At 44.8% G+C, this 57,671-nt stretch carries 56 protein-coding genes, 1 pseudogene, 1 riboswitch and 1 other annotated feature (2 of these 59 running past the window's edge); of the genes and pseudogenes, 47 read left to right on the top strand and 10 right to left on the bottom strand.

Going from position 1 to position 57,671, the window contains the following annotated elements; genetic code table 11:
- The 9 genes from carB to DIJ65_RS04345 form a co-directional block, all read left to right on the top strand.
- Positions 1 to 2,624 carry the 3' portion of a carbamoyl-phosphate synthase large subunit gene (carB, locus tag DIJ65_RS04305; protein ID WP_117303206.1) on the top strand. 565 nt of this gene lie to the left of the window's left edge, so only the last 2,624 of its 3,189 coding nucleotides appear in the window; the start codon falls outside the window, past its left edge; it ends in the stop codon at positions 2,622 to 2,624.
- Positions 2,621 to 3,388, top strand: coding sequence for a dihydroorotate dehydrogenase electron transfer subunit (locus DIJ65_RS04310; RefSeq protein ID WP_117303208.1), 768 nt, complete (start codon positions 2,621 to 2,623; stop codon positions 3,386 to 3,388). The genes carB and DIJ65_RS04310 overlap by 4 nt, the downstream gene beginning before the upstream one ends.
- On the top strand, positions 3,385 to 4,299 hold the full coding sequence (locus tag DIJ65_RS04315; protein ID WP_117303210.1) for a dihydroorotate dehydrogenase: 915 nt from the start codon (positions 3,385 to 3,387) through the stop codon (positions 4,297 to 4,299). Before DIJ65_RS04310 ends, DIJ65_RS04315 begins: the two co-directional genes overlap by 4 nt.
- Positions 4,296 to 4,988 carry an orotidine-5'-phosphate decarboxylase gene (pyrF, locus tag DIJ65_RS04320; RefSeq protein ID WP_117303211.1) on the top strand — a complete coding sequence of 231 codons (693 nt, stop codon included), beginning with the start codon at positions 4,296 to 4,298 and terminating at the stop codon, positions 4,986 to 4,988. The genes DIJ65_RS04315 and pyrF overlap by 4 nt, the downstream gene beginning before the upstream one ends.
- Positions 4,988 to 5,617, top strand: coding sequence for an orotate phosphoribosyltransferase (pyrE, locus tag DIJ65_RS04325; RefSeq protein ID WP_117303213.1), 630 nt, complete (start codon positions 4,988 to 4,990; stop codon positions 5,615 to 5,617). The genes pyrF and pyrE overlap by 1 nt, the downstream gene beginning before the upstream one ends.
- A gap of 427 nt (positions 5,618 to 6,044) precedes the next feature.
- A complete protein-coding gene (locus DIJ65_RS04330; RefSeq protein WP_117303215.1) occupies positions 6,045 to 6,614 on the top strand; it encodes a GNAT family N-acetyltransferase in 570 nt (189 codons plus the stop codon).
- A 147-nt stretch (positions 6,615 to 6,761) separates the two neighbouring features.
- The gene (locus DIJ65_RS04335) at positions 6,762 to 7,031 is read left to right on the top strand and encodes a hypothetical protein (RefSeq protein WP_117303216.1); all 270 of its coding nucleotides are present in this window, start codon (positions 6,762 to 6,764) and stop codon (positions 7,029 to 7,031) included.
- Positions 7,032 to 7,206: 175 nt separating this feature from the next.
- Positions 7,207 to 7,680: a barstar family protein gene (locus tag DIJ65_RS04340; RefSeq protein ID WP_117303218.1), complete on the top strand. Its 474-nt coding sequence runs from the start codon at positions 7,207 to 7,209 to the stop codon at positions 7,678 to 7,680.
- 444 nt (positions 7,681 to 8,124) lie between these two features.
- A complete protein-coding gene (locus DIJ65_RS04345; RefSeq protein WP_117303219.1) occupies positions 8,125 to 8,733 on the top strand; it encodes a hypothetical protein in 609 nt (202 codons plus the stop codon).
- Positions 8,734 to 8,884: 151 nt separating this feature from the next.
- On the opposite strand, the gene DIJ65_RS04350 is transcribed toward DIJ65_RS04345, so the two are convergent.
- A complete protein-coding gene (locus tag DIJ65_RS04350; protein WP_117303221.1) occupies positions 8,885 to 9,748 on the bottom strand; it encodes an IS3 family transposase in 864 nt (287 codons plus the stop codon).
- A complete protein-coding gene (locus DIJ65_RS04355) occupies positions 9,712 to 10,269 on the bottom strand; it encodes a helix-turn-helix domain-containing protein (RefSeq protein WP_117303222.1) in 558 nt (185 codons plus the stop codon). The genes DIJ65_RS04350 and DIJ65_RS04355 overlap by 37 nt, the downstream gene beginning before the upstream one ends.
- 219 nt (positions 10,270 to 10,488) lie before the next feature.
- On the opposite strand from DIJ65_RS04355, the gene DIJ65_RS04360 reads away from it, so the two are divergent.
- Together DIJ65_RS04360 and DIJ65_RS04365 are read left to right on the top strand one after the other, a co-directional pair.
- Positions 10,489 to 10,692, top strand: a complete 204-nt coding sequence (locus DIJ65_RS04360; RefSeq protein ID WP_142836463.1) for a hypothetical protein — start codon at positions 10,489 to 10,491, stop codon at positions 10,690 to 10,692.
- Between the two features lie 559 nt (positions 10,693 to 11,251).
- On the top strand, positions 11,252 to 12,601 hold the full coding sequence (locus tag DIJ65_RS04365; RefSeq protein ID WP_117303226.1) for a DUF3238 domain-containing protein: 1,350 nt from the start codon (positions 11,252 to 11,254) through the stop codon (positions 12,599 to 12,601).
- Positions 12,602 to 13,347: 746 nt separating this feature from the next.
- Here the strand turns inward: DIJ65_RS04365 and DIJ65_RS04370 are convergent.
- Positions 13,348 to 13,890: a hypothetical protein gene (locus tag DIJ65_RS04370; RefSeq protein ID WP_117303228.1), complete on the bottom strand. Its 543-nt coding sequence runs from the start codon at positions 13,888 to 13,890 to the stop codon at positions 13,348 to 13,350.
- Between the two features lie 399 nt (positions 13,891 to 14,289).
- Between DIJ65_RS04370 and DIJ65_RS04375 the strand changes: the two genes are divergently transcribed.
- From DIJ65_RS04375 to DIJ65_RS04390, 4 genes are all read left to right on the top strand, one after another.
- Positions 14,290 to 14,571: an AbrB/MazE/SpoVT family DNA-binding domain-containing protein gene (locus DIJ65_RS04375; RefSeq protein ID WP_117303229.1), complete on the top strand. Its 282-nt coding sequence runs from the start codon at positions 14,290 to 14,292 to the stop codon at positions 14,569 to 14,571.
- Positions 14,572 to 14,654: 83 nt separating this feature from the next.
- On the top strand, positions 14,655 to 15,023 hold the full coding sequence (locus tag DIJ65_RS04380; RefSeq protein WP_117303231.1) for a type II toxin-antitoxin system PemK/MazF family toxin: 369 nt from the start codon (positions 14,655 to 14,657) through the stop codon (positions 15,021 to 15,023).
- 190 nt (positions 15,024 to 15,213) lie between these two features.
- A complete protein-coding gene (locus DIJ65_RS16685) occupies positions 15,214 to 16,452 on the top strand; it encodes a leucine-rich repeat domain-containing protein (protein ID WP_260678687.1) in 1,239 nt (412 codons plus the stop codon).
- A gap of 185 nt (positions 16,453 to 16,637) precedes the next feature.
- A complete protein-coding gene (locus DIJ65_RS04390; protein WP_117303591.1) occupies positions 16,638 to 16,922 on the top strand; it encodes a hypothetical protein in 285 nt (94 codons plus the stop codon).
- Between the two features lie 88 nt (positions 16,923 to 17,010).
- Here DIJ65_RS04390 and DIJ65_RS04395 read toward each other — a convergent pair.
- Together DIJ65_RS04395 and DIJ65_RS04400 are read right to left on the bottom strand one after the other, a co-directional pair.
- Positions 17,011 to 18,365: pseudogene (locus DIJ65_RS04395) on the bottom strand (transposase).
- 194 nt (positions 18,366 to 18,559) lie between these two features.
- Positions 18,560 to 18,970: a hypothetical protein gene (locus DIJ65_RS04400; protein WP_117303593.1), complete on the bottom strand. Its 411-nt coding sequence runs from the start codon at positions 18,968 to 18,970 to the stop codon at positions 18,560 to 18,562.
- Between the two features lie 182 nt (positions 18,971 to 19,152).
- On the opposite strand from DIJ65_RS04400, the gene DIJ65_RS04405 reads away from it, so the two are divergent.
- The 6 genes from DIJ65_RS04405 to DIJ65_RS04425 all read left to right on the top strand — a co-directional run bounded on the left by DIJ65_RS04405 (position 19,153) and on the right by DIJ65_RS04425 (position 24,871).
- A complete protein-coding gene (locus tag DIJ65_RS04405) occupies positions 19,153 to 19,584 on the top strand; it encodes an SMI1/KNR4 family protein (protein WP_117303595.1) in 432 nt (143 codons plus the stop codon).
- Between the two features lie 182 nt (positions 19,585 to 19,766).
- Positions 19,767 to 20,213 (top strand): hypothetical protein, encoded by a 447-nt coding sequence (locus DIJ65_RS04410; protein ID WP_117303597.1) that lies wholly within the window; start codon positions 19,767 to 19,769, stop codon positions 20,211 to 20,213.
- 436 nt (positions 20,214 to 20,649) lie between these two features.
- Positions 20,650 to 20,952, top strand: a complete 303-nt coding sequence (locus DIJ65_RS04415; protein ID WP_117303599.1) for a hypothetical protein — start codon at positions 20,650 to 20,652, stop codon at positions 20,950 to 20,952.
- A 722-nt stretch (positions 20,953 to 21,674) separates the two neighbouring features.
- Entirely contained in the window at positions 21,675 to 22,691 is a 1,017-nt protein-coding gene (locus tag DIJ65_RS04420; protein WP_185959488.1) for a potassium channel family protein, read from the top strand.
- A 105-nt stretch (positions 22,692 to 22,796) separates the two neighbouring features.
- A riboswitch (cyclic di-AMP (ydaO/yuaA leader) is annotated at positions 22,797 to 22,943 on the top strand.
- Between the two features lie 508 nt (positions 22,944 to 23,451).
- A complete protein-coding gene (locus tag DIJ65_RS16500; protein WP_260678688.1) occupies positions 23,452 to 23,586 on the top strand; it encodes a hypothetical protein in 135 nt (44 codons plus the stop codon).
- A gap of 175 nt (positions 23,587 to 23,761) precedes the next feature.
- On the top strand, positions 23,762 to 24,871 hold the full coding sequence (locus tag DIJ65_RS04425) for a flavin monoamine oxidase family protein (protein ID WP_185959489.1): 1,110 nt from the start codon (positions 23,762 to 23,764) through the stop codon (positions 24,869 to 24,871).
- A 319-nt stretch (positions 24,872 to 25,190) separates the two neighbouring features.
- Here DIJ65_RS04425 and DIJ65_RS04430 read toward each other — a convergent pair whose 3' ends face one another.
- On the bottom strand, positions 25,191 to 25,514 hold the full coding sequence (locus DIJ65_RS04430) for a hypothetical protein (protein WP_117303605.1): 324 nt from the start codon (positions 25,512 to 25,514) through the stop codon (positions 25,191 to 25,193).
- 501 nt (positions 25,515 to 26,015) lie between these two features.
- Between DIJ65_RS04430 and DIJ65_RS04435 the strand changes: the two genes are divergently transcribed.
- The 7 genes from DIJ65_RS04435 (at position 26,016) to DIJ65_RS04465 (ending at position 33,414) form a co-directional block, all read left to right on the top strand.
- Positions 26,016 to 27,188 (top strand): aminotransferase-like domain-containing protein, encoded by a 1,173-nt coding sequence (locus DIJ65_RS04435; RefSeq protein ID WP_230321458.1) that lies wholly within the window; start codon positions 26,016 to 26,018, stop codon positions 27,186 to 27,188.
- 387 nt (positions 27,189 to 27,575) lie between these two features.
- On the top strand, positions 27,576 to 28,469 hold the full coding sequence (locus DIJ65_RS04440; protein ID WP_117303609.1) for a DMT family transporter: 894 nt from the start codon (positions 27,576 to 27,578) through the stop codon (positions 28,467 to 28,469).
- A gap of 155 nt (positions 28,470 to 28,624) precedes the next feature.
- On the top strand, positions 28,625 to 28,906 hold the full coding sequence (locus tag DIJ65_RS04445; RefSeq protein ID WP_117303611.1) for a hypothetical protein: 282 nt from the start codon (positions 28,625 to 28,627) through the stop codon (positions 28,904 to 28,906).
- Positions 28,907 to 29,253: 347 nt separating this feature from the next.
- Positions 29,254 to 30,585 carry a D-serine ammonia-lyase gene (locus DIJ65_RS04450; RefSeq protein WP_117303613.1) on the top strand — a complete coding sequence of 444 codons (1,332 nt, stop codon included), beginning with the start codon at positions 29,254 to 29,256 and terminating at the stop codon, positions 30,583 to 30,585.
- Positions 30,586 to 30,618: 33 nt separating this feature from the next.
- Complete coding sequence (locus tag DIJ65_RS04455) at positions 30,619 to 30,936, top strand: TIGR04104 family putative zinc finger protein (RefSeq protein ID WP_117303615.1); 318 nt, start codon at positions 30,619 to 30,621, stop codon at positions 30,934 to 30,936.
- 16 nt (positions 30,937 to 30,952) lie between these two features.
- Positions 30,953 to 31,158, top strand: a binding site (T-box leader).
- Positions 31,159 to 31,212: 54 nt separating this feature from the next.
- Positions 31,213 to 32,904 (top strand): arginine--tRNA ligase, encoded by a 1,692-nt coding sequence (argS, locus tag DIJ65_RS04460; protein ID WP_117303619.1) that lies wholly within the window; start codon positions 31,213 to 31,215, stop codon positions 32,902 to 32,904.
- Positions 32,905 to 32,982: 78 nt separating this feature from the next.
- Positions 32,983 to 33,414: a VOC family protein gene (locus DIJ65_RS04465; RefSeq protein ID WP_117303617.1), complete on the top strand. Its 432-nt coding sequence runs from the start codon at positions 32,983 to 32,985 to the stop codon at positions 33,412 to 33,414.
- Positions 33,415 to 33,807: 393 nt separating this feature from the next.
- Here the strand turns inward: DIJ65_RS04465 and DIJ65_RS04470 are convergent, their stop codons facing one another.
- From DIJ65_RS04470 to DIJ65_RS04480, 3 genes are all read right to left on the bottom strand, one after another.
- On the bottom strand, positions 33,808 to 34,485 hold the full coding sequence (locus DIJ65_RS04470; protein ID WP_071152109.1) for an amino acid ABC transporter permease: 678 nt from the start codon (positions 34,483 to 34,485) through the stop codon (positions 33,808 to 33,810).
- 274 nt (positions 34,486 to 34,759) lie between these two features.
- Positions 34,760 to 35,605 carry a transporter substrate-binding domain-containing protein gene (locus DIJ65_RS04475; RefSeq protein WP_071152105.1) on the bottom strand — a complete coding sequence of 282 codons (846 nt, stop codon included), beginning with the start codon at positions 35,603 to 35,605 and terminating at the stop codon, positions 34,760 to 34,762.
- A gap of 180 nt (positions 35,606 to 35,785) precedes the next feature.
- Positions 35,786 to 37,450 (bottom strand): Rqc2 family fibronectin-binding protein, encoded by a 1,665-nt coding sequence (locus DIJ65_RS04480; RefSeq protein ID WP_071152106.1) that lies wholly within the window; start codon positions 37,448 to 37,450, stop codon positions 35,786 to 35,788.
- A 132-nt stretch (positions 37,451 to 37,582) separates the two neighbouring features.
- On the opposite strand from DIJ65_RS04480, the gene gmk reads away from it, so the two are divergent.
- The 12 genes from gmk (at position 37,583) to DIJ65_RS04540 (ending at position 49,865) form a co-directional block, all read left to right on the top strand.
- The gene (gene gmk, locus DIJ65_RS04485) at positions 37,583 to 38,203 is read left to right on the top strand and encodes a guanylate kinase (protein ID WP_071152107.1); all 621 of its coding nucleotides are present in this window, start codon (positions 37,583 to 37,585) and stop codon (positions 38,201 to 38,203) included.
- On the top strand, positions 38,203 to 38,427 hold the full coding sequence (gene rpoZ / locus DIJ65_RS04490; RefSeq protein WP_071152108.1) for a DNA-directed RNA polymerase subunit omega: 225 nt from the start codon (positions 38,203 to 38,205) through the stop codon (positions 38,425 to 38,427). Before gmk ends, rpoZ begins: the two co-directional genes overlap by 1 nt.
- Before the next feature lie 74 nt (positions 38,428 to 38,501).
- A complete protein-coding gene (gene coaBC / locus DIJ65_RS04495; RefSeq protein WP_117302755.1) occupies positions 38,502 to 39,707 on the top strand; it encodes a bifunctional phosphopantothenoylcysteine decarboxylase/phosphopantothenate--cysteine ligase CoaBC in 1,206 nt (401 codons plus the stop codon).
- Positions 39,697 to 42,093 (top strand): primosomal protein N', encoded by a 2,397-nt coding sequence (priA, locus tag DIJ65_RS04500; protein ID WP_117302753.1) that lies wholly within the window; start codon positions 39,697 to 39,699, stop codon positions 42,091 to 42,093. Before coaBC ends, priA begins: the two co-directional genes overlap by 11 nt.
- A 19-nt stretch (positions 42,094 to 42,112) precedes the next feature.
- Positions 42,113 to 42,619: a peptide deformylase gene (def, locus tag DIJ65_RS04505; RefSeq protein WP_117302752.1), complete on the top strand. Its 507-nt coding sequence runs from the start codon at positions 42,113 to 42,115 to the stop codon at positions 42,617 to 42,619.
- Positions 42,616 to 43,548, top strand: coding sequence for a methionyl-tRNA formyltransferase (gene fmt / locus DIJ65_RS04510; RefSeq protein WP_117302750.1), 933 nt, complete (start codon positions 42,616 to 42,618; stop codon positions 43,546 to 43,548). The genes def and fmt overlap by 4 nt, the downstream gene beginning before the upstream one ends.
- Positions 43,545 to 44,888, top strand: coding sequence for a 16S rRNA (cytosine(967)-C(5))-methyltransferase RsmB (gene rsmB, locus DIJ65_RS04515; RefSeq protein ID WP_117302748.1), 1,344 nt, complete (start codon positions 43,545 to 43,547; stop codon positions 44,886 to 44,888). The genes fmt and rsmB overlap by 4 nt, the downstream gene beginning before the upstream one ends.
- 44 nt (positions 44,889 to 44,932) lie before the next feature.
- Positions 44,933 to 45,682 (top strand): Stp1/IreP family PP2C-type Ser/Thr phosphatase, encoded by a 750-nt coding sequence (locus tag DIJ65_RS04520; RefSeq protein ID WP_230321405.1) that lies wholly within the window; start codon positions 44,933 to 44,935, stop codon positions 45,680 to 45,682.
- 2 nt (positions 45,683 to 45,684) lie between these two features.
- The gene (gene pknB, locus DIJ65_RS04525) at positions 45,685 to 47,658 is read left to right on the top strand and encodes a Stk1 family PASTA domain-containing Ser/Thr kinase (protein ID WP_117302746.1); all 1,974 of its coding nucleotides are present in this window, start codon (positions 45,685 to 45,687) and stop codon (positions 47,656 to 47,658) included.
- 14 nt (positions 47,659 to 47,672) lie between these two features.
- Positions 47,673 to 48,569, top strand: a complete 897-nt coding sequence (gene rsgA / locus DIJ65_RS04530) for a ribosome small subunit-dependent GTPase A (protein WP_117302744.1) — start codon at positions 47,673 to 47,675, stop codon at positions 48,567 to 48,569.
- Positions 48,562 to 49,227 carry a ribulose-phosphate 3-epimerase gene (rpe, locus tag DIJ65_RS04535; protein ID WP_117302742.1) on the top strand — a complete coding sequence of 222 codons (666 nt, stop codon included), beginning with the start codon at positions 48,562 to 48,564 and terminating at the stop codon, positions 49,225 to 49,227. Before rsgA ends, rpe begins: the two co-directional genes overlap by 8 nt.
- Complete coding sequence (locus DIJ65_RS04540) at positions 49,224 to 49,865, top strand: thiamine diphosphokinase (RefSeq protein WP_117302740.1); 642 nt, start codon at positions 49,224 to 49,226, stop codon at positions 49,863 to 49,865. The genes rpe and DIJ65_RS04540 overlap by 4 nt, the downstream gene beginning before the upstream one ends.
- Before the next feature lie 418 nt (positions 49,866 to 50,283).
- On the opposite strand, the gene rpmB is transcribed toward DIJ65_RS04540, so the two are convergent.
- Positions 50,284 to 50,472, bottom strand: coding sequence for a 50S ribosomal protein L28 (gene rpmB / locus DIJ65_RS04545; protein WP_117302738.1), 189 nt, complete (start codon positions 50,470 to 50,472; stop codon positions 50,284 to 50,286).
- A 221-nt stretch (positions 50,473 to 50,693) separates the two neighbouring features.
- Between rpmB and DIJ65_RS04550 the strand changes: the two genes are divergently transcribed.
- The 7 genes from DIJ65_RS04550 to plsX all read left to right on the top strand — a co-directional run.
- Positions 50,694 to 51,056, top strand: a complete 363-nt coding sequence (locus tag DIJ65_RS04550; RefSeq protein WP_084245114.1) for an Asp23/Gls24 family envelope stress response protein — start codon at positions 50,694 to 50,696, stop codon at positions 51,054 to 51,056.
- Positions 51,057 to 51,074: 18 nt separating this feature from the next.
- Positions 51,075 to 52,727 (top strand): DAK2 domain-containing protein, encoded by a 1,653-nt coding sequence (locus DIJ65_RS04555; RefSeq protein ID WP_117302736.1) that lies wholly within the window; start codon positions 51,075 to 51,077, stop codon positions 52,725 to 52,727.
- Between the two features lie 213 nt (positions 52,728 to 52,940).
- Positions 52,941 to 53,603, top strand: a complete 663-nt coding sequence (sdaAB, locus tag DIJ65_RS04565) for an L-serine ammonia-lyase, iron-sulfur-dependent subunit beta (RefSeq protein ID WP_117302734.1) — start codon at positions 52,941 to 52,943, stop codon at positions 53,601 to 53,603.
- A 16-nt stretch (positions 53,604 to 53,619) separates the two neighbouring features.
- Positions 53,620 to 54,519 (top strand): L-serine ammonia-lyase, iron-sulfur-dependent, subunit alpha, encoded by a 900-nt coding sequence (gene sdaAA / locus DIJ65_RS04570; RefSeq protein ID WP_117302732.1) that lies wholly within the window; start codon positions 53,620 to 53,622, stop codon positions 54,517 to 54,519.
- Entirely contained in the window at positions 54,509 to 56,551 is a 2,043-nt protein-coding gene (gene recG, locus DIJ65_RS04575) for an ATP-dependent DNA helicase RecG (RefSeq protein WP_117302730.1), read from the top strand. The genes sdaAA and recG overlap by 11 nt, the downstream gene beginning before the upstream one ends.
- 92 nt (positions 56,552 to 56,643) lie before the next feature.
- Positions 56,644 to 57,228 carry a transcription factor FapR gene (gene fapR / locus DIJ65_RS04580; RefSeq protein ID WP_117302728.1) on the top strand — a complete coding sequence of 195 codons (585 nt, stop codon included), beginning with the start codon at positions 56,644 to 56,646 and terminating at the stop codon, positions 57,226 to 57,228.
- Positions 57,225 to 57,671: the beginning of a phosphate acyltransferase PlsX gene (gene plsX / locus DIJ65_RS04585; RefSeq protein WP_117302726.1), read on the top strand. The gene runs 546 nt beyond the window's last position; the window shows 447 of its 993 coding nt (coding positions 1-447); its start codon is at positions 57,225 to 57,227; its stop codon lies beyond the right edge, outside the window. The genes fapR and plsX overlap by 4 nt, the downstream gene beginning before the upstream one ends.

Raw genomic sequence — 57,671 nt, forward strand, 5'->3', positions numbered from 1 at the left:
AAGAAATCGTCTCAAGCGGTTTGAAATACAGCCCCGTGACACAATGTCTCCTTGAAAAATCGATCGCAGGATTCAAGGAAATCGAATACGAAGTAATGCGCGACGCCAACGACACGGCGATTGTGGTCTGCAATATGGAAAATATCGATCCAGTCGGCATCCATACGGGCGACTCCATTGTTGTGGCACCGAGCCAAACTTTGTCTGACCGCGAGTACCAGATGCTGCGCAATGTGTCCCTGAAAATTATCCGCGCTCTTAAAATCGAAGGAGGCTGCAACGTGCAGCTGGCGCTTGATCCGGACAGCTTCAATTACTTCATTATCGAAGTGAATCCGCGCGTCAGCCGTTCATCGGCACTTGCTTCCAAAGCGACGGGCTACCCGATCGCCAAACTGGCAGCGAAAATTGCCGTAGGTCTGACACTGGACGAAATGATGAATCCGGTAACGGGTCGCACCTATGCTGCGTTTGAACCGGCACTCGATTATGTGGTGACGAAAATTCCACGCTGGCCGTTCGATAAATTCGAAGCAGCAAAACGCAACCTCGGCACACAGATGAAAGCCACAGGCGAAGTCATGGCAATGGGCCGGACGTTCGAAGAGTCGATCCTGAAAGCGGTGCGTTCGCTTGAGACCGGACAATTCCATCTGGAGTTGAAAAATGCCGATGCCATGAGCGACGAATGGATTGAAAAACGAATCCGTCGTGCAGGAGATGAGCGCTTGTTCTTCATTGGCGAAGCGCTGCGCCGCGGTGTCACGATCGAAACGATTCACGACTGGAGCCAGATTGACTTGTTCTTCCTGATGAAATTCCAGAATATTGTCCAGTACGAAGCGGTTTTGGCTGATAATATATACGATTTTGACACAGCGAAAAAAGCGAAGCGTTTAGGCTTTGCTGACCGCACGATTGCGAAATTGTGGAACACAACGGAACAGCAGGTTTATAACTGGCGCAAAGAACATAAATTGATGCCGGTCTATAAAATGGTAGATACTTGCGCGGCGGAGTTTGAATCGGAAACCCCTTATTTCTACGGAACTTATGAAGATGAAAACGAGTCGGTCCGGACAGACAAAGAGAGCGTCATCGTTCTGGGATCGGGTCCGATCCGCATCGGACAGGGTGTGGAATTCGATTATGCCACCGTCCATTCGGTTTGGGCCATCCAGGAAGCTGGCTACGAGGCGATAATCATCAACAACAACCCGGAAACGGTCAGTACCGACTTCTCGATTTCGGACAAACTGTATTTCGAACCACTGACAATTGAAGACGTTATGCACATCGTCGACCTGGAACAGCCGAAAGGCGTAGTGGTGCAGTTTGGCGGCCAGACAGCCATCAACCTGGCCGACAAGCTGGAACAGAATGGCGTGAAAATCCTTGGGACAACACTTGAAGATACCGACCGTGCGGAAAACCGCAATAAATTCGAGGCAGCACTCAATAAAATCGGCATCCCGCAGCCACTCGGCAAAACGGCTGTTTCCAAAGAAGAAGCGGTTGTGATTGCCAATAACATCGGCTATCCGGTATTGGTGCGACCTTCCTATGTTCTCGGTGGACGCGCAATGGAAATCGTCTACAACGAGCAGGACTTGAACTATTACATGGAACACGCTGTGGAGGCGAGCCCGGAGCACCCAGTGCTGGTCGACCGCTACCTCACAGGAATCGAAGTGGAAGTGGATGCCATTTCAGACGGTGAAAACGTGCTGATTCCAGGCATCATGGAACATATCGAACGCGCAGGAGTGCATTCCGGTGACTCGATCGCAGTTTACCCGACGCAGAATCTTTCACAGGAACTGATTGATACGCTGGTCGATTATACGACGCGCCTTGCCAAAGGTTTCAATATCATCGGCTTGCTGAATATCCAGTATGTAGTTTCAAAAGGCGATATTTTCGTCATCGAAGTCAATCCGCGCTCCAGCAGAACAGTACCTTTCATGAGTAAAATCATGTCGATTCCGATGGCAAATATCGCAACCAAAGCGATACTCGGCCAAAGCATCATTGACCAGGGATATACACCGGGACTCGTGCCGAAAGTCAAAGGCGTTTATGTCAAAGTCCCAGTATTTTCATTTGCGAAGCTGCGCCGTGTCGACATTACGCTCGGACCGGAAATGAAATCGACCGGAGAGGTCATGGGCAAAGATATGACCTTGGAAAAAGCGCTTTACAAAGGGCTCGCTGCAGCCGGAATGGAAATCAAAGATCACGGCACGGTATTGCTGACGGTGGCGGACAAAGACAAAACAGAAGCGGTAGGCCTTGCAAAACGATTCAAATCAATCGGCTACCAGATCATGGCGACAGGCGGAACAGCAGCGGCTTTCGAAGAAGCGGGAATTGCAGTTGCGCCAATCGGTAAAATAGGGGCGGAAGGCAGAACCTTGCTTGATGTGATCCAAAGCGGAGATGCCCAAATCGTCATCAACACGCTGACAAAAGGCAAACAGCCGGAACGCGACGGTTTCCGCATACGCCGCGAATCGGTGGAAAATGGTGTTCCTTGCCTGACTTCACTTGACACCGCTGCGGCGATGCTGCGGGTTATTGAATCGATGACATTTTCTGCAGAAGAAATGGGGGCTGGCAGATGATCAGACAACAGCGCATGACAGTGATTGCCCAGCAGTCCATTGCAAAGCATATTTTCGAGCTGACGGTTGAAGGGGATTTGGTCGAGGAAATGGCCGAACCGGGTCAATTCGTCCACGTCCGTGTGGCAGACAGCTTTGAGCCGTTGTTGCGCCGTCCGATTTCAGTTGCTTCAATTGATAAAGAAAGGAATAACTTTACGATGATTTACCGCGCTGAAGGCCGTGGTACCCAAATTTTGGCCGACAAGAGAGCCGGGGACGAAATCGATGTCCTGGGCCCGCTCGGCCACGGGTTTCCTGAGGAGCAAGCAGAGAAAAAAGCTTACCTGATCGGCGGCGGCATTGGCGTGCCTCCGCTTTACGAACTGGCGAAACAGCTCAACAGTCGGGGCATCGAAACGGTGCATATCCTGGGATTCGAAAGCAAAGAAGCCATTTTTTATGAAGAGAAATTCAAAGCGCTTGGCGAAACCCATATTGCCACAGTGGACGGTTCACACGGCACGGAAGGCTTTGTTACGCATATCCTGAATGAATTGCCGCATGATTTTGATACGTATTTCAGCTGCGGACCGACTGCGATGCTTGAAGCGGTTCAATGGGCATATCCACAGAAGAAGGGCTTTCTTTCCTACGAGCAACGGATGGGCTGCGGCATCGGCGCTTGTTTCGCCTGTGTCTGCCGCACGACAAAATCAGAAACGGATTACATCAAAGTCTGCTCGGACGGACCAGTATTCCCTGCAGGAGTGGTGATTACATGATTGATATGACAATAAAACTACCCGGACTCGAATTAAAAAACCCGATTATGCCGGCATCCGGCTGTTTCGGATTCGGCAAAGAATATGCACAGTTTTATGATCTCTCCCAACTTGGTGCCGTTATGATCAAAGCGACAACGGTTGAAACGCGGCTGGGGAATCCGACGCCGCGTGTTGCGGAAACCGCAGCGGGCATGCTGAACGCTATCGGCCTGCAAAATCCTGGACTGGAGAAAGTGTTCGGCGAAGAATTGCCATGGCTCGAACAATTTGATGTACCGATCATCGCCAATGTTGCGGGTACGACGACTGAGGATTATGTCGAAGTGGCGCGCGCCGTTTCGAAAGCAGCAAACGTCCACGCACTCGAAATCAATATCTCCTGCCCGAATGTCAAAAAGGGCGGCATCACGTTCGGAACCGATCCGGCAGTTGCCCGCGAATTGACGAGAGCGGTGAAAGAAGTTTCATCAGTGCCGGTCTACGTCAAATTGTCGCCTAACGTGACGGACATTGTGTCAATCGCCAAAGCGGTCGAAGAAGGCGGGGCTGATGGCATCACAATGATCAATACACTGCTCGGCATGCGGCTCGATCCCAAAACCGGACGCCCGGTTATCGCGAATATCACCGGCGGCTTGTCGGGACCTGCCATCAAACCGGTAGCTTTACGCATGGTCTACGAAGTAAGCAAACAAACCAACCTGCCGATCATCGGCATGGGCGGCGTCACGGATGTGGACGACGTCATCGATTTTCTGTCGGCCGGAGCCAGCGCAGTGGCAGTCGGCACAGCCAACTTCGTCAACCCGTTCGTATGCCCGGAAATCATTGGGAAGTTGCCGGAACGGCTGCACGAACTTGGTTATGACTCGGTGCAGGAAGTTATCGGAAGGAGCCACCGCCTATGAGAAACGACAGACCAATCATCGCTTTGGATTTTGCAACGAAAGAACAGACACTGGAATTTTTAAAACAGTTTGATGAAAGTCTATTTGTGAAAGTCGGAATGGAATTGTTCTATCAGGAAGGGCCAGACCTTGTACGTGAAATCAATGGACTCGGCCACGACGTCTTCCTGGATTTGAAACTCCACGACATCCCGAACACAGTGGAATCCGCCATGCGCGGCATCGCAAAATTGGATGTGGCAATGGTCAATGTCCATGCGGCAGGCGGCGTTGAAATGATGAAGGCAGCAAAGCGTGGACTCGCAGGCAGCAGGACCCAATTGATTGCGGTGACGCAATTAACTTCTACCAGTGAAGAAGGGATGCAGAAGGAACAAATGATCGATGTAAGCCTCGAAGAATCCGTTGTCCACTACGCCAGATTGGCAGACGAGGCCGGACTCTCGGGGGTGGTCTGTTCCGTTCATGAAGCGGAGGCAATTGGCGACGCATGCGGAGAAGAATTTCTGCGGGTGACGCCGGGCATCCGGCCGGCACAAGTGTCAGTGGATGACCAAAAGAGAGTAGCGACTCCTGACGAAGCGCGGGCAAAAGGTTCAACGCATATCGTGGTTGGGCGTGCCATTACAAAAGCGGAAGATCCAAAAGACAGCTATCGACAAATAGCGGCGGAATGGAGTGGTGAATGATGAAAAGAGCAACAGCTAAGCATTTATTGGACATCGGAGCAGTCCAATTGCGCCCAGAGGATCCATTCACATGGGCATCGGGAGTAAAATCACCGATCTACTGCGACAACCGCCTGACGATGTCGTATCCGACAGTGCGCAAGGAAATCGCCAAAGGGTTGGCAGACACGATTAAGGAATTCTATCCGCAATGCGAAGTCGTGGCTGGCACAGCGACAGCAGGTATTCCGCACGCTGCATGGGTCAGTGATCTGTTGGAAATGCCGATGGTCTATGTGAGGTCCAAGCCGAAAGAACATGGTCAGGGCAATATGGTCGAAGGCAAAGTGGAACCCGGCAAAAAAGTCGTGGTGGTGGAAGATCTGATTTCAAAAGGCGGTTCGGTGATCCAGGCGGCACAAGGCTTGCAGCAGGCAGGATTCGAAGTACTCGGCATCGTCGCGATCTTTACATACGACTTACCGCAATCGGTCGAAGCCATTGAAGAGGCAGGTTTTACATTCCACACGCTGACTGATTTTCCGGCGCTTGTCGAAGAAGCGGCAAGTACGGGAGAGATCGAGCAGAACGATCTACCGATGCTCGAAGAGTGGCACGAACAATTGAAAGCTGGAACATTGAAGAGCTGATCTTAGGGTCGGCTTTTTTTATCGAAGCATTCGTTTAAGTTTAAAATACTGAATTTAATGGCAGGATTATTTAACATTCTTCTTTTAACTGTTCGTAAAAGTGTATGCAATTTCACGAACGTTCGTAAAATCGTTTGATACGTTTACGAACGCTCTTTAGGGTCATTTTCAGCCCTTTTCAAAGCGTTCGTAAAAGTGTACTTTTACGAACGCTTTTTATTCAATTTATTATTAACGTTAATCTCAGCTATTTAATCGTGGTAATTATTGTTAAAATTGATGTAACGAAATTTTTAGAATCTCTTTTAAAATCTGATGGCTGTGCTATTCAATTGAAAGGGTGATGTCTTATGAAAATAAAATGTATCGGTAGAACCCAGGTCTCATTTATTTTGGAAGGAAAACGAATTCTTAAGGAGATGTTCCATTGATTTTAAGTGCAGGAAGATTTGATGTGGCTTCAGAAACAGAAAGATTGATTATACGGCCGTTACGGAAACAGGATTACCAAGAATGGCTAAGTGGATTTGAACTGCGAGATCGTTCCCAATACAGGCATGATCCTGGGAAAATGGACATGAGTGAATGCACACAGGACTGGTTTGAAGACTTGGTGAATAAACATCAGGAATTAGCCATAAATGATAGTGCGCACGTTTTTGGCATTTTTCGAAAAGAAGATGGAAAGCATTTAGGAATGGTTGATTTTTCAACCCTGGCCAGAAGCAGCTTTCAGTGGGGGAGAATCGGTTATACGATACACAATCAATACTGGAAAAAAGGGTATGGCAAAGAAGCCGTAAAAGAAGCGCTGCATCTGGCTTTTATCCACCTAGGATTTCACCGGATAGAAGCGCATATCAATCTGGATAATCTGCCGTCCATGAATTTGGCAGAGAGCGCAGGGATGAAATTTGAATGCAAAAGGGAGGGTTTTCTCTTTGAGAACGAAGAGTGGACGGATCACTTGGTCTATTTTGTGAATGCGGAGAGATAACTTCTTCTACTGTTAGGAGCGTAGCCAGAGATCATTCAGTAGCTGGAATTTATAGCTGAAGGATCAGTAAGAAATTTGAGAAAGCGAATGTAACTTAAGTGCAGTTAAATTACATTTAAATTGCTATAAAAAACAAGGAGGAAGAAAATGAAAAACAGTTCATCATTAATTATTGGTCTTGCAATTATAATAGGATTTGCAATTTTAGGGTTTTCTTTAGTAACGGCATTAGGAGAAAAAGATTCCGAAGCAGTTAGCACTAATACTGAACATAGGTATGAATTAATCCCTGCAAATGAAAATAATCTCATCATTTTTGATAAAGAATCAGGTCAGTATTGGAATAAATTCATACCAGTTGATGAAGGACCAACAACTTGGGAAAAAGGAGATTCTCCAATAAAAAATAATGAGTAGTAACCAATGATAGTAAGATCAGCAAATACAATCTGAATGTAACTTATTGTGAATTAAGTTACATTCAAAAACCTTATTCTAAAGGAATTTAAAGAGTAGTATCCTAGAGATATTATTTCCAAAATACTTTCTAAAATAAATGAAGTAGGAGGAGGAAAATATAGATATTGGACCAGTGAAGTGGAAAGAACTGATGCTAAACGGCAGTATAATTCTGTTTGTTGAAACCAAGGTTTTAGAAAAAAATATTAAAAAGATCGAATCTGAAGGATTTGAAGTAGTTCGGTTTGATTGCAGAGAATGGGATGAAGAGATTTTCCATAAAGAAGTTGCGAGGAAGTTGAATTTTCCAGCTTACTACGGTGAAAACTTAGCTGCGTTTAGTGATTGTCTATCTGATTTACCAATAAAGAATACGGGCCTTTTGTTGGTTTTTACTCATTACCAGTCCTTCCTTGCGAAACATCCAGAAGTAGCCATTGTTATGTTAGAGATCATCCATATAAACTCCTGGAGATTTTTACTCGAAGGAAAAGCTGTATTGAGTTTTATTCAATCGACTGATCCGGAAATATCGCTCCCTGCCATAGGTGGAATGGTCCCCGATTGGAATGGAGAAGAATGGTTTGATAAAGATCGAGGGATATAAATTAAATAAAGTGAATGTAACTTATTAACAATTAAGTTACTTTCAGTTCCCCGATTTTACTGACTTCAACAGAAAATCATTTCAAACTATTTTCATTAGAAAAAATGATACATTCAGAATGCTATTCTGTAAGCTTTTGAAGCTTGAATCTCAAAAGATATAGGGTTACATATCCGAACTTATCGGGAGCCTTTTAAATATCAAGGGAGAAAAGAAGTGCTGGAATCAGCTTTTTCTCTCTTTTTGTTTGCATTCACATACTTTAACAAACGCTTCGAAAAGTGGAATAGAAGTTTTTGAAAAAGGAATTCGAGCTATTTAGTTGAATTACCTAATATGTGCAAAGGGCATAAAGTTAAATGGTAATTTACTGGTGTTGCTGAAAAGTAGAACAGAGCTTTGTATGGTTCAACGGCATTAGAAAATCTAAAGGGGTGTTAGACTATGGGCAAGATTTACATAAGTCAGGAAGAATGGGGATCGGAGGAAGAGTTTATTATATTTAATGATTTCCAGAAGGTTTCGAAATGGTATATTGGACCTTCAGAATATGAAGACTATGTTGATAGAACCCGTGAATTCTTGTCTGACTTTATTTGCACGCAGGATTCGTTCCCCGTTTTTCTCACCTTTGAACCTTACAGTGATCAATCAGTGAAACTTGAAAAGTTGCTTAACGACAATGCGATTTCTTATACTTCTCGTGTAGAAGATATTGGAAGCAGAATGTTTCCCGTTTTCACGATCAAGCTGAAGGATGTACAAGATTTGCAGCTTGTCTTAGAAGAGACGTTTTGGATGGCAGCTGCCAATCAATTTTTCGCCTTTTCCTTTACCGATAACTGCACGTATAAATTGGTCATGAAAAAAACACTATGGAGAAAAGAGAAGCCTTATATGTTGCCTTATTTTCAGATGGAGGAAGATTCTACAGTTATAACGATTTGGCATGATGGGCAAGGGTTTAATCTTTATACGAGTAATGAACGATACAAAACATTGGAAAGTCTCATTAACCAATTGCCTAAAGGTATAATAGTAGAAAATGATTAAATAGAGACAAGGGGATTCTTCTCGCAAATGGTAAGTTTAAGAAAATATTTTCGACTGGGCTATTGGTTAACATATCATCCGATTATCGGGAGCTGCATAAATACGAAGGGAGAGAAGATGTGGTAGTGACCCCTTAAAGTTAGAGTTTAAATTATGCAGCTAATTGGCTGGCATGAATTCGGTAGTTTACCGGGCTCATGCCGGCCAATTTTTGCTTAATGCGTTCGTGGTTATAGTAGTGGACGTATCGTTCAATCTTCAGCTTCAGTTCTTCGTACGATACCAGTTCTTCTCCGTGGTACATCTCCTGTTTAAGCAGACCAAAAAAGTTTTCCATCGCCGCGTTGTCGGCACAAGTCGCCTTTCGAGACATGCTTTGGAAAATTCGGTGTTGCTTCAAAGACTTCACCCATAATCGGTGCTGATAATGCCAGCCTTGGTCGGAGTGGATGGTTGTCCGGTAAGCAGCCTGGTCTCCGATAATCGGCAGGGCATGGTGCAGCGAGTCCAGGACGAAGTCGAGGGTGGGGCGTTTCGACATACTCATGCATATGATTTCGCCATTGTAGAGATCCATCACAGGGCTTAAGTAGAGCTTTTCCTCGCCCATACATTTGAATTCGGTGACGTCCGTCACGATTTTTTGTAAAGCGTGCGATGTGTGGAACCGGCGGTTCAACCGGTTTTTTGCGATGGTGCCTACTTGGCCCTTATAGGAACGATAGCGCGATTTCCGAATGAACTTGATGCAAGTTAGGTTCAATTCGCCCATGATGCGCTGGACTTTTTTGTGATTGATGACGTAACCCTGCGCCTTTAATTCCAGATGGATCCTGCGATACCCGTAACGGCCTTCGTGTTTTTCAAAGAGCTCCAGAATCAACGTTTCCCATTCTAAATTGGGGTCTTCTAACCCGAATCGCTGGCGGTGGTAATGATACGTGGCTTCTGGAAGATCGACAATCTCCAGCACATCCGTTAATCGGAACCCTTCTTTTTGGAGTTCGAATGCCAGCGCTGCTTGTGCTTTTCGAGGTAGGCATCCGGATTCTCCTGGAAAGCGTCCAACTTTTTTAAATAAGCAACCTCCAAACGGAGAAGCTCATTCTCGCGTTCAAGTTGTTCTTCACGGGACATTGTCCTAGCCGGTTTTGCCGGTTTCTTTTTCGGATTTTTCGCCATGGGTGGCCGTCCTTTCTTTCTCAGGCCTTCTGCCCCTTCCGCCAAAAACGTCTGTTTCCATTTTACAATGAGTGTAGGGTTGTGCATCTTGAATTCAATCGCTGCGTCTTGGTAGGAAGCGCCTGTTTGTTTCATAAAGTGTAATACATCCAACTTGAATTGAACAGAATACACCCGGTACTTCTGCCTGTTACGCAAGCCCTCTTTTCCGAATGCCTGGAAAGCCCGCACCCAGCGTGCAATTTGTCCGTGGCTGGATATCCCATATCTTCGGGCTAAGCGTGGATAGCCCAACGGGCCAGCCAAATACTCATTGACGAGCTTCAGTTTAAATTCTTCGCTATATTTTATCATAGAAAAAACACCTCCAAAGTTAGATTTTTAACTCTAACTTTTGGGGTGCACCACCTGCGCTATGATCAGCATTGGCTCTCCCTTTTTCTCTATTAAAGTGTACTTTTACGAACGCTTATATTCCCAGAATTATATAGCTATTATATTTAGTTCTAAGTATATTTAGCGTAAGAGTTTCGATTCTGATAATAAGTGAGAAAAGATAACTAAGGAGGACCTATGGAAAAAAGTAAACTACGCATTATAAAAGCACCCCAAATGTTAGATTTGAACTCTAACTTTTGGGGTGCTCCACCTTTAAGCGAAATGCTTTTCTCATTTTATTGGGGGAATTGTAATAATATAAAAATAAATAACAAAAATGCGAAGGGAGAAGAAAGCAAAGCGATTTTTTGCCAGTTCGCAAACTTACTATATAAGTAATTTATAAACAATAGCGGAAGGAAGGAAATGAACCACCTTAACCAATAAAGTAAATCATCCATGTAAGGATTGGAGCTGATAGGGATACTTGAATCTAAAGGGACTCTTCCTAGAAGAAGATTTGATATTAAAAATAACAATAAAAAGTTTAATGCTAATTTCCATTTTTTATATCGAGATTTTAAAAGTATATAAACCGAGGCATTAATAAACGCGAACAGAGGAATTGCAATGAAATAATAAAGCATTGAACTAATCTCAAATAAAGCGGCAGCACGAAAAAAGGGAATAAATGCGAGAGCATGATAAAAAACGTAAACCACAGAACCCCCTATAAAATTCTTTAAATAAATTTCGCCCACTACATGCACTCTCCTATTAGTCATTTTGCAAAAAACTATACATAATCTTTTGAATACTTTACCAAATATACCCCGAAATAGATATAAAATATTTACTATTTTACTTGAAAATTTTAGTTGATATGTAAAAAAAAGATGCTATTCTATATTAAAGATTTAAAATTCTAAAAAATCAAAAAGAGAGCAGGAGAAAAATTTTGAATAACTTGAGAAGATTACCGTTTCTGTTAGGAATATTAGTTTTATTTTTATTCGGTTTTTCAAACGAGCAATCAGGTATTCCGGAAGTCAATATCAAAAAATTACCCAATATGATTGAGTTAAGTTGGAGTCCTGTTCCATTAGCAACTGAATACCTGATTTATAGGGATGGAAAAATAATATATAACGATATCAAAAATGGCTTTTCACATAAAAACTTGGAGGATGGGGAGTATGTTGAATATCATTTAGTAGCAATCGATAGTCAAGAAACTATACTTGCTCATACTTTAGTCAAAACGTCAGTTGTGCACCCGAAGTTTGCATCTCAAGTGGGTATGGACATAATTGTTTCGAAAGATTCAATTGCGTTGGATTGGAAAGATTTAGCTAATGCCGAGAAATATAGTATACAAGTAAATGAAGGCTTTCCGATGTTTAAATCTAATTCAGATATAAAACTAACAAAACTCGAAAATGAATCATCATATGACATATCTATGTTTGCTGAAGACACAAGTAATAAAACGAAATCTAAAGACGAAGAAAAAGGAGACCATTATATTACAGTACCAGTTATTACGCTTCAAGACTTTACTGGTTTGTCTTTATCTGAGCTATCTACCGAAACACCTATAGAAGAAGCGGTAGTAAACAGTACTACTGAAGGTCCCTACGTTGATCCTATAGAAGGCACAATCGGAATCGATGAACCTATAAATGGAATTGAAGGAGTTGACGAGCCTACTTTTGCGACTTCCGCAGGTAGTGTAAGTACTTTAAAGCATAGAACTTTTATTAGGCCAAATCCATTTAAATTTTCACTTTGGAGCTCTCCGACCATACAATGCGGAAAAGGAGATGGAAGAACTTTTTCTCCGACAGCTGGAACTTCAAGAACACAAGTTTTTGTAAGTGTTTATTGGGATACTAGAACATATGGTTTTTCTAAGTACGCATATGGATCTACAATGTATGACCGTACTTGTAATACAAGTACAGCATACACAAAATACCCTACTACATCTGGTATTGGATTAAGTGTTAAATATATTTATGCTTCAGAAGCGGGGTTCCATTTGACTCACAGAGCTGCATCCCCCCATACTTTTTCCGGTGTGCGATTACCGGATATTTATTATTACTATAACCTGACGATGACGAAGGCTGGAGCTACCTATATGTATGGAAGTCATGATCAGTTCCCATGGCATGAAATCTATCGTTCTAATAATGGAGGAACATGGAGAGAGTTATATACGTACTCTCCTACAAATGGAGGTGCCGATGCTTGGAAACTTATAAGCCCTTGGCCAAATAAAACAATTGATGATAGAAATTATTAATAGCTGGGAAAGCCAATTGCCATTACAGGCTTGGCTTTCTCTTCTTTGCTTAAAATTTGATCTATCTCTTAAGGAATAAAGATGATATATCGAATTTTATATTCAATTTTTCCCACTTTTATCTCACCCACGCGGGAGAGACTGATTTAAAGCACTTTGTTTAAGTGTTCATCTGCCTTTATGCAGCTTGAACTTTTAAACAAGGTGATTTTTTGCTTCTTGGAATAAAACAAAACTTTTTTAAGGAGAGTGTTTAGCATGAAAGAATAGACACTATTTGACATAGGACTTCCTAAAGTGAAAGAGAAGAAGGTCAAGAAAAGGAGAAAATATCGGTAAAACCTACTGTAGCAAAAAAGCTTGAAGTGAAAGTCACTGGATAATGGGCTATACAATTCGCAACAGAGTCTTATACTGGAAGTGAGTCAAGAAAGTGGATAGTAATTTCTTTAAACTCTATTCTTTAATGCCTATCGCACTCCGTTTGTGAAGCTTCCAGAGGAGGATCGGGGAAGTCAAATCTTGCACAGAAGTTGGGAACTAAATTGGATATTCAGGTATATCACTTAAATACATTTTTATGGAAACCGAACTGGCAACCAACTTTTAAAGAAGAACAAAGAAAAGTTCATTAGGAAATAGTAAAAAAAGAAAAATGGATTATTGATGGAGACGACAACGGAACTATAGATTATTGTATTAAATCAACGATATACCGTAATTCTCATGAGAGGTTCGAGAAGTATTTATTGAAGCGTATTAATAGAAAGTAATTTTCCTTTTCCAGAGTTCAAAGAGTTCCCCAAATAACTTCCGTCATATTCCTCTTTGATTTCAACCATATTATAAATCTCTTGGGATGTACTGATTTTTGTATCATCTATCCATAAGTAATATTTATTTTCCTCTTGAGTTTTGAAATCAATAGATAATACTCCAGCAGTTGTATAATCATGGAGTTGATAATAAGAGACAGTATAGATTGAGACTAAAGTGGCAAACAAGAGAAATGTTGGTACAATCCTTCTAACATGTATGAATTTTTGAGAACTTGATTGAATATACTTTACTCTGAAAAAAACAAAGAATAAAAAGAGAATCGGTGTAAGAAAGATCAGGTTTGCGATCCCGTAAACCACCTCATGCAGTGAATAACTCATGCTTATTAAGATTGAACTTCTCCCGATTTGAGAGCATAGAAAAGAAACGAGTGTAGTAAAGATAAATAACTGAAGGATCCTTTTTTGAAGTACGTAGTAATTAAGAACGGAAGATTGCTTCTTTAACATTTATTTTCTCCCTTCAAAAATGATAGTTTGTGAAACTACATTTTTTACATTATATGCCTATTATATAGATAACTTTTGTAATAGGCACTAACTCTTTTGATAATCCTATTAAATAAAAAATTTTATTTTAAAGCAGTGACATTAATGTTCTTTATATAAATTTTGGTAGATATGTGTGTGAATAAAGCAGCTAGAATCTTAGTTAACATATGAGAAATTATAGGTAGAACTGTGAAACTAAAGCTGTACTAACGAGAAAAAAGTGTTGGTTTGAAAGTGCCTTACGTTTCTATTAACTGAAAAATGATAATTATGAATGCTTAGAATGATATCACTTGTCGTATGTAGATACGTCGTATATACTGAATATATAAATAGTACTCTGAGGAGTTGATTCACATGCCGCAAATCAAACAAAAAGTTGGTCATCGAGAGGCTAGACTTCAGAATTGGGGGAACAGCAAAGCTGTTCGCCTCACACGAGATATTCTAGAGGAAGCCGGATTCAATGAAACTGAGGATGCTGTACTTGATGTAGAGATTGAGCCCAATCGAATTTCGTTGGTTCGAAAAAGCAAATTAACTCCCTTTCAAAAGTTATTTGTTGGTTACAATGGCGGAAAGCCTGAACCTGAATCACTTTGGGATGAAGTAGAACCAGTCGGAAAAGAAGACTGGTGATCAGTTAATAGGCTTAAAGATTATGTGCCTGTACTTAATCCTTAATGGAAAAGTACAGGCACTATTTAATTGGAGGAATAGTGATGACAAGATTTTATAAAGTTGGTGACATTATAAAGGTCGATATGTCCCCAGCAAAAGGGCACGAACAGCAAGGTTATCGTCCAGCCATCGTAGTTTCAGAAGAAAACGTACATAAAGAAACCGACTTGATTTGGGTCTTGCCAATAACCAATACGAATAAAGGGTATCCAACTCATGTACCGGTAAATGGAAGAACCAAGAATAGCAAGAAAAGTGGAGCAGACAATCAGACAACTGGGTATGTATTGTGTGAAAAGATAAAGGCAATTGATCCATCGGCTAGAGCAGCAAGATTAACAGACGAGGCTGATCAAGACTTGATTGAAGATTGTAAGGCTATTATCGATGCCATTACTTATATAGGATAAATAAAGCGGTGGCCGATCGAAATGATCGGTCTTTTTAAATACCTGAATATCATTTTTCGTTCGTAAAAGTGTACTTTTACGAACGGTTTTATTACCAAAATTATCTAGCTATTATATTTAGTTCTAAGTATATTTAACGTAAGTGTTTTGGTTCTAATGATAAGTGATAAAAGATAACTAAGGAGGACCTATGGAAAAAAGTAAACTTCGCGTAAGAAACGACGAGGATGGACCAACCGTGTTAATCGGCAAATATAATGTACAGGAATCGGTCCAGTACATCCAAACACACCAGATCAAAAGTATAGAGATTACTTATTACTATGTAGAATCACAAATCGATTTCTTGAGTGAATGCACTGCGATTGAATCTTTATCGCTACAAGGGCCGAATGTAAAGAATTTGAGCGGCCTATATCACTTGAAGGCTCTTAAAACTTTGGCAATCGATGATGTTGTGCCTTCCTTGACAATCGATTTCAGCCAATTGACCACGTTGGAGGAGATTTACGGCACACTGCCGCCTAAGGCAGCAGCAATCGGCAGCCTGATCAACTTGAAGAAAGTGCAGATCTGGGGCTATAAGCCAAAAGGGAAAGACTTAAAAGAATTCTCAGACATGAAAGCTCTTGTAGATCTCGAGCTCATCAGCTCCAATATCATTTCTTTAGATGGGATTCAAGGATTGAAGAAGTTGGATCGGCTAGCACTGTTCAGAATGAGAGCACTAACGGACATTGAAGCGATCCAGCATCTGTCGGGAAACTTGACAGATATCGAAATAGAATCGGCGAAAAACATACAAGACTTTGCGCGAATCGGAAAAGTCGGGTCGCTCGAACATTTAGGTTTAAATAACTGTGGAACGATTCCCTCTATCCGATTTATTAAGCAACTTCCTCACTTGAGAAGTATGAGGTTTTTGGATTCCACTGTCATGGATGGAGATGTATCTCCTAGTATCGAGCTGGAACACGTTTATTTCACGAATAAAAAACATTATTCTCATCGCCTGAAAGATGGGCCAAGGCTCAATGATCGTCCCACTTTTACAAAAAGAACCCCATCGGAAGAAACTGAATCGGTTTCACAAAACTACAATCAGGAGGAACAGCCCTTGCCTACGCAAGAGTGGAGAATGAGGATGGAAGATGGAGATGATGAGTTTACCGAAGAGAGTATAGCAGAAACGGAAACTTTGCTCCAAGACTTTCTGGCAACACTAGCCCATCTTCAAGCACCGTCTGAAAAGAAAATTATAAAAAAAGTGAAGGAAGTGGTCCTCCGTTTAAATGTACTGAATGAAAAATATGATTTTTTCATTGAGACACTTGAGCGAGAGGAACTGCATGATTTTATCATGGAAAAAGCCCAGCAAGCAGGGTTGAAGACAGATGAAGACATCACAGAAGAATGGCGGGAATGGTAAGAGGGTTTTGCATGATATTTATGGCCTAAGATATTGAACAAATGAAAGGTGCTTTTTTAGCGAAAGTGAATGTAAATTAAGTGCAGTTAAGTTACATTCAAAATTTCGCTAAAAATAAATAATTTCCATAAAATGTTATAATTGAATTAAGATATTGATTTGAAAATGGCAGGAGGAATGTCTAAATGTCTTATTTAAGCAAAATGGTATATGCGATTGCAAATATTAATCCACTTATTCTTGTATTCATTATTCTGCTGGTGTCATTGATATGTGGAGCCATTACCTTCTTCTTGAAAAAAGACGAGAAGCTGTTTTGGTCTCTCTTTGCTATTACGTTTGCTGATTTATTCTTAGGCTTCTTCTTCTTAATTTCTATAAACGTTTATATTGGTTTAATTCTTTTGATTCTTTTGCTAGCAATGATGATAAACAAATATTTAAAAGCTAGAAGGAAAGCAATAAACTAAAATGATTTGTTATCTGAATCAATTTCATAAATCGCCCTTTTAAAAAAGTGCAGACGATTTCTTGGATCATTTTTTCCATTTTTTAAATTTAGGCGGCTGCTAAAGCGGCGTGCTTGGCGGCTTTCAATCGGTCACTCGCCAAACGGCATGCGTTGTAAATTAAGGTCACGAATTGAAAATGGACTTTCGCTTTCTTGCCCGTCCGGTGCCGAACGTTATTCAAATCGAACGACTCCTTCAAGTAAGCGTTGACGCGTTCCACTGCAGCGCGCTGTTTATAGTACAAGGTCCATTTCAGGGAACCTCTGGCAGGAGAGGTGTATTTTCGAAGGTCTACTGACCTTTTGATTTTAAAGATTTTTTGGCAAAGGGAATCGTCTTTCAACGGACATGACGCACATTCTTTGGGACGGGAATATTTCAAGGTTTCGTATTTAGCGTCATAACTGTCGTAGCGATACGCGTGTTCCCGTACACACGTCGGCGCGAAATGCTCATCAAACCCGATGACTTCGCCTTCTCGGCGCGGGTTGTACGCAATAACGGCGTGAAGGTTCATCTCCTGCAGTTGTTGATAAATGGGTTTGTAATCGTAGCCCTTTTCCAGGATGCCCGCTTGAAAAAGATCCGGCATCGTTTGCTGGATTTGCTTCAGGAGGGGAATGGCAGCTTTTCCATCATTCAAGTTGCCGGAACTCATGAGGCCCCGGATAATGTACTGGCTGTTCGTACTGACAGCCAAATGAGCTTTGTAGCCGAACCAAAAGGTGTTTTTTCCATCACTATTTTTCTTGATGCCCCATTTCGGGGCCAGCGGCATCTCGTTTACCAGTGCCTCGGTGGAGGCATCCAATTGATGAACAATTTCTTTTTCATAGAGCGTCTTTTCATCTTCCTGCTTTTGTTTGGCGGCTTGCCATTCGGCTTGTTCGTCTTTCGGCTTCCGTCCCCGTTTTTTCGGAGCTGGTTTTTCTTTTTTCTTAGACACTGCCGGTTTGTCGCGTGCTTCAAAATGCGTGGCGTCAATCGCCAGAGATTCTTCTGTGATGAAACCTTCCTGGATCGCTAGAGCCACAAGTATGTCTTGCACTTTCGACAGCGCGTCAGTTTCACTGATCGCCGCAATCATGCGGGAATAAGAAGCTTCAGATGGGACGTCGTCCGATAACAGAAATCCACAGTCAAAACGAAAAAAAGGGTCTTGTTTTAAGCGCTTCACCAATAACTTTATCGTCGGAATACGCTCCACCACCGAGCGATCAACGAATAAATCATGGCACCGTAATTGCGTTCTCTCGGCGCGCCTCGATGCGTCTTCTTGTCGAAGATATGAAGAAGCGGATCCAGTTCCAGCGTCGAGAAAATAGCGTTAAATCGATGGGTAGGTTCCATCTCAAATAATTCATGCATGTCAAATAGGTTATCTTGTCTTATAATAGGCATAGAGCGCTTTCCCTCCTGTTTGTGTGTTGTTGTGGTGACTACCATTATACAGGATTTGGGGAGGTGCTCTATTTTCTTGCCGTTACACGCTTAGAGCCGCAAGGGTTCGGAATTATGAAATTTACTCATCTAGCGATTAATCGAGTTTTTAAATGTTGAATGTAACTTATTGTGAATTAAGTTACATTCAATTTCTAATACTCTTCGCTTAAAAATACTTCGATGTATTCCTTTAATTCCTCTTTTATTTCTTTAAGGGACTCATCTACAAGTTCTCCAATTATTTTACTTCCGGGTATGTTTTTCGTAACAGATAAACCTAACAGACTTCGCTGGCATTCCCAGATCGTAATTACATGCAAGTTAAGGAGTTCGCCAGGTGGATTGATTTTATCTGTTATGCCTATGGAAATAGTAGAACAATAGCCTGGCTGGAAATGTTCTGAACCATCAATGTTGAAAACCGCGTCAAAATCGAGGTTTCTATTCTCAAAAATGGATTTGTTTTCTCTTAATAGAATTTCACTGTGTTTTTTTAAGGCTGATTCCACCTCCTGAATCTTCGTCTTTAACTCTTGCGTAAAATCCTTCTGCTGATATTTCATACTAAAATCACTGCCTTTTGAAAAATAGGATAAAATAGTAATTCTAGATACGAGAAGTAAATCCTCTTAAAAGGCTTGGAAATTCTAATATGCGCTTGTAATACATCCTTTTTCGAATGTAATATATTAGCAAGTAAGTTACATTCAAATTGGCAGCTAGATTAAAGAATGGAGGTTAAATTATGCAAGAGATTATTAAGTTGTTGGAGACAAATAAAAAGGGTGTAGAAGAGTCAGCGATAAGAGAAACGGAACAAAAGTTGAATGTTCGTTTCCCGGATCAGTATGTTCAATTATTTAAATTGACCAATGGTCCTGAAGTTGGAGAGTGGACTTTATTTCCCATCAAAGATCCGAAGAATATGAAAAAAACGTGGGACGACGTGGTTAGGCAAAACAAGGAAGTTTTGGATGGGGAGATTTCCAATAACCTGATTGCGATTGCTGAAGACGGCACCTGGGATTACTTGTGCTTGAAAGTAGAGGACGGGAAAGCAGGCGATCCAGTTTATTTATGGCTCCATGAAACAGATGAAACGGAAGAGCTAGCTCCTACTTTAAAAGATTTTATTATTATTGCTCAAGAAGAACTAGAAGATTTTGATGAAGAATGAATATACCTAAAAAACAAATCCAGTTTCATTCAAAAAATAGATTACAGAATGATGCGTTTAACCGGCTGTACCTTCACCTTTAGTCCTTTGATGATAACCACGACAAGAGTTATTCCTTCTTTCCTTTAGCATGAGCGTCAATTATGCACTTCATAAGACTGTTTAAAAGGAGAATAACAAAGATGAAACAACTGGATAGCACAAAAGCCGACTTCTTAAAGGAACGGATTGAATCTACTTGGGATATTACACAACATTACTGGTACCCTCTTTATAAATGCAAGCGCAGTGATGTTCTAGCTTTTAATGATGATTATATTGAAGGAATTGAAGAGAAAATAACGGATGTCCGTCATATACTCTTAAAACTTAACTACGATTCTGCATATGAGATGAACGAAGATCGACTGGTGTGGTTAATCGATACCGATGCACTCGTTCCAGCTATGGGCAAAGATAATGATGAAAGATTTTGGTTCAGCGAGGATATGAGTTGGATTATTTATGCTTCACATGAAGGGTCCATTACTTTTGGAGGGGAGGAGCTGCTTAATCAAATAAAGTCGAAATGGGATGATTGGCAGTCCAATCTATTCGCTATTGAATCCGGCCAAGTGGAAGACGAGTAATTTGCTTAATAAACCCGGAACAAACATCTTTTTTAATAAATTTTCTCCGGCATTTAAAACTGTTTTTAATATTAAGTTTACATATCAGTACTTATCGGAAGCTAAATAAATATAAAGCGAGAAAATAGGCAGATTAAAGCTTGTTTTCTCGCTTTTGGTGTGTGGAAGTGTACTTTTATGAACGCTTGGAATTAATTTGAATCCTTTGGATTTGCTTCTATCTTTAAAATTGGGGAATGGTAAAATAAGTATATAGAAGCTAGAAGAAGATTTTTTATGAAAAAAGAGATTGGTACTTATGAAAATGGGTTACAAGTAGGCGTTCGCTTATGGGGAAGCGAAAATAAAACAACGCTTTAAAATGGTCAGTGGAGAAATTATTCCCCTTAACACCTTAGAGCAGGCAAAGAAGTAAGACCCAAAAACGAGGTGTCAAATGAAAAAAGTGTGGATTGTTTGTAATGGCATTGCGGTTCTAATTCTTGCAACTTTGATCGTGCTGGATTATGTCGTAAATGTCGTACAGAGCGGAGATTACACTAATAGGAATTTTATGGGGCTTGCTATCTATTTATGCGGGTTCAATATCCTGATCGCAATGCCCATCTGGCTCATTGTCCTGCTGATGAACCGCTCCCGGATGAACCGGAAATCTTTTTTGATAGGGTTGGTTTTATTTTTAATATTCCTTGGTATGACCGCCTATCCGGTGGTTTCAGCCATCGGGTATATGGCTTAATCCGATGGTTGAAAGGTGAGCGTGTTAACGTTTTATTCAAGTTCTAAAATCGCAAGAATTAGTGAAGAAACATGGCCTGCCTTTTGAGGTGGTCCTTTTTTGTTAAGAAGAATTGTTAATATTGTTTCAGCAGTTATGAATCGCTTATACAATGTTTATTAATAGTAAATGCTGATATCTGTTTAGAATTATTTACTTTAATAATGAGTCGAGTTTGCTGCATTGCAATTGTTAATAAAAAGAATAGTAATCAAAAAAATGAAGCTTTTAGAGAGGACAAAAATGAAAACAACTGGTTTACCAAAACTATAACTAAAAGAATTAACTCTTAACGATATTGTGGAGTGCTTTCGATGGTTTCTTGATAAAGCTTTTAAATACGCCTAAAAGGTATCCACTGCTTACCAGAGAAGAAAATGTAGGCTAGATTAAATCCGGTATAGATAAATCCTTTCTATAAAACCAGTTAACATATGCTGGGTTTCCAGCAGTTCTATCAGTAAAATCATCTTAGCGTGAAGAACACAATAAAAAGAAATGCAAGAATGGCCGCTGTTTCTTATCAAACAGCAGCCATTTATCCTTTTGGGGTTAATAGTGGAGCCTGTGGCTGATATTTTTAAGGTATAGGATCCCGGTATCTATACAGAATGGTAATAGGAAAGGAAAAAAGATAGACTTGACAAAGGATGTTGTGGAAGTCAGGAATTGGAGGTCTAAGGATGTTTGAACTGATGAAGCGGATCGGGAAAATTAACACAGCCAAAGTAGTCGTATTTGCATTCCTTTTTTATCTCGCCAGTGCTTTTATCATTTATTTTTTGGAACCCCAAACTTTCTCTACCCCTTTTATCGGGTTTTGGTGGGTGCTGACTACGGTTACGACTGTCGGGTTTGGAGACTATTCCCCCGTGACCGTACCCGGTATGCTTTACGGCATGTTCCTGTATTTGTTCGGTATTGGGTTGGTCGGGATTATTCTTGGGAAAATTGTGGATTCATATACTTATTACGGGAGGCTTAAAATGGAAGGGAAATTGGACTATAAAGGAAAAGACCACTTTCTGCTTATTGGATGGTCGGAAAGTGTAAAAAAGACGATTGAAGAGATCTTGTTGAGCAGGGATATTCAAACAGACGTTGTATTGATTGATCATGTAAAGGAGTCTCCTTTTAAGCACGATCGATTTCATTATATTCAGGGAGACCCTACGGACATCAAGGTATTACAAAAAGCAGGCATCGATTCGGCTCGTTCTGTTTCGGTATTCGCTTCTGAAAACGCAGATGATGTCCTGGCGGATGGGAAAACCCTTCTCATTGCTTCAGCTATTGAACAGTACGCTGTTGAAAGCCGCCAACAAATATATACAATTGCAGAAATTATGCACGAGGCGCATAGCCGGATGTTTCAGCACGCGGGTGTTAACGAATTTGTTCTTTCGAAGGAGTCGTTTCCTCATTTAATGGCGAAAGCACTGCTTCACCATGGATCCAGCCGGTTGTTTATGCAACTGCTAAACCATACTTACGGAGAAAATATTTGGGAGATCAAACCGGCTTCACATTGGAAGACCTATGGCGATGCTTTTGACTCTCTCAGGGAACAAGGTGCTAATCTGATTGCGCAGGAAGCGGATTTCAGCATTATTCGCCGCTTGGATGATCAAATTCCAAAAGACACCTGGCTCTACATCATTTGCAATCAGGAGACCTACGAGAATTTGAACTTGGAGTAACTCCTGTGAGTATGTTTGAAGTTTATCATTTTGCTTATTGATTTTCTATTGACAATGACATTGAACAAGCTTAGATTTCAGTCTGTTGAAACAGAATACATATGAACCTTTGAATCACTGAATCAGAAATGAGCAGGGAAAACAAGTTAGACAAGAATGTATTTAACTGGGGTGAATCTTACTTGTGGTAAGAAGGGATACTCTCAGTCCCGAATCCGACAGCTGACCTCCTAAGCGTTACACAGTAAGTAGAGAGAAGGATCCGAACATGCGCCTGAGACCACTGTATTTAATGTGGTCTTTTTTTGATGGACTAAACAGAAAAGAGGGCACGACTTGAAGAAACGATCTATCTAGAGCTTTGCAAAAGGGAGAAGTGGGCTAAAGGTGTTTGGCAGAGAACTCCAGACAGATGAGATTATTCGTTCTTACATCACCATAAAACGCCTGCCATGATTTGCACCAAAGGAGTTATTGCGTTGACGTATCCCGAACCTTTTCCAATTCGTGAGACAATGTTCGAAGTATCATCATCTTTTAGGATTTTGTGGGCAGGTACAGGAAGTAGAGAATCAATAGACTTAGCTTCTTTCCTTCTTTATGTTTAGATATACATTTACGCACACTTTAAATGGAAATCTATTAAGCATTTGAAGTCCGTACTAAAAAAATTATAAACAAAACAAATCTTACACTTAACCTACTAGTAGGTTGAGTGTACTCAAGCAATCAGAAAGTACAATTAAAAGGAGGAAATGTAATGTTGTTTAATGATAAAGTAGTCATTGTTACTGGTGGAGGAACGGGAATTGGTAAGGCGACTTGGAATATCGAGTCAGCTCAAAAGAACAATTGTGAATTATCATGGCCTTTGTGCAAGGCACCCAATTATTAGCCAGGTCTTTAAATAACCTTCAGTATTATGACATGATGGTCCAAAATCTGCTTAAAAACTTAAACATTTTTACAAGTCCGAAATCCCAGTGATAGTTGCAGAATGGCCAAAACAATAAAAATTTCTTTTAAATATTACAATGAATTGAAAAAAACAGTTGGAAGGAGCAATGAATGTGAAGCATCCTATAGTTATTATCGGCGCTGGTTTAAGCGGCCTCCATACAGCCTCATTACTTACGGAACAGGGTATTGCCTGTCGAGTTTTGGAAGCAAGAGATCGGATAGGGGGAAGAGTTTTAAGTATAGACGATCCCGACAGAGCAGAATCGAAACAATTTGATTTGGGACCGACCTGGTTTTGGCCGCAATACGAGAAGATAATCGGTGGCCTTGTCGACCGTCTGAATCTGGAGACGTTTGATCAATACACTGATGGCGCCATGGTTTCAGAGCGAAGCCTAAATGGACCATTACAACGTTTAGTTTTGCCTGAAGGCTCCATGGAAAGATCCAGGCGATTTACTGGAGGTGTCCAATCCCTAATTGATGCTGTTGAGAAGACGCTTCAGCCAGGTACAGTCGAATTAGGGAAGCGCGTTACAGCCATTCGGTTAGACCAAGCTGGCGCTATTAGAATTGAAACAAAGCTTATTAATGGAAAAAAAGAAGAAGTTTCTGCAAGTGCTGTCATTTTAGCTTTGCCACCCCGGATTGTAGCCCAACACATTGAATTCTCGCCTTCGCTGCCTGCAGAAGTAATGACGGATTTACATAATAAGCCTACTTGGATGGCCGGCCAGGCGAAGGTAGTTGCTGTTTATGAACGTCCTTTTTGGAGAGATGCTGGACTTTCCGGCTTTGCAACGAGCTGGGTCGGTCCTTTGCAGGAAATTCACGATGCTTCTCCTGTTCAAGGACCAGGAGCACTATTCGGTTTCTTTGGCATGCAGGCAGCTATGCGCCATGAGCTTGGAGAGGATGAACTTAAAGGAATGGTCATTGAACAATTGGTACGTCTTTTTGGACCCGATGCCAAAAATGTACGTTCGATTTTTTACAAGGACTGGTCCAGTGATGCTGAGACGGCTGTGAAGGATGACTCTATTCCGCTGAGGGATTTTCCGGCATATGGGAAGCCGCCGCAAGCGGGAATATGGGAAGACAAAATTCTATTTGCCGGCACTGAATCGAGCCCGCAGTTCGGCGGACACCTTGAAGGTGCAATTTACTCGGCTGAACAAGCAGTTGTAAGAATCACTGAATTAAAAAACAAAGTGCTTTAAAATAAACCCGACAGTCCTGTTATAAAAAATTAATAGCAGATTTTTATGTCATGTTTTAATAACTCGGTATAAATTTACAATTCTGCTTAGTGAATATCATGCCGACAATTTTTGTGGATAAGCTTATACGCAGGTTAGATAGATGTTAGTTAGGCTGTTAACAAAACCGTAAAGAATCGAAATCGATTCTTTACGGCTTTTTTTGGTATATTTTTTAAAGGAAGGTTAGTTTGAATAAAACAAAATATCAACATTAAGATTTATTGCATTCATTTTTCAAGAAAAGCCTTTTTAGCGAATGGATTTTAAGCAGCTGTCATTATCCGATGAAATACTCCCTGTAAAAGAAGAATGTCAGAATGAGTGCAAACAGAAAATAAGCAAGAGAACCGAAAAAGACAAAAGAAGTACGTGCTGCTTTATTTGTAAATGGCATTCGAATGCCGGTTTCACCTCGTGTTTGCATATCTGATTGCCGCACATAAGGGTTGGTTCCACCAGTGAAACTATGAGCAAAACCAACGCAGACCACTCCCAGCGGAATAGAAACGTCAATGAAATTCAGATTGAACAGAGAGGAGATCAACCAATTTACTATTCCAAGAACCAGGACAGTTATAGTGAAAATAATTGCTTGCTTCATCAGTTTTCCTCCTGGGGTTCTGAATTTCTATTGCCGAAAAAGGAGGAGCTATCGATAAAATGGTTGGGTTTATAAAAGTCTTCTTAAGTCTTTATGGTGATGGATAATAATAGTTTCAACTATTTGGAAATTAGAAGGCGTGCTGATATTCTCATTAAAGTCATAACACCGCCTGAGATTTTGGAGTGCAGCTCTCTTTCCGGGATAGTATAGTTTTAAAAATGAAATCGATATTGAAGTTAGATCAAATTAAGATAAAAACTTAAACACTAAGCGCATATTGAGTGTGAAATTAGTGTAATATGATTCCTTAAGGAAATAGGAGGTAATTCTATTATCTGATAAGGAGTCACCGATCTAAGTTATTTACTATAGAGTTGTTGCATTCGTTTGAACCGTTTATTAATAATAATCGAATGGAATAATAATATAGTTGATTTATACAATCACTGTACATAGGAGGATGATTTAATGATTCATAAATTTACCAGGAGAGCTAATATGATGAAACCCTCGGATATGCGAATCATCTTAACAGCCGCAGAACAACCAGATTTGATATCTTTCGCTGGCGGTCTGCCAGCTCCTGAACTTTTCCCTGTTGAGGCACTGAAAAAAGCAAGTGAAGCTGTTTTTACTGAAGATGGACCGGTTTCCCTTCAATACAGTCCTACTGAGGGTTACAGCCCACTCCGCAGCAAAACCCTCGAGCGAATGGAAGAAATCGGCATACAGGCGAATCTGGATCAAGTTATGATTACGTCAGGTTCCCAGCAGGCGATTGATCTGACGGGGCGCCTGCTTCTTGAGGAGGGCGATACGGTCATATGTGAAAGCCCGACTTATCTGGCTGCGCTTAACGTTTTCAACATCTGCAACGCCAATATTGTAGACGTCGAGATGGATGAAAACGGCATGCTCATGGAAGTGTTGGAACAACAGCTTCAGGAGAATCCAGATGCGAAATTTATCTATACCATTCCCGATTTCCAGAACCCGACCGGCCGCACGCTCAGTCTGGAAAGAAGAAAACGAATGCTGGAGCTGGCTCAACAATACGACGTACTTATTCTGGAAGATAATCCGTATGGCGCCATCCGCTTTTCCGGAACACCAATCTTGCCAATCAAGCATTTTGATACAGAAGGCCGTGTCATTTATATGAGTTCTTTTTCTAAGATACTGGCACCGGGGCTTCGGCTTGGCTGGATTTGTGCGGATGAAGTGGTAATTGAAAAGTATAGGGCATTCAAGGAATCAGCAGATATGCATTCCGATGGCTTTGCACAACGGCTTACCTCAAAGTATATGGAACAGAACGACATCAATGAGCATATCAAAAAGGTAAACACCGCTTATCTTGACAGATGCAACACAATGTATTCATGCGTAAGCCAATACTTCCCTGAAGCTGTTACCTGCGTGAAACCGGAAGGCGGACTGTTTATATGGGTGGAACTTCCCGACACCATTGATGCCAGAAAGATCTCGGTAGCGTGCCTTGAACAGGGTGTGGCTGTGCTTCCTGGAGAGGCATTTTTCGCAACCGAGTCACAAAGCAATGCACTTCGCCTAAATTTTTCAAATGCTTCTGAAGAGCGGATTATTGAAGGCATGAAGCGTATCGGGGAAGTACTTCATCTGGAATTAAGAACAGAAGCAGCGGTGAAGTAATCCGTTAATTGCCTTTCCTGAAAGCTATAAATAGTGTGAAATATGTAGGTGGATTATTCTATATAGAAATTTTAAAGTGTGAAAAAGAGGGGTGAGTTTAAGATACGCAACAGATCCCAACTTATTTAATATAATGGTGGAAGTGTATTGCAGCATAAAGCGCGCTACTCTTCCTTTTTTCTTAGAAAGCGTATTTTTAAAATATGAAAGCACTTCTGGATCAGTTCCTGATTAATCCACACATCATTTGTAGCTGGAGTGATGGTGATTGTCTCTTCGTTACATTCATAATTGGCAATATCCAATTTCACTTCAACAGATTGTTATGCGTCTTCTTTCACAATGAAAATCCTTGTCGTAATATGAAGTGGAAGGGAGGACGCGGATTTGAAAAATAAGTTAATTTTTGCACTTCTCATCGTAACGACGACCAGTTTGATGGGGTCTTCCTTTGCAGTAGGGAAAATTGGCTTGTCCTATTTTTCCCCATTGTTGCTTGTCGGTCTGCGTTTTACTATGGCTGGAATTTTAATGGCAGCTTTTGTCTTATTATTTAAAAGGTCACATCCAAGAAATGCAGCGGACTGGCTTCGGATGGCCACAGTAGGGGCTGTCCAAACGGCGGGGGTGATGGGAGCAATCTTTCTGAGTTTGCGTACAATCACTGCGGGTGAGTCTGCAATTTTGACTTTTACAAACCCGCTGCTTGTGGTCATTTTCGGCACATTGCTGATGGGGATCCATTACCGGCCGGTTCAGTGGGGAGGGGTTCTGGTAGGCTTTGCAGGAGTGTTTATTACGATGGGAAGCCATTTGAATCTGGAGGTAGGAACTCTTCTCGGATTTCTCAGTGCAATATCGTGGGCAATCGGCACATTGCTGATTAAGAAATGGGGCGAGTTGTTCGATACGTGGGTATTAACGGCTTATCAGATGTTGTTCGGCGGTTTGATCTTACTGGCAGGCAGTGCATTACTGGAAGATTCTATGCTGGTGATTAATACGGCTTCAATATCCATTCTAATATGGCTCACAATTCCCGCTTCCATCGTTCAATTTGCCATTTGGTTTTTCCTGCTGAAAAAAGAACATCCCGGAAAAGTCAGTGCATTTTTGTTTCTCGCGCCATTTTTCGGTGTAATATCGGGTTGGTTATTGCTGGATGAACAAGTGGGGTGGTCACTGGCAATTGGAGGGGCGCTGATTTTCTCAGGCATTTTCCTGGTTAACTGGCCCGAAAAACCGTCGAAACAGGAACTGCCGGAAAAAGTTCTGCCCTAGAGAAAAATGGGGAAATTCAGGTATGATTACTTTAATACAGATAGCTTACTTGCCATAGCCTGACCAAGTTAACCTGGTTGGTATGCAAGTTATTTAAGGTGAATTATTAGATATGGATAATTGTAAGGGGATAGATTAGGGTAGGAGGCTCTTATGTGAAAAGAATTATACTCGGAATCGTAATTTTTGTTATAGTAACTGTTTTGTTCGTGCTGCAAAATGATTTGGAAATCGCGATGAATGTGACCGGAATAATAGGGCTTGTCGGCATTTTAATCGGAGGTTTCTTAAAAACGGGTTTCATCAGCTCCTCTGCGCCAGTACTGGGAAATTTAGCCGTTATAAAATTAGATAACGCAATCAATGTATCAAACACTATCTTACTGATTGCTTTACCTAATTTTATCGGGGCCATCTTGTTGTATTTTATAATATAGTGATTTATAAAAATGATTATTGTGTAGTGCACCGGAAACTTAGCAATTAAGTTTCTGGTTTTTTTGAACTTATATTTTTAACGGATAGTTAATTATTGTGTAAATTTTTGAATTATGAATTTTGCGAATAACCCGTAATCTCAGCTTTGCGAGTAATGCCAGATAGGTAATTGAAGAATATTTATAGGATGTATTTCGTATTGTTTCGATTTCTTGACTGACTCCCGTTCTTCATTATAAATTCCTCCCGAAAGTATTTTTCAGCTGCAGAACAGAACCTGAAATCAACAACTTTTTCATGTATGATGAGGAGAGAAGCTAGTCACTCAGCAGAAAGGATGATTCCAATGGCAGTTACGCAACAGCAACTCAACGATTGGCAGCAGAAGTACCCTTTATTATCCGACGTGATGGATTTTCGGCCGGTGTTCTGGCTGAATCCAAGTCAAACGAAAACATCGGATATCGGGCAACTGGCTGTAACGAAAGAAGAAATGCAGGGAGCGGAGGAGCTATGGCAGCGGTTTGCGCCATTTTTGGCAATAGCGTTTCCTGAAACGGCAGAAGCTGGAGGAATCATCGAGTCACCATTGAAAGAAATCGAAAACACCAAAGACATTATCGAATCTTCTTACAGCACAACAATTCCCGGCAGGCTGTTTCTGAAATGTGACAACGAACTGGCGGTGGCGGGGTCGATCAAAGCACGCGGCGGCTTTTATGAAGTGCTGCACCATGCGGAGCAATTGGCGCTGGAGAATGGCATGATCACTGAAGGTGATGATTACAGCAAGTTTGCTTCCAGGGAATTTAAGGATTTCTTCAGCCAGTATTCCATAGGCGTGGGTTCGACCGGCAATCTCGGGCTCAGCATCGGCATCATCAGTGCGGAGCTCGGATTTTCAGTGTCGGTTTATATGTCTGCGGATGCGAAGGCGTGGAAGAAAGATTTACTCCGGTCCAAAGGCGCCATTGTCCACGAATTTGAAGGCGATTTTGGTGAAGCCATTCTCGAAGGACGCCAACAGACAAAAGAGAACCCGATGGCTTATTTTGTCGATGATGAAAATTCGAAGCACCTGTTCCTCGGTTACAGTACCGCGGCTTTCCGGCTGAAAAAACAATTGGATGAGCTGGATATCAAAGTGGATGCCGAACATCCACTTGTCGTTTATTTGCCATGCGGTGTCGGCGGGTCGCCGGGTGGCATCACGTTCGGGCTCAAGGAGATTTACGGGGATGCCGTCCATTGTTTCTTTGTGGAACCGACCCATTCGCCGTCTGTCCTAATTGGCTTGATGACAGGTGAAAAGGAAAAAGTATGCGTCCAGGATTTCGGAATCGACAATTTGACAGAAGGGGACGGTCTTGCCGTCGGCAGGCCATCGAGTTTCGCTTCGTCAATTAGTGAAAAACTGATCAGCGGCGTTTATACTCTTGAAGATGAGGAGTTATATCGCTTATTGGCGATTCTGGCCGATGGTGATGACATTTTTGTCGAGCCATCCGCCGCATCGTCTCTACTCGGACCGGTGAAGTTGAGCGAAGAGAACTATTTGTCTTCCCTTGGCGTGGATCCCGAAAAGGCTGTGCACATTGCCTGGTCAACCGGCGGCGCATTGGTGCCTGAGGAACAGATGCAGGCGATGTACCAAAGAGGCAAGAATTTACGAGAATAAAGATTCATTTTCTTGAAGCAAGAAGGAGCCGGAATGATGCAAAGATGTGCAGAGTGCAATCAACCTTTCAAATGGAACCAGTTTTATAAGTCATTGTGGCTCGCTTTTCGGCCGGTGACGTGCCGGAATTGCGCAACGGTACATAAAGTTGCCAGTGCCTCCCGGTTGCTGGCGACTCTATTGTTGCTGGTGCCTGTGATTTATATAACGATCTTCATGCAGAACCTTGGACTGGGGGAAGTCGTGCTGCCGATAGCAGCTGTTGTTGCCCTGGTTTCACTTGGTTTACCGTTTCTTCTCAAGTATGAAAAAGCCAAATCAAGTATTGACACAAATAATGGAAATCGGTAAGATAACAAAAATACATAAAAATTCTGGGAAGATAAGAGTAGGTATATGGAGTGTCCAAGCGAGCCGGGGAGGGTGGGAGCCCGGTGGCCGAAGTTTACCGAACCGCATATCTGAGAAGCCGCCTGAACTTTGAGTAGGGCAGGTCGGCTGGCGCCGTTATCGTTTCAAGCAGGTCCGTTTATCGGGCAATCAGAGTGGTACCGCGGGAATCCCGTCTCTAATTCACATTAGAGATGGGATTTTTCTATTTCACCGGGAAAATGGAGGAGAGAAATGATGGATTATAACAAGTTATTTGCCGAAGAAATTGCGGGAAAACTGGATGGCAGCATGTCTGTGGAAAGCATAATGGGTTTAGTGGAAAAGCCGAAATTTGAAGGGCAGGGCGATTTGGCATTTCCCTGTTTTTCACTGGCGAAGACCCAAGGAAAGGCACCGCATATCATTGCTGGCGAGCTGGCGGAGCGGATAACGCATCCTGTTTTCGAAAGAGTGGCTGCTGCAGGACCCTATGTGAATTGTTTTCTGAAGAAATCAGTCGTCAGCAACGAGACGCTGGAAACGATACTGGAAGTACAAGCGGATTATGGTGGGAGCAACATCGGGCAAGGCAAAAATATCACCATCGACTTTTCATCCCCCAATATTGCAAAACCTTTTTCGATGGGCCATCTGAGATCGACGGTCATCGGGAATTCATTGGCGAAAATCGTTGAAAAAGTCGGATATAAAGCAGTTGGTATCAATCATCTGGGAGATTGGGGCACGCAGTTCGGAAAGTTGATCGTCGCGTACAAGAAATGGGGCGATGAAGCGGCAGTGAAAGAAAATCCAATTCCAGAATTATTGGCGTTGTATATTAAATTTCACCAGGAAGCTGAAGGTGACCCTGGCCTGGAAGACGAGGCCAGAAAGTGGTTTTGGCGACTGGAGAATGGCGACGGGGAAGCGGAAAAATTATGGACCTGGTTTAAAGAGGAATCGTTGCAGGAATTCAGCAAGATTTATGAACTGCTGGAAGTGGATATCGACTCGTATGCCGGTGAAGCCTTCTATAACGATAAGATGGCTGCGACCATCGAATTGCTGAAGACGAATGACTTGCTTACGGAATCTCAAGGCGCGGAAGTGGTTGATTTGACTGATGAAGGGCTTCCGCCGTTTCTGATCAGGAAAAGTGACGGCGCAACGCTTTACGGTACTCGGGATCTGACGGCCGCTTTGTACAGAAAAGAGCATTATCAGTTTGCGAAATCGCTGTACGTGGTCGGGCAGGAACAAACGCTGCATTTTAGGCAATTAAAGCTGACGCTGAAAAAGATGGGATTTGACTGGTCGGATGAGATGGACCATATTTCATTCGGATTCATATTGAAAGACGGGAAAAAGATGTCGACCCGTAAAGGCAAAGTGGTTTTATTGGATCAGGTGTTAAAAGAAGTGATCGAGCTTGCGGAAAAAAATATAGAAGAACGGAATCCGGCACTGGCGAACAAAGCGGAAACCGCCCAAATGGTAGGTGTCGGTGCAGTGATCTTCCATGATCTGAAGACGGAACGGCAGAATAACGTCGAGTTTTCACTGGAAGCCATGCTGCGTTTTGAAGGTGTAACCGGGCCTTATGTGCAGTATACCCATGCAAGGGCCTGCTCGATTCTGCGGAAATCGGGAATGGCGCCGGATGGTCTCGCGCCGGTTGGACTTGAGGACGTTCATAGCTGGGAAGTCATCAAGGATTTGCTGGCATTTCCGGAGACGATCCATAAAAGTTTTGAGCAAAGCGAACCATCGGTCATAGCCAGGTTTGCGATAGAGCTGGCACAGGATTTCAATAAATATTACGGCCATGTGAAAGTGCTGGAGGACGACAAACAATTGGAAGGAAGGTTGGCTCTGGTTTTCGCCGTTACCGTGGTGCTGAAGGAAAGCCTCCGCTTGCTCGGAATCCATGCGCCGGTCGAAATGTGAAATTTATCGGCTCTTGCAGGACACTTCCGCTTTCCCTCGAATACTATAGGCAACCGAGGAAAATGAAAGGAGAAAACCATGGCGATCCAATCCAACCATATTTTTATTAATATGCCTGTTAAAGACCTGGACAAGTCAATGGAGTTTTTCAATAATACCGGTTTTGAATTCAACGAACAGATGACGGATAAAAATGCGGCCTGTTTGATTGTTGGCAAGAATATGTATGTGATGCTGCTGGTTGAAAATTATTTCAAAAGCTTCACTGGCAAACAATTATGCGACTCCACTGCTTGCACGGAAGTTATCGTATCAATCACGGCAGACAGCCGGGCAGGCGTCGATGAAATCGTCAACAACGCATTGGCGGCAGGCGCTTCTGCTTCCAACGATAAAATGGATAACGAATTCATGTACGGCTGGAGTTTCGAAGATATTGACGGACATTTGTGGGAAGTCATGTATATGCCGGATACCGATGATGACGGTGATGAGGAATTTTATGCTTGAAGAAAGTTGAGTGTATTGGAATTTGGCTATTTCTTAGGTTAGGCAGATCCAATATTTAACAGAAAAAGCCCTCTATTTCATGGTGATGAAATAGAGGGCTTTTTCTTTATGTTTTTATCGAGTGGGATTAAGGAATCGCCGATAAACGTTAAAAAATCGCCGATAAACTTAAAAAAATCGCCGATAAAACTAAAAAAATCGCTGATAAACTAAAGAAAATCGCTGATAAATTCTAAATGCTTTATAAAGATGCCAGCGCCTAAATAATAATGGAAATTAAAGGGGGATACTAGCAGTTTTCATATAAAGCAAAATTACTCCAACACAACAACCGCATTTCAGAAAAAAAGCCAGCCACGGCTTTCGTGGCTGGCCTTGAACAGTCGTGTGCTCTTAAAGATACTCCGCAAACCGTTTCTCCAGGTAATTCTGGAAAACCGTCATCACCGAACAGATTGCCCAGTAGATGAGTGCCACCAGAATCAACATGGTCAGCAGATCGTATTCCCGGGCACCCACGATGCGGGCTTTCTGAAAAATTTCGGGAACCGTGATCATCGCGGCCAGGGAAGAAGCTTTGATGAGATCCAGGTAGACGTTTGACAGCGGCGGCACCGCGATCCGCACGGACTGCGGAAGGATGATGCGCCTCATCGCCTGCCAATACGTCAGGCCGAGTGCTGTTGATGATTCCCATTGGCCTTTGTCGACAGAAGCGAGCGAAGAGCGGAATACTTCCGCAATATAAGCTGCAGAATTTATGCTGAAACCGATCAAGGCAGCCTGCACGGCGGTAAATTCAATGCCGATAACCGGCATTGCAAAGTAGAGCAGGAACAGGATGACAAGAATCGGCACACCGCGCATAAAGGATATGTATAGCCTTGCGGGCCATTGCATGATCTTTTTTGGAGACGTCCGGGCAAGCGCCAGGAAAAATCCGATCACCAGTCCGCAAAGCATGCTGACCATTGAAATCAGCAATGTGTACCAGATGCCTTCCAGCACATAAGGGAGGGATTCGATCGCCAAAACCGGATCGAACAGCAATCCCCATTCAATTTCATTCATCGAACCCCTCCAAATTTTAGTGGGTTATTTCTTTGTCCAGACTCCAGCGGCCCAGCTCTTCGGGTCATAAGCCGACCCAGCTATGCGGCAAAGGACGCCGCTTCGCTGTTTCGTCTTATGCCTTTCAGAGCTAAACGGGTGCCGTCGCTTTTCTTTGTCCAGACTCCAGCGGCCCAGCTCTTCGGGTCATAAGCCGACCCAGCTATGCGGCAAAGGACGCCGCTTCGCTGTTTCGTCTTATGCCTTTCAGAGCTTAACGGGCGTTGTCGCTTTTCTATTCTTCAATATCAGGCTTAACAGAAACATCCGCGCCGCCGAAGAATTCTTCTGAAATTTCAGTGATGGTGCCGTCTTCCAGCATTTCTTCCAGCACACGATTGACGTTCTCCGCCAATTCTTCGTTGTCTTTGTTCATGACCAAGCCAACTTCAGATGGAGCATATTTAATGTCCGGGTGAATGGTGATGTTCATATCCGGGAATGCAGCCACTCCGAAAGTTGAAAGGTAATAATCATTCAAAATGACATCTGTGCGTCCGATGGATACATCACGCAAATACACTTCATTGGAAGCATTATCGTAAGTCACTTCTTCAGCGCCATAGCTGCGGGCGATTTCCATGTAAATGGAGGTTGATGCGCCAGCCGCTTTTTTGCCTTCCAAGTCTTCGAGGGTTTCAATTCCGGACAAATCATCCTTTCGGACAACTGCTGTTCCGTAAGAATGTTTGATCGGTGTGGAAAAGATGAATTCTTCAGCGCGGTCTTCAGTGATTTCAATGTCGTTGGCCGCAATATCGACTTGGCCTGTCTGCACGCTTGACAGCATTTCGTCAAAGCCCATTTCTTTAAATTCGACTTCAAGATCCAGGCGTTCCGCCACTTCGCGGGCAACTTCCACTTCAAATCCTGTCAGTTCATCGGATTCTTCGTCGCGGAAAGATGTAGCCAATAAGGTACCGGATGTGGCAACGGTCAAACTGCCTTCTTCCTGAATTTCGTCCCATGCCGTTTTTTCTTCTTCGGAAGAGTTTTCACTTTCTCCACCGCAGGCTGCCAGTAAAAGAGTGGAAGCAGCCAAAAAAGCCGGGGCAAAGAAAATCTTTTTAGTGTTATTCATATCTAATTACCTCCATAAATTATAGTCCTTTAAAAACATAGCACTAAGAAAGAGCGAGGGCAATATAAAGAAACTGATATTTAAATCACAGAACATTCCACCAAATATATAATAAAATAAAAGTATTATGTAAACAAATGAAAAACCGCCTCACCATAAGGGAGACGGTTTCTTTATTCATTATTTTTTCAATTTAATGACCAGTTCTTCGTCCGGTGTGACAAACACCGTTTTTTGCTCAAAGTAGATGACAAATCCCGGTTTTGCGCCGTTCGGTTTTTTCACCTGGCGCACTTCCGTGTAATCCACGGGGACAGAAGAGGATTCTCGCGCTTTGCTGAAGTAAGCCGCGATGGAGGCCGCTTCCAGGATTGTTTCTTCATCCGGTTCGTCGGAATGGATGACGACGTGCGAACCCGGAATATCTTTTGTATGCAGCCAAGTGTCCGATTTGGCGGCCACTTTGAAGGTGACATAATCATTCTGCTTATTGTTTTTGCCGACGGAAATCGGGATTCCGGTGCTCGATACATAAGGTTCGACTTTCGGTTTTGTCGGTTTTTTCTTTTTCTTCGACTTTTGCGCTTTCATGAAGCCCTGTTCGGCAAGCTCTTCACGGATTTCTGCTATATCCGAGATTCCGGCCTGCTGCACCTGAGACATCAGCGTTTCGAAATAAGCGATGTCGTCTTCGGTTTTTGCAATTTGCTCCCGTGTTTTGATGACAGCGGTTTTTGCCTTTTGGTAGCGCGAATAGAATTTCTGGGAATTTTCAATCGGTGTTTTCCGCGGATCCAGATGGATCAATACTTTTTCTTCATTATAATAATTGTCCACTTCGATTTCTTTCATGCCTTTTTTCATGCGATGAAGGTTGGCCATGATCAATTCACCGTTCAATTGCAGAAGATCCCGCTTCTCGGCATTGTCCTGTTCTTTTTTCAGTTTCTTCAGTTTCAGCTTCAATTTGGCGATTTCGTTCTGCAGCCAGCGTTCCAGGTCACCGGCCTGTTGCTTGACGCGGTCCCGCTCGGCTTTGGCATAGTACATGCGGTCAAGCAGCTCACCAAGATTCGGGAAGTCCAGGCGGGTGCCGGCAATGTGCTGGAGCGGCGTGGCAGAGAAATAACTATTGCCGTCCTGCTCGACAAAATAGCCGACGGGTGCATCCCTGCTGAAATCCCGAAGGAAATCGTCAACAGTGGATTTTTTATCATCCGCTGCTGAAAGGCGGAAATGCAGCTCACGAGCAGTCAATGGCGAAAAGCCGGCAAAGGACTGGACCAATTCTTTTTCTTCCAGTCCGATGAGTGCCTCGCTGTTCGTAAACGGATCTTTTTTATTTTGTGACGGGGGAAAGATGTATGGCTGTCCCGGTAAAATGGTCCGGAAGGAATTGACGCTTGGCGGCAGATGCTTCAGACTGTCGAGAATCATCATCCGCTTTGAGTCGACCAGGATGACATTCGAATGTCTGCCCATCATCTCGACATGCAATTCCCGTTCGATGTCATCGCCGATTTCATCCTTCGCTTTGATCTTCAGGATAATGAGGCGGTCCATGCCGTGCTGCGAAACTTCCGTGATGACGCCCCCCTCGATGTGTTTGCGCAGGAGCATACAGAACATCGGCGGTTCAGAAGGGTTGATGTTCGCCTCTTTGCTTACGTGGATCCGTGAATAGGACGGGTGAATCGAAATCAATAATTTATGGTTGCTTCCTTGAGAACGGATATGGAGCAGCAGTTCAAGCTGGTTGGGCTGATGAACTTTTGAAATTCTTCCGCTGACCAGTTGCTGTAGCTCGCTGGTCATCGCGTTTGTAAATAATCCATCAAATGCCATGAAAATCCCTCTTTCAAATCGTTTTGTTCCATCTTATCATTTCTGGTGTGTATTATGATATAATAAGACAGTTAGTTACAAAACGAAGAATATAGACCGGATATAATGGCGGTGGTTAAGGTGGTTAATGAAATGAGAAAACAACGCGGGCTGCTGATCGTGTTATCAGGGCCTTCCGGAGTCGGCAAAGGCACAGTCAGAAAAGAGCTGTTCTCACAGCCGAATACGAATTATGAATACTCCATATCGATGACGACGCGGTCGCCGCGCGAAGGCGAAGTGGATGAAGTCGACTACTTTTTTAAGACACGCACCGAGTTCGAGGATTTGATCGAAAAGGGTCAATTGCTTGAATATGCAGAGTTTGTCGGAAATTATTACGGTACACCACTGGAATATGTCAACAAAATGCGCGATGCGGGACGGGATGTGTTCCTCGAAATCGAAGTGCAGGGAGCTGCGCAGGTGCGGGAAAAAGTACCGGATGGCCTGTTCATCTTCCTGGCTCCACCGAGTCTGTCCGAACTTGAGGAACGGCTCGTCGGGCGCGGCACTGAATCCGATGAAGTCATTGCTTCGCGGCTGGGTGCTGCGAGACAGGAACTCGAAATGATGAATCTGTATGATTATGTCGTCGAGAATGATGAAGTGGAAAACGCCTGTGACCGCATCAACGCCATCATCATTGCTGAACACTGCAAGCGCGAACGTGTAGAAAAAAGATATTTTGATATGCTAAAGGAGAATGCCTGATGTTATACCCATCCGTTGACAAATTAAAAAGCCGTATCGATTCGAAATACTCGTTGGTGGCCCTCGCTTCCAAACGTGCCCGCCAGTTGCACGAACATGGCGATGAGAAACTGATGAACTATGTGTCCGTCAAACCAGTAGGAAAAGCTCTGGAAGAAATCGCGGCAGGCGAATTGACGCAAGTGCGCCAAGATGAAGCTGCAATTTATGAAGACGAAATTTAACCATTAATTACAATTGACGACTCCCAGAGCAAATTTGTTCTTTGGGAGTTTGTTGTTTAGAAAGGGTGTTTTCATTGTTGGCGAATCGTAAGGTTTTATTGTGCGTGAGCGGCGGAATCGCTGTTTACAAGGCAGTTGCACTGGTCAGTAAGTTATCTCAGGCGGGAGCGGATGTGAAAGTTATCATGACGGAATCCGCGCGTCAGTTTGTCCAGCCGCTGAGTTTCCAGGTCATGTCGAGAAATGATGTCTATTTTGATACGTTTGATGAAAAAGATTCCTCGGTCATAGCACATATCGATCTCGCTGACTGGGCGGACCTGATCATCGTGGCTCCAGCAACGGCGAATGTCATCGGCAAGCTGGCAAACGGCATCGGAGATGATATGGCAACAACGACTTTGCTTGCGGCAACTGCGCCAATCTGGGTTGCACCGGCGATGAATGTCCATATGTATGACCATCCGGCAGTCAAGCGCAATATCGAACGCCTGCACGAAGACGGCATCCGTTTTATCGAGCCGTCGGAAGGATTTCTGGCATGCGGTTATGTCGGAAAGGGGCGCCTTGAGGAACCAGAGAAGATCACGGAATTGGTCGGCGAGTTCCTGGGCCGCGAACCGCTGCTTAAAGGGAAGAAAGTGATCGTCACTGCGGGACCCACGCGGGAGCGCATCGATCCTGTTCGTTTTTTGACAAACTTCTCCAGCGGCAAAATGGGTTACGCTATGGCTGAGGCCGCCGCTGAATTGGGAGCGGAAACCATTCTGATCAGCGGACCGGTATCATTGCCGTCACCAAGGGGTGTAAAAAGAATTTTTGCAGAAAGCGCCGAAGATATGCTGCAGGCAGTAAAGGCAGAATTCAGTGACGCTGATGTCGTCATCAAGACGGCTGCGGTGGCCGACTACCGGCCAAAGATTGTCCACGGCCAAAAGATGAAAAAACAGCAGGGCGATTCTTCCATTGACTTGGAACGCACGACAGACATCCTCCAATTTCTGGGAACGGAAAAGGAAGGCCAGGTGCTCATTGGCTTTGCGGCTGAAACGAACGACGTCAGCCAATACGCCAAAGACAAACTGCAACGGAAAAATGCCGATTACATCATCGCCAATGATGTCAGTGAAGCACAGGCAGGATTCGAATCAGATACCAACCGAGTGACGGTATTTGGTAAAGAGGATTTCGAAAAATCCTTCGAAATGCTTCCGAAACAGGAATTGGCGCGCCAATTACTGAAGCTCATTATTGAAAGGGAAATGCAATATGATCGCTGAAGTCATAGTGGATGTTGCTGCCCACCCCATTGACCGTCCTTTCGATTATGCTGTACCGGAAAAATTGGCAGCATTGGCGGAGCAGGGCATGCGGGTGAAAGTGCCTTTTGGTCCCAGAAAAGTCCTGGGGTTCATCACCAGGATCAAAGAGACCTCGGATTTCGATCCGGGCCGGATGAAACCGATCCACGAATTGATGGATGTTGTTCCGGTGCTGAATAAGGAATTGCTCCAAATGGCTGAATGGATGAAAGAACAGACGGTCTGTTTTGAAATTGATGCGCTGCAGGTCATGGTGCCGGCAGCACTGCGTGCGAAATACGAGAAGCGCTTTGTGCTGAACGCCGGACTCGAAGAGCTTGATCCCCGTCTGCACCCTTATTTTGGAGACAAGCCATTCATCCGCAGCCAGGAGGCAGAAGAAGTCTTCGGTTTATTGAAAAAAGAAATGGATAAAGGAACGGTCATCGCCGACACCAACATCCAGCAGCAGACCGCTGTAAAAAAAGTGCGGATGATTCATATTTCAGATTCTGTTGAAAAGCTCGAATCCATTGAAATCCGGGGCAATGCGAAACAACAGCTGAAGTTAATGGATTTCATGAAAAAGAATCCGGGACTTGCGGTTGAATCTTCTGAACTGCAGAAACTGGCGGGAGTTACGTTGCCGACCATTTACAGCCTGGCTGAAAAAGGTGCAGCTGAACTGTCGAATGTCGAAACATACCGCGATCCAAAAATGCTGACGAAAATCGAGAAAAAAGAGAACCTGGTGCTGACGGAAGCCCAGCAGCGGGCTTTTGATGCCATCGCCGGATCACTCAATACCCCGAGAACGTTTCTGCTTCACGGTATTACGGGGAGCGGTAAAACAGAAATATATTTACAGACAATCGACCGGGTGCTCAGGAGCGGCAAAGAAGCGATTATGCTGGTGCCGGAAATTTCGCTGACTCCCCAAATGACGCTGCGTTTTAAAGAACGTTTCGGTGACATGGTTGCCGTACTCCACAGTGGATTGTCAGCAGGGGAAAAATACGACGAATGGCGGAAAATCCAGCGCGGTGAAGTGAAAGTCGCGGTGGGAGCAAGGTCCGCCATATTCGCGCCGTTTGAAAATCTGGGACTGATCATTCTCGACGAAGAACATGAATCCAGCTATAAGCAGGACGATTCTCCGCGCTATCATGCGCGCGATATGGCCATTTGGCGGGGAGAATACCATAATTGTCCCGTTATTCTCGGAAGCGCCACCCCTTCACTTGAGTCCTACGCAAGAGCGCAAAAAGGGGTTTACGAATTGCTCGTGCTTGAAAAGCGCGCAAGAAACCAGCCCTTGCCAGCCGTTCACATCGTGGATATGCGGGAAGAGCTGAGAACCGGCAACCGTTCCATGTTTTCTGTCCAGTTGGCAGATGCCATCCGCGACCGCCTGGAAAAAGGGGAGCAAACCGTGCTGTTCCTGAACAAGCGCGGTTATTCTTCTTTTGTTCTTTGCCGCGATTGCGGGACCGTCATGCAATGCCCGAATTGTGATATTTCACTGACCTATCACCGTTCGAGTGAGACGATGAAATGCCATTATTGCGGATACGACGAACGCGTGCCGCACACGTGCCCGGAATGCCAAAGCGAGCATATCCGTTTTTTCGGAACCGGCACACAGAAAGTCGAAGAAGAGCTGGCGAAGCTGGTACCGGAAGCACGCGTATTGCGCATGGATGTGGATACGACAAGAAACAAAGGCGCCCACGAAAAGATCCTCAATGCTTTTGGGGAAGGCAAAGCGGATATCCTCCTCGGCACGCAGATGATTGCAAAAGGCCTGGATTTTCCGAATATCACACTGGTCGGGGTGTTGTCTGCTGACACCACGCTGCATCTGCCGGATTTCCGGGCTGCGGAGAAAACCTATCAGTTGCTGACTCAGGTCAGCGGCCGTGCCGGCCGGGATGTGCTTCCCGGAACTGTCTATGTCCAATCCTATACACCCGAGCATTATGCAATCACGTTGGCAAAAGACCAATTATACGAACCGTTTTTCGACCAGGAAATGGCGATGAGGCGTGCGAGCGGCTATCCTCCGTATTATTATGTGGTGAATATCCAATTCACGCATGAAGACCTGATGACCGTTTCAGAATATGCGCAGCAGACTGTAGAACATTTGCGGCAGCAGCTGTCGGACCGGACGCTCATCATCGGGCCATCGGCATCTTTGGTCGCCCGCGTCAACAATAGATATAGATACCAATGTTTGATAAAATACAAAAAAGAACCGAAACTGACTGAAGTGATGCAGCAATTGATCAAAATCTACCGCTCCGAATGGCTTAAAAAAGGTGCGACTTTGGCGATTGATATGAATCCGACTTCGGTGATGTAGAAGAAATGAGGAACTGAAAATGGCAATACGTAAAATCGTGAAGCACCCCAGCGAAGTGCTGGAAACAGTTTGTTCGCCTGTAACAACATTCGACAGCAACCTGGCTGTTCTTTTGGATGATATGCACGAAACGATGATAGAAGCTGATGGCGTCGGCATTGCCGCCCCACAGGTCGGGACTGCAGTACGTGCAGCGATCGTTGATTTTCGCGAAGGCCAGGAGCGGATTGAAATGATCAATCCTGAACTGGTTCTTTATGAAGGATCCGATACGGATATCGAAGGCTGCCTGAGTTTTCCGGGCGTCTTTGGCGAAGTGGAACGCTACGATCACATCAAAATAAAAGCCCAGGAACGCGACGGCTCCTGGTATGAACTGGAAGCGGAAGGTTACGAAGCCCGTGCCATCCTGCATGAAATGGACCATTTGGACGGCATCCTGTTCACCGGCAAAATCACGAAATTCATCACTCAGGAAGAGTTGGATGAAATGATCCGCGCCCAGGAAGAGGAGGAAGAGATTTGACAAAAATCGTCTTTATGGGAACGCCTGCTTTCTCAGTTCCCATTCTCCGCATGCTTGTTGAAGAGGGCTATGACGTGATTTCTGTCGTGACACAGCCGGACCGGCCAGTTGGACGCAAGAAAGTCCTGACGCCGACCCCGGTTAAAGAAGAAGCGCTGCGACTCGGCTTGCCTGTCTATCAACCGCAGAAATTGAAAAACCCGGAAGAACTGCAGGTTGTCCTGGATCTGGAACCGGATTTAGTGGTAACTGCGGCATTCGGACAAATTCTGCCGACTGAAATTTTGGAAACGCCGAAATTTGGTGCCATCAATGTCCATGCCTCATTATTGCCGGATTATCGGGGGGGCGCGCCGATCCACCAGGCAATCATCGATGGCAAAACGGAAACCGGTGTAACCATCATGTATATGGTGAACCGTCTGGATGCCGGAGCTATTATTTCACAAATATCTGTGCCGATCGAAAAGCACGACCATACCGGCAGCATGTTCGATAAACTCAGCGAAGCCGGAACGGAATTATTGAAAGAGACCCTGCCCTCCATTTTGGATGGCACAAACCAGCGCATTCCGCAGGACGAAACAAAGGTGACGTATGCCCGCAATATTTCACGTGAGCAGGAGCGGATTGACTGGAACAGGTCTGCCGAAGAATTATACAATCAGGTGCGGGGACTCCATCCGTGGCCGGTGGCCTATACGAGCTTCAAGGAAGCTACGATGAAAATATGGTGGACCGAAATAATCGAACCGGCGGCTACAGGAAGACCCGGCGAAGTAGTCAAACTGGCCGACGACGCCATCCATGTCCAGACCGGAAAAGGAATACTGGCCATTACCGAATTGCAGCCGGCCGGCAAAAAGCGGATGACAGCGAAAGATTATTTAACCGGACCTAAAGTCCAGGTGGGAGATTTTTTTGAATGAAAAATAAAAAATTGCAAGGCAATGTCCGCGACGCCGCATTTTCGATCCTTTGGGCTGTGGAAAACAAACAGGCTTACAGCAATCTGCTGCTGCATCAGACCATCGAAAGCTATGGCATCTCGGCAAAAAACCGCGGCTTGCTGACCGAGATAACTTATGGCACTTTGCAGCACCAAATGACTTTGGATTATTATCTGGAGCCTTTTTTGAAAGGGAAAGTGGAACCGTGGGTCAAAACGCTTTTGCGGATGTCACTGTACCAGATTGTTTATCTGGACCGCGTACCTTCCCATGCCGTAATCCATGAAGCTGTGGAAATCGCCAAAAGGCGGGGGCACGGGGGAGTCGCTTCCCTGGTGAACGGGGTGCTTCGATCCGTTCAGCGTTCGGGAGTGCGTTCGTTTAATACGATTGCGGATCCGATTGAAAAAATCTCCATAGAGACCAGTCATCCGGCTTGGATGATCAAACGCTGGGCCGAGCAATTCGGTCTTGAAAAGACGCGGGAAATGGCGTTGGAAAACAACAAAATCCCGTCCCAAACTGTTCGTGTCAATACCGTCAAAGCAACCGTCGATGAAGTGATTGAAATGCTCGAATCCGAAGGGCTCGAAGCGGTGCGCAGCAAAATCATCCCTGAATGTCTGGTGGTGACGGGGGGGCAACCGGCAAGGACCGTAACATTTGAAAAAGGCTTCATCACCATCCAGGACGAAAGTTCGATGCTGCCGTCCTATGCGCTTCAACTTGAGCCGGGGATGAAGGTCCTTGATATGTGTGCAGCCCCTGGAGGCAAAACGACGCATATCGCAGAAAAACTGGAAAACAAAGGCACGCTTCTTTCAATGGATCTGCATCCGCATAAGGTGAAGCTTATCCGGGAATCGGCAGACCGTCTGGGCCATTCCGTCATAGAAACCGAAGTGGGCGATGGCAAAAAGAGCGTGGAACGCTTCGGAAAAGAGCAGTTTGACCGGATATTGGTGGATGCTCCGTGCAGCGGCCTTGGGGTCATCAAACGGAAACCTGACATTAAATACACGAAAAAAGAAGATGATTTCAGCCGGCTGCAGGAAATTCAGATTGAATTACTGGATCAGGCGTCTCAATTGCTGAAGCCGGACGGCGTACTGGTCTACAGTACCTGTACGGTCGACAATACGGAAAATCGTGGAACGGCTGAGAGGTTCCTGAAGGAACACCCTGAAATGGAGAAAATCCAGGTTTCATTGCCCGAAGCGCTTGGTGTCAAACACACCGGCTTTGTACAGGTTTTCCCGCAGGATTTCGGAAGCGATGGCTTTTTCATCGCTGCCTTCCGCAAAAAAACAACCGATTGAATAATCAGCAATTCTAATTGATTTGGGATGAGGTGTAGAGATTGTTGTTTCAATATGTCATGGAAAGTGATACAGGAAAAAAGCGGGAAGTGAACGAAGACCGCGTGGCTGTTCTCAAAAGGACTGATGGTTTGATGCTGGCGCTGGTGGCAGACGGAATGGGCGGCCACAATGCAGGGGATGTGGCCAGTGAAATGACGGTGACTGCGATGAGCAAGCATTTTCTGGAAGCCGACAGCGAAAATTTTGCTTCGGTGGAAAGCAAGAAACGATGGTTGGATGATAAGGTCCAGCTTATCAATTCTGAAGTTTATAGTTATGCGGAAGGCCATCCCGAGTGTAAGGGCATGGGCACGACGCTGATTGCCGTTTTGATTGAAAACAATCTTTGTGTAGTCTGCCATATCGGCGACAGCCGTGTTTATAAGTTCAACGGCAAAGGAGAACAGGTCACGCGTGACCATTCCTACGTCAATGTGCTTGTCGACAGCGGGGAAATCAGTGAAGAGGAAGCAGAAGACCATCCGAAAAAGAATTGGATCGTGCGTGCACTCGGAACTGAACGGGGAATCGAGGGGGACATGGTCGAACTTGAACTCAGCGATTCTTCCTATTTATTAATTTGCACGGACGGTCTGAGCAATAAAGTATCGAAAGAAGAAATTGCAGATATTGTCGCTTCACATTCAGCTTTGTCCCAAAAAGGGCAAGATCTCGTCGATCTTGCCAATGATAAGGGAGGAGAAGACAATATTTCGTTTGTGCTTCTTGCCCCGAAAGCTGGGGAGGTATAAATATGTTGATCGGCAGAAACATCAATGGCCGCTATAAGATTCTTGAATTGATCGGCGGAGGCGGCATGTCGAACGTCTATCTGGCCCATGACATGATTTTGGACAGGGATATTGCCATTAAACTGCTGCGATACGATTTTTCAAATGAAGAAGAGCTGCGCAGGAGGTTTCAACGGGAAGCGTTGTCAACGACAAGCCTCGCACACCCGAACATCGTTAATATTTTCGATGTCGGGGAAGATGGCTCGATCCCTTATCTGGTCATGGAATATGTAGAGGGTAAAACGTTAAAAGAATACATAATCGAACATTCACCGATTGCGCCGGAACGGGCAGTTAAGATTATGAAACAATTGGCATCCGCATTGGCACATGCCCATCATAACCAGATTGTCCATCGCGATATCAAACCGCAAAACATCCTGATGGATGAGGAAGGAAACGTAAAAATTTCCGACTTCGGGATTGCAATGGCTTTGAGCGCGACTTCCTATACGCAGACCAATTCAGTGCTTGGGACTGTCCACTATCTTTCGCCGGAACAGGCACGCGGGGGCAATGCCACAAAGAAATCTGATATTTATTCTCTCGGCATCGTCATGTACGAATTGCTGACGGGCAGACTGCCGTTTTCAGGTGAATCTGCTGTTTCGATCGCCTTGAAACATTTGCAGACCGAAACTCCTTCACTTCGGGAAATCGTTCCCACCATTCCACAGAGCCTGGAAAATGTGGTGTTGAAGGCTACTGCCAAAAACGCTCAGCACCGCTACCAGTCCGCCGATGAGATGAATGAGGACCTGTCAACAGTGCTTTTGCCTGAACGACTGAATGAACCGAAATTCATGGCACCGATAGATGAAGGTGCCACCCGGGCGATGCCTGCCATTAAAGATTCTTCGCAATTTGTTAATGCGGATGAAACGATTACAAATGGTTCTTCGAAAAAACTTAATTCCAAGCCTGCCAAACAGGCGCCTCAGAAAAAAGAGAAGAAAAAAGGGCCTTGGATTGTGGGGCTTATGCTATTGCTTGTGATAACCGGCTTATCCGTCGCCCTTGCATTTCCGGATCTTTTTGGTCCACAGCAGGCAGCTGTGCCGGATGTGACAGGGATGGAACGTGACGAAGCAATAGAGGAACTGCGTGCGGCAGGCTTTGCAATCGGAGAAGAGCGGGAACGCCATTCTGAAGATATCGAAGAAGGCTCCGTCATCCGAACGATTCCGGAAGCCGGGAAACTGCGGAGTGTGGAATCCGAAATTCAATTGTATCTGAGCCTCGGCAAGGAATCATCCGAAATCGCCGATTATGTCGGCCGCAATATTGAACAGACGCTGGAATTGCTGGAATCCCGATTCCAGTCGGTCAACCAGACGGAACAGTTTTCAGAAGAACCCGCGGGAACCATCCTGGAACAGAAGCCGGAGGCGGGAAGCGAAATCATTCCGAGCGAAACTGAATTGGAATTTGTCGTGAGCAAAGGGAAAGATATGCGTTCCGTTGCAAACCTGATTGGATACAACGAAGCGGATCTCAGTGAATATGCACGCTCGACAGGCTTCCATATCAATATCGTCGGTGAAGAAGCATCTTCTGAGGCGGCTGCCGGAACAGTGCTGACACAAACTCCGGCACCGGACACGGAATTGGAAGCGGGAGGCGCAATTAACGTTGTGCTGTCATCCGGACCGCCGGAATTGCCGCAAAAAACCTACATTCATACTGTCAACATCCCGTATGAACCCGAAACACCTGCGGAAGAAGGCGAAGAGCCGGTAGAGCAGGTGGTTCAGATTTATATTCAGGACGAGACCAATACGATGGCCGAGCCGGTCGAGGAATTCTCCATTACGGAGGATACGGAGCGCCGGATCCAATTGCAGATCGCTGAAGGAAATCGGGCGGTATACCGAATCCTGCGGGATGGCAGAGTCATTATTGAAGAAACCATCGAATATAATAATGTGGAATAAGAAGGAGGGAATTTATGCCGAAAGGTCAAATAAGAAAAGCACTCAGTGGGTTTTATTATGTATTGGATGAAGACGGCAAGCGGTACATCCAATGCCGCGGCCGCGGGGTATTCCGCAACAGGCAGATCTCTCCGCTTGTCGGGGATTTTGTGGATTATAAAGCGGACAATGATTTGGAAGGGACTATTTTGCATGTCTATGAACGCAAAAATGAACTGGTCCGTCCGCCGATAGCGAATATCGATCAGGCAATTCTTGTTTTTTCGGCCAAGCAACCCGATTTTCATCCGCTCTTATTGGATCGCTTCCTGACAGCCATCGAATCTCACAGCATCAAGCCGGTCATTTGCCTGACCAAGATGGATTTGGTCAATAAAGACGAAAAACACAAAATTATGGAGTATATCGCTGATTACGAAAAGATCGGCTATGAAGTCATTCCCACTTATATCAACGACCCGAAACTCCAGCAGCGGCTCATGCCGGTTTTGGAAGGGAAGACCAGCGTGCTGGCCGGCCAATCGGGTGTGGGGAAATCAACCATCCTCAATACGATTTTGCCGTCTCTCGAATTGAAGACAGATGATATATCCAAAGCCCTGAACCGCGGAAAACACACAACCCGCCATGTGGAATTGATCGAAGTCAACAGCGGTTTGCTGGCGGATACACCCGGTTTCAGTTCGTTCGACTTCGATACCATGGAAAAAGAAGAGCTTTCGGGCTGTTTCCCGGAAATGGCGGAAAGGTCGAATGACTGCAAATTCAGGGAGTGTCTGCATTTGAATGAACCCAAATGCGCCATCAAAGCGGCTGTGGATTCCGGAGAGATACCGGCATACCGCTACAAACATTATTTGAAGTTTTTGGAAGAAATTATGAGCAGAAAGCCGAGGTATTCCAATGATTAAAATTGCACCGTCTATTTTAGCAGCGAATTTTGCGAAACTTGGAGAAGAAGTCGCAGAAGTTGAAAAAGCAGGAGCTGACTGGATTCATATCGATGTGATGGATGGCCATTTTGTACCGAACATTTCATTTGGCGCAGTCGTCATGGAGGCCATCCGCCCGCTGACGAAACTGCCGTTTGATGTCCATTTGATGATTGAAAATGCAGACCGTTATGTGGAAAGCTTTGCAAAAGCGGGAGCGGATTATATCACCGTCCATGTCGAAGCAAATCCCCATCTGCACAGAACCATCCAATTAATCCGTTCATTCGGCGTCAAACCGGGGGTCGTCTTAAATCCCCACACACCGGTGGAAGCGATTTTGCCGATTCTCGAAGACATTGACCTGGTCCTGTTTATGACAGTCAATCCCGGTTTCGGGGGACAGAAATTCATTGAGTCCGTCCTGCCGAAAGTGGAGCAGTTAGCAGCAATCATCAAAGAAAAAGGCCTGGACATCGATATCGAAATCGACGGCGGCATCAATGAAGAAACTATTGCCGCTTGTGCCAAAGCCGGTGCCAATGTATTCGTTGCCGGATCGGCGATTTATGGTCAGGAAGACCGCGCTGCCGCCCTTCAGCGCATCAAAAAGGCTGGGCAAGAGGCGATTCTGTGAAGATCATTATAATAGCGGGAGGTCCGGCAAGCGAATTGCCGGACTTTTCAATATGGCCGGAGGATACTTTCATCGGTGTGGACGCAGGAACGATTGCCCTGCTGGATAAAGGGATTGTGCCGTCTGCGGCAGTCGGGGATTTTGATTCGGTATCAAAGGAACAATTCGAAAGGATGAAGAAGATTTTTCCGGATCTTCAACCGGCTTCTTCGGATAAAGACGAAACCGATACCGAACTGGCGCTGATGGAAGCGATGGCCTACGATCCCGAAACCGTGATTATTACAGGCGTCACTGGCGGCCGCCTGGACCATTACATGAGTGCTTTGCACGCGATATACGGCTTTCATCTGAAATATCCAGGCACCCAGTTTTTCCTGATCAATACGCAGAACCGCATCCGCTTTCTGGAAGCGGGCAGCCATAAGATCCTGCGGAACAACCGCTACCGTTATATTTCCTTTTATCCGTTCGCGGAGGAAATCGAAGGCTTCAGTTTGACGGGATTCAAGTACGAAGTGTCGGATGAAACCATTCCATTCGGCTCCACCCGGTTCATCAGCAACGAACTCGAACAGTCGGGTGTTGTCTCTTTTATAGAAGGAAACTGCATGATGATCGAGAGTGCGGATGAGTAGTGGTATGTATATTGTATATAACGCTTTGGCGCTATGGACAGTGCAAAGATTCTGCTCCTGCGCACTGCTCGTCGCAAAGGATGCGCCATCTTCGTATGGCGAACCTTGCCTCCCGTAATAAGACGAGAAGAGCACTCGTCTTTTGTCCGGTCGGCATTCGCCTGCTCCGAAGCCGCGCCTTTGCTTAGAGAACTTTCTCGAGATATGGAGCAAAACAGCGTAGACGCCTGCGGGACCAGCGAAGTGGCGAGATCCACTCGGGCGAAGAGTCCGAGTTAGCTCGACGCGAGCCCGCGGCAAGCTTAGCTGTTTTGAGGAATATCGCCTACTTAATTGTCTTTAATCTAAGTATAAAAAAATCTCCACGAAAAAATGCCAGGCTGACGATTGTCAGACCTGGCATTATTCATGAGAACGATTAAACGCGCTCAACTTTTCCTGATTTCATTGCTCTTGCAGAAACCCAAACACGTTTCGGCTTGCCGTCAACAAGGATGCGAACTTTTTGTAGGTTTGCTCCCCATGTACGTTTAGTCGAATTCATTGCGTGTGAACGAGCATTTCCGGCGCGAGCTTTACGTCCGCTGATTGCACATACTTTAGCCATGTAAGTACCTCCTCACAAGTGAAGCTGAAAATTATTATAGAATTTCAGTTCGTTTTTCATCTCACATACCTTAATAATTTACCATACACATTTGCGGTTTGCAACTAATTTTCAATCCCTTTAAAGAAAAAAACCTTTACACCTGAAAACGTCCGCTTTTCTTATATAGGGGTTTGTTGTAGAATGAAAAGAGTGAAATAGGACTCAAGGAGGAATTCGTAATGTCGATTGAAATTAAAAATGACTATGGTCAAATCGATATTTCCAACGATGTGATTGCCCAAATAGCTGGAGGAGCAGCAATCGAATGTTATGGCATTGTCGGAATGGCGACGAAACATCAGATACGCGACGGCCTTACTGATATACTGAGAAAAGAGAATTTTGCCAAAGGTGTGATTGTCCGCCAGGAGGGCAGCGATCTGAATATAGATATGTATGTCATCATCAGTTACGGTACAAAAATTTCTGAAGTTGCCTACCAGGTTCAGTCCAAAGTTAAATATACAATTACAAAAACGCTTGGCATGCCGGTAAAGGCTGTTAATATCTATGTGCAGGGAGTTCGTGTCACGAACCCGTAGGAGGAGGAAGAAGCGGTTATGAAGTCATTAAACGGAGTTAAATTCGCTGAGATGGTACAGATGGGGTCACATCATTTGTTCCAGAACGCGGATTATGTAGATGCATTAAACGTTTTTCCGGTGCCTGACGGCGATACTGGAACGAACATGAATTTATCCATGACATCAGGTGCAAAGGAAACGGAAGCCAATGTGCAGGAGCATATCGGCAAAACAGCTTCAGCCTTGTCGAAAGGTCTTCTGATGGGAGCGCGCGGAAATTCCGGCGTAATCCTGTCCCAGCTGTTCCGTGGATTCAGCAAAGCCATTGTAAATGAAAAGGAATTATCGGCAAAGCAATTGGCCGATGCTTTTCAGCATGGGGTTGAAACGGCATATAAAGCGGTCATGAAGCCTGTGGAAGGGACGATTCTAACGGTGGCGAAAGATTCGGCAGCCAAAGGAGTGGACCTGGCAAAGGACGAAATGGACATCATTGTGTTATTTGAAGGAATCGTAACCGAAGCAAAAGCTTCACTCGAAAGAACGCCTGACCTGCTGCCTGTTTTAAAGGAAGTCGGTGTCGTGGACAGTGGTGGGCAAGGCCTTGTATATGTATATGAAGGCTTTTTGGCGTGCCTGAAGGGCGAAGAGTTGCCCGAGAAGCATGTCAATAATTCCATGACTGACCTGGTCAGCGCGGAACACCACAAAACAATTGCCGGCTTCATGGATACTGCTGATATCGAATTCGGTTATTGCACCGAGTTCATGGTGAAGTTCGAAGACGACAAAAAGGAGTTCAATGAAGCGGCATTCCGTTCGGATTTAAGCGCTTACGGTGATTCGCTGCTCGTCATTGCAGATGACGAAGTGGCGAAAGTCCATATCCACTCCGAAGAACCCGGTAAAGTCCTTACATATGGCCAGGATTACGGCAGCCTGATCAGTATGAAAATCGAAAATATGCGCCAGCAGCATATCGACATTGTCGGAGAAAATTTTAAAAAAGAAGGCAAGAAGCAGGAAACGAAACATCCGTATGCGGTCGTTACGATCGCGATGGGTGAAGGTGTCGTAGAATTATTGCGGAGCATCGGTGCTTCGTATGTAATCGAAGGCGGCCAGACGATGAACCCATCGACAGAAGACATTGTCAACGCCATCCGTTCGGTTTCAGCCGAGCGCGTGCTGATCTTGCCAAACAATAAAAATATTATCATGGCTGCCGAGCAGGCGGCTGAGATTCTTGACATCGAAGCAGCTGTGGTGCCGACGAAAGATGTTCCTCAGGGAATGGCCGCTTTATTGGCATTCAATCCTTCAGCGAGCGTTGAAGAAAACCGCGTAACAATGACCGGCGCATCAAAACATGTTAAATCAGGTTCAGTGACTTTCGCTGTGCGGGATACATCGATTGATGGGATCACCATCAAAAAAGATGATTTCATGGGGATTTCAGAAGGCAAGATTGTCGTGTCGGATAAACGCCTTGAAAACGTTACAGAAGAATTGGTCAAAAAGCTTATCGATGCGGATTCTGAAATCGTAACGATTCTTTACGGAGAAGACGTTACAGAAGAAGATGCCGGGAAGCTCGGTGAATTCATCGAGTCACTGAATGATGAAGTGGAAGTGGAAATCCACAACGGCAAACAGCCGCTTTATCCTTATATTCTTTCCGTGGAATAACCTGTGGCAGATTATGCACCAGGAATTCCAGGCGAATAAAAACATAAAGCCGGTGGCGAAAAGGGAAATCTTTTCGCCACCGGCTTTTTGATGGGGAAAAATCTATCCTTTCCGTTTTCGCGTGATAGGTCGTAAGCTTTATTTTCTTTGTCTAAAGCGTTCCTATCGTGTAAACTGAAGCTATACGCAAATAGAGAGAAAGGGGTTTGAGCCATGAAGTTCAAATCTGTTTTTGATATAATCGGTCCGGTCATGATCGGACCATCTTCTTCGCATACAGCGGGGGCAGCACGCATCGGGAGAGTAGCAAGGGATTTATTCGGGCGTCAGCCGGAATGGGCGAAGGTCCATCTCTACGGCTCTTTCGCTGAAACGTATAAAGGACACAGCACGGATGTCGCCATTATCGGCGGCCTGCTTGACTATGACACGGATGACGAACGTATAAAGACTTCTTTTGAAGAAGCCGAAAAGGCCGGCATGGAATTTGAATTTATTCCGGAGACGGGCCACACTGACCACCCGAACACGGCACGCATTGTAGTTGGTGACAGCCGTGCGGAAATGTCGATGGTCGGGATATCGATTGGCGGCGGTAAAATCGAGATCACGGAATTGAACGGCTTCCCGCTGCGTCTGTCAGGAAATCACCCGGCTATCCTGGTGGTCCATGACGACCGCTCGGGATGCATTGCAAGCGTTTCCAATTGTTTGTATAAATACGATATCAACATCGGCCATATGGAAGTGTCACGCCGGCAAAAAGGCGAAATGGCATTGATGGTCATTGAAGTGGATCAGACGGTTGATGTCGCTGTAATGGATGAATTGAGGCAACTGCCGCATATCACACAAGTGACAAGAATCGCTGACTGAACAGGAGGATATACGAATGGATGTTTTATTCCGTAACGTTAAAGAATTGGTTGAACGAGCAGAAAATGAAAATAAATTGATATCGGAAATCATGATTGAACAGGAAATACTCATCACGCAGCGCACGCGCGAAGAAATCATGGTGCAGATGGACCGCAATCTGACGGTCATGGAAGAAGCGGTGGAAAAAGGGCTGAAAGGCGTACATTCCATTTCTGGGCTTACCGGTGGAGATGCTGTATTGCTGCAGGCATATATTGAAAAAGGAAATTCGCTGTCAGGAACGCTGATGCTCGATGCTGTCAGCAAAGCCGTTGCGACAAACGAAGTGAACGCTGCAATGGGCACAATCTGTGCAACACCGACGGCAGGCTCAGCGGGCGTAGTGCCGGGCACCTTATTCGCGGTGAAGAATCAGTTGGATCCGACCCGGGAGCAAATGATCCGCTATCTGTTCACTTCCGGTGCGTTCGGATTTGTCGTAGCAAATAACGCTTCAATTTCCGGAGCGGCCGGCGGATGCCAGGCGGAAGTCGGCTCTGCCGCGGCTATGGCCGCTGCGGCAATCGTTGAAATGGCCGGGGGTACACCTCAGCAAAGTTCGGAAGCATTCGCCATCACGATGAAAAACATGCTGGGGTTGGTCTGTGATCCGGTTGCCGGACTAGTGGAAGTTCCCTGCGTAAAACGCAACGCAATGGGCGCGTCCAATGCCGTTGTGGCAGCAGACATGGCATTGGCCGGCGTAACGAGCCGCATACCGACTGATGAGGTCATCGGCGCAATGTTCGAAATTGGCCAGTCGATGCCAAGTGCGTTAAAGGAAACCGCGAAAGGCGGACTCGCGGCAACACCGACAGGCAAATGGCTGGAATCGAAAATTTTCGGCGGAGCCGTGGTCGGCAGTGGCAAGTAAAGATTCCGTCGCCGTCCTGAAGGGCGTCGGCAAACAGGCAGCTGAAACGTTGAAGGAAATGAACATTGAAACGATCGATGATCTGATAATGACATTTCCGTACCGCCATGAAGATTTTCAGCTGAAAGATCTGGTGGACACACCGCATAATGAACGCGTAACTGTGGAGGGAAGGGTCGAAAGTGAACCTTCCGTCCTTTTTTTAGGGAAAAATAAATCCCGCACAACGGTCCAGGTGATGGTGGGACGCCATTTGATCAAAGCGGTGTTTTTCAACCAGCATTATGTGAAAACCAAATTGCACATCGGTGAAATCATCACGTTGACCGGAAAATGGGATCGTGGACGCCAGATCATCACCGTTTCCAATCATTCGATGGGCCCGCGCACAGACGGCGCGGATTTTGAGCCGGTCTACAGCCTGAAAGGATCGATTCATCAGAAGACCTTCCGAAAACTGATGCGGCAGGCGCTGGACTTGGCGAAGAATGACCTGGAAGAATGCATTCCAACAAAATTCATGACAGAGTACAAATTGGCACCGCTGGCGGATGCCCTGGAATGGGTTCATTTTCCGCCCGACGGTGATTCACTGAAACAGGCGCGACGCCGTTTTGTCTACGAGGAATTGTTGATGTTCCAGTTGAAAATGCAGGCGCTCCGCAAAAAGAATCGCGAAGAAGAAGGGGGATCGTTCATTGACTATGACGTGGAAAAAGTCCGCAAATTTGTCCAGTCCCTTCCTTATGAATTGACCGAAGCGCAAAAACGGGTCGTCAATGAAATTTCCAAGGATATGAAAGAGCCATTCCGGATGAACCGCCTGCTGCAGGGGGACGTGGGGTCCGGCAAGACTGTGGTCGCTGCGATTTCCCTTTACGCTACTGTATCTGCAGGTTTGCAGGGGGCGTTGATGGCCCCCACAGAAATTTTGGCGGAACAGCATGCCAATACCCTGGCGGAATGGTTCGAGCCATTTCCTGTAACAATCGCTTTGTTGACCGGCTCTGTAAAAGGCAAAAAACGCCAGCTGATTCTCCAGCAATTGGCTTCAGGGGAAATCGATATCCTGATCGGTACCCACGCCCTGATTCAACCGGACGTTCAATTTAAGGCACTCGGGCTGGTCATTACGGATGAACAACACCGTTTCGGTGTCGACCAACGCCGCGTGCTGAAAGACAAAGGCTATAATCCCGATGTGCTGTTTATGACGGCCACGCCGATTCCCCGGACACTGGCCATTTCCGCTTTTGGTGAAATGGACGTTTCGGTCATCGACGAAATGCCGGTAGGCCGAAAAGAAATTCAAACCTTCTGGATGAAAAAAGATATGTTCGGAAAAATCGTCGGACGGATGGAAAAGGAACTTGCAGCGGGACGGCAGGCCTATGTCATCTGTCCCCTGATCGAAGAATCGGATAAACTGGATTTCCAGAATGCGATCGAACTGTATAGTCAATTATCGAGTGTTTTCCACGGCAAATACACGGTGGGCCTGATGCACGGCCGCCTCCACTCAGATGAAAAAGAAGAAACGATGCGCTCCTTTACCGAAGGGGAAATCGCCGTTCTTGTTTCGACGACTGTCGTCGAAGTGGGAGTCAACGTGCCGAACGCATCGTTCATGCTGATTTACGATGCGGAACGGTTCGGCTTGTCGCAGCTCCATCAATTGAGAGGGCGTGTCGGCCGGGGCAGTGAACAGTCCTATTGTGTGCTGCTGGCGGATCCGAAAACGGAAATCGGCAAAGAGCGGATGACTTCAATGACCGAAACGAATGATGGTTTTGTGTTGGCGGAGAAGGATCTGAAGCTGCGGGGGCCGGGAGATTTCTTCGGCCGCAAACAAAGCGGCCTGCCGGAATTCAAGATGGCTGACCTGATCCATGACTACCGTGCACTTGAAACGGCGAGGAAAGACGCTGAAGCACTGATCAACAGCGAAGAATTCTGGACAAGCAATGAAACCGCATGCTTACGGAGAATGCTGGAAGAGTCCGGCGCCCTGTCGATGGCACGGTTGGACTGAGGATGCAGGAGCGCTATATTCGCTCTTGCATTCTTTTTTTAATATCAATATACTGATATTAGTACCAAGTGCTAATAGCGGGCGGTGACATAATGAAACTTACAAAAAGACAACGGCAAACAGAGTTGAAGAAATCGATAATTGAAAATCCGTTTGTGACGGATGAGGAACTGTCGGCTGAATTCGACGTCAGTGTCCAGACCATCAGGCTTGACCGGATGGAATTATCGATTCCAGAATTGCGCGAACGAATAAAGCATGTTGCCGTAAAGACATTTGAAGATGAAGTGAAATCGCTCCCGATCGATGAAGTGATCGGAGAAATCATTGATATCGAATTGGATGAAAAAGCGATATCGATTTTTGATGTGAAACCGGAACATGTTTTTCAGCGCAACCAGATTGCGCGTGGGCATCATCTTTTTGCCCAGGCAAATTCGCTGGCGGTCGCAATCATGAATGAAGAGCTGGCATTGACCGTGAAATCGGAATTGCAGTTCCTGCGTCCAGTAAAGGCGGGCCAGCGCATCGTGGCAAAAGCTACAGTGATCGACAGGCAGCCTGAAAAAAACCGTGCTTTTGTAAAAGTCGTTTCAACGGTGGATCAGGTGACAGTTTTTATCGGTACATTCGAAATGTATCGAATGACGGAACAAAGTGAAGGTGAAGTTGGATGAAGATAGCAGTCGATGCAATGGGCGGAGATAACGCGCCGAGAGAAATAATCGAAGGCGTCTACAAGGCGCTGGAAGAATTCAAGGATTTGGAGATTCAGCTGTATGGGCACCAGGAAAAAATGCAGGAATTTCTGAAAGATAATGACCGTTTGTCTGTGTTCCACTGTGAAGAGAAAATCGAAGCGGAAGACGATCCGGTGCGTTCGGTCAGAAGAAAAAAAGACGCTTCGATGGTGCGGATGGCGCAGGCTGTTAAAGACGGAACAGCGGACGGTTGTGTCTCTGCCGGAAACACGGGCGGGCTGATGTCGGCGGGGCTGTTTATCGTCGGGCGGATTGATGGAGTGGACCGGCCGGCTTTGGCGCCGACATTGCCGACGATTGACGGCAAAGGCTTTGTCATGCTGGATATGGGCGCAAACGCAGAAGCGCGTCCGGAGCAC

This window comes from Planococcus salinarum, assembly GCF_007004625.1.
GTDB lineage: Bacteria > Bacillota > Bacilli > Bacillales_A > Planococcaceae > Planococcus > Planococcus salinarum.

Bases quoted from the DNA above. Each gene is read 5' to 3' on its own strand.
- DIJ65_RS04555 (WP_117302736.1), top strand. From the start codon at position 51,075: ATGAAGTCATTAAACGGAGTTAAATTCGCTGAGATGGTACAGATGGGG.
- DIJ65_RS04345 (WP_117303219.1), top strand. From the start codon at position 8,125: ATGGGCAAGATTTACATAAGTCAGGAAGAATGGGGATCGGAGGAAGAG.
- DIJ65_RS04360 (WP_142836463.1), top strand. From the start codon at position 10,489: ATGGAAAAAAGTAAACTACGCATTATAAAAGCACCCCAAATGTTAGAT.
- fapR (WP_117302728.1), top strand. From the start codon at position 56,644: ATGAAACTTACAAAAAGACAACGGCAAACAGAGTTGAAGAAATCGATA.
- def (WP_117302752.1), top strand. From the start codon at position 42,113: ATGGCAATACGTAAAATCGTGAAGCACCCCAGCGAAGTGCTGGAAACA.
- DIJ65_RS04465 (WP_117303617.1), top strand. From the start codon at position 32,983: ATGGCGATCCAATCCAACCATATTTTTATTAATATGCCTGTTAAAGAC.
- DIJ65_RS04420 (WP_185959488.1), top strand. From the start codon at position 21,675: ATGTTTGAACTGATGAAGCGGATCGGGAAAATTAACACAGCCAAAGTA.
- pknB (WP_117302746.1), top strand. From the start codon at position 45,685: ATGTTGATCGGCAGAAACATCAATGGCCGCTATAAGATTCTTGAATTG.
- priA (WP_117302753.1), top strand. From the start codon at position 39,697: ATGATCGCTGAAGTCATAGTGGATGTTGCTGCCCACCCCATTGACCGT.
- DIJ65_RS04450 (WP_117303613.1), top strand. From the start codon at position 29,254: ATGGCAGTTACGCAACAGCAACTCAACGATTGGCAGCAGAAGTACCCT.
- DIJ65_RS04475 (WP_071152105.1), bottom strand. From the start codon at position 35,605: ATGAATAACACTAAAAAGATTTTCTTTGCCCCGGCTTTTTTGGCTGCT.
- rpoZ (WP_071152108.1), top strand. From the start codon at position 38,203: ATGTTATACCCATCCGTTGACAAATTAAAAAGCCGTATCGATTCGAAA.
- rpe (WP_117302742.1), top strand. From the start codon at position 48,562: ATGATTAAAATTGCACCGTCTATTTTAGCAGCGAATTTTGCGAAACTT.
- DIJ65_RS04550 (WP_084245114.1), top strand. From the start codon at position 50,694: ATGTCGATTGAAATTAAAAATGACTATGGTCAAATCGATATTTCCAAC.
- DIJ65_RS16500 (WP_260678688.1), top strand. From the start codon at position 23,452: ATGTTGTTTAATGATAAAGTAGTCATTGTTACTGGTGGAGGAACGGGA.
- DIJ65_RS04470 (WP_071152109.1), bottom strand. From the start codon at position 34,485: ATGAATGAAATTGAATGGGGATTGCTGTTCGATCCGGTTTTGGCGATC.
- rsgA (WP_117302744.1), top strand. From the start codon at position 47,673: ATGCCGAAAGGTCAAATAAGAAAAGCACTCAGTGGGTTTTATTATGTA.
- DIJ65_RS04480 (WP_071152106.1), bottom strand. From the start codon at position 37,450: ATGGCATTTGATGGATTATTTACAAACGCGATGACCAGCGAGCTACAG.
- pyrE (WP_117303213.1), top strand. From the start codon at position 4,988: ATGAAAAGAGCAACAGCTAAGCATTTATTGGACATCGGAGCAGTCCAA.
- DIJ65_RS04380 (WP_117303231.1), top strand. From the start codon at position 14,655: ATGACAAGATTTTATAAAGTTGGTGACATTATAAAGGTCGATATGTCC.
- rsmB (WP_117302748.1), top strand. From the start codon at position 43,545: ATGAAAAATAAAAAATTGCAAGGCAATGTCCGCGACGCCGCATTTTCG.
- pyrF (WP_117303211.1), top strand. From the start codon at position 4,296: ATGAGAAACGACAGACCAATCATCGCTTTGGATTTTGCAACGAAAGAA.
- DIJ65_RS04455 (WP_117303615.1), top strand. From the start codon at position 30,619: ATGATGCAAAGATGTGCAGAGTGCAATCAACCTTTCAAATGGAACCAG.
- DIJ65_RS04430 (WP_117303605.1), bottom strand. From the start codon at position 25,514: ATGAAGCAAGCAATTATTTTCACTATAACTGTCCTGGTTCTTGGAATA.
- DIJ65_RS16685 (WP_260678687.1), top strand. From the start codon at position 15,214: ATGGAAAAAAGTAAACTTCGCGTAAGAAACGACGAGGATGGACCAACC.
- rpmB (WP_117302738.1), bottom strand. From the start codon at position 50,472: ATGGCTAAAGTATGTGCAATCAGCGGACGTAAAGCTCGCGCCGGAAAT.
- gmk (WP_071152107.1), top strand. From the start codon at position 37,583: ATGAGAAAACAACGCGGGCTGCTGATCGTGTTATCAGGGCCTTCCGGA.
- DIJ65_RS04410 (WP_117303597.1), top strand. From the start codon at position 19,767: ATGAAACAACTGGATAGCACAAAAGCCGACTTCTTAAAGGAACGGATT.
- DIJ65_RS04390 (WP_117303591.1), top strand. From the start codon at position 16,638: ATGTCTTATTTAAGCAAAATGGTATATGCGATTGCAAATATTAATCCA.
- argS (WP_117303619.1), top strand. From the start codon at position 31,213: ATGGATTATAACAAGTTATTTGCCGAAGAAATTGCGGGAAAACTGGAT.
- DIJ65_RS04310 (WP_117303208.1), top strand. From the start codon at position 2,621: ATGATCAGACAACAGCGCATGACAGTGATTGCCCAGCAGTCCATTGCA.
- DIJ65_RS04435 (WP_230321458.1), top strand. From the start codon at position 26,016: ATGATGAAACCCTCGGATATGCGAATCATCTTAACAGCCGCAGAACAA.
- DIJ65_RS04400 (WP_117303593.1), bottom strand. From the start codon at position 18,970: ATGAAATATCAGCAGAAGGATTTTACGCAAGAGTTAAAGACGAAGATT.
- sdaAA (WP_117302732.1), top strand. From the start codon at position 53,620: ATGGATGTTTTATTCCGTAACGTTAAAGAATTGGTTGAACGAGCAGAA.
- DIJ65_RS04370 (WP_117303228.1), bottom strand. From the start codon at position 13,890: ATGTTAAAGAAGCAATCTTCCGTTCTTAATTACTACGTACTTCAAAAA.
- DIJ65_RS04315 (WP_117303210.1), top strand. From the start codon at position 3,385: ATGATTGATATGACAATAAAACTACCCGGACTCGAATTAAAAAACCCG.
- DIJ65_RS04415 (WP_117303599.1), top strand. From the start codon at position 20,650: ATGAAAAAAGTGTGGATTGTTTGTAATGGCATTGCGGTTCTAATTCTT.
- DIJ65_RS04355 (WP_117303222.1), bottom strand. From the start codon at position 10,269: ATGATAAAATATAGCGAAGAATTTAAACTGAAGCTCGTCAATGAGTAT.
- DIJ65_RS04335 (WP_117303216.1), top strand. From the start codon at position 6,762: ATGAAAAACAGTTCATCATTAATTATTGGTCTTGCAATTATAATAGGA.
- sdaAB (WP_117302734.1), top strand. From the start codon at position 52,941: ATGAAGTTCAAATCTGTTTTTGATATAATCGGTCCGGTCATGATCGGA.
- DIJ65_RS04405 (WP_117303595.1), top strand. From the start codon at position 19,153: ATGCAAGAGATTATTAAGTTGTTGGAGACAAATAAAAAGGGTGTAGAA.
- DIJ65_RS04375 (WP_117303229.1), top strand. From the start codon at position 14,290: ATGCCGCAAATCAAACAAAAAGTTGGTCATCGAGAGGCTAGACTTCAG.